Raw genomic sequence first — 56969 nt, forward strand, 5'->3', positions numbered from 1 at the left:
TCTGGAGGTCCTGCGCAAAGAAGCGGCGCGCGATCGGTTCGGCGGTGTGGTAATGGTCGGCGAGGTTGCCGAGCTGAGCGAAAAGCAATCCCAGGTCCCAGCCTGCTACAGCCAAAAACACGAACAGCGGCAGGCCGAGGACCAGAAGAAGCGTGGTAACTGCGAAGCCTGTAGTTTCGATCAGAACGAGACAGGTGCCCTGAAACAGCTCCAGCCAGTCGATGGGTTGACGATCAGGCCTTGCCGTCATTGGTGTCGGGAGCGGGACGCGGTCTACGAGCGTGGTGGTTTCGAGCGCCATTATGCAGCTCCTTCCACACCTGCGACCAGCGCGACCGCGCGCTCCAGTGGCATCCCGCTTTCGACATGGCGGTGGATCTCGGCATAGGTGTCGGGATCGGAGGAGAAGATGGTTGCCGAGAGCGGATCGAGCACGAGCCGTCCGACGGCCTCCATCTCCGGACCTTTCAGATAGATCTCGCTGTATTCGGTGCCCGAGCGCTTCAGGCTGCGGATCAGCGTCTCGGTCCGGTCGTCCATGTCGAGCCGCGCTTCCTTGCGGAAATCGGCAATGGTCTCGGGCTTCTGCTGGAGCACCAGCATCCAGTCGCTGTTTTCAAGCGCGGCGCGCGCGCCATCGGACTTGTAATAGTCGTTCAAGGACTGAGTGGCGGTCGCAAGCGCGCCGCCATATTTGCGCGCGGTGCGGGCGTAGGTCTCGACGAACTCTCCCATCGAGCCGCCCTTGAGCATGGCCCAGGCTTCATCGATCAGCAGCAGTTTCTTGGTCGCGCGCGAGCTGCGCGTCATCGCCTGGCCGGTCATGAACATGATCGCCGAGAGGACGACGCTTCTGAGTTCCTCGCGGCTCGCAAGGTCGCTCATCTCGAACACGGTAAAATCGTCTTCGAGCGCGAAACTTGCTTTTCCCGAGAAGAACCCGGCATAGCTCCCACCGCGGCAGAAGGGCGCGATCGCGGTGGCGAGATCTTTGCCCGCCTCGTTGTCGCTAGAATGGAGGGCATGCGCGACATCGTCGATCGCGCCGCCGCTGCCGAGCGCTTCCCACACCTGCGTCACCGCCCGGTCGATGAGGCCGCGTTCGGTGTCCGAGGGTGCTGCACTCGGCCGTGCCATCTGGCCGACGATCGCCTTGATCATCGCAAAGCAATCGAGCCGGTAATCCTCGTCCTCATGCGCGCGGGCATCATCGACCATCGAGAAGGGGTTCAATGAGAAGCCCGAGGCAAGCGTGAACTCGACGAAGCGGCCACCCTGCAATTTGACCGAATGCTCAAAGCTGCGCCCGTCATCGATCACGACAACCTTGGCGCCGGCACCGCGCAAGGCAGTGCACAGCTCCTGCAGCAGCACCGACTTACCCGAGCCAGACTTCCCGCAGATCGCGATGTTGTGGTTGCCTGCCTTGTTTTCGAAGGGCGACCAGAAGAAAGGCTGGCCGCGTCGTCCAAGCAGCAGCAGATGCGGGATCTCGCCGCCCAGATATTCGCCCTGCATCGGCGCGATGTTGGCAGCCGTGGTCGACAGCATGGTCCGAAAGCGCTTGAGGCGCGCCATGTCGTGGACGAGCCCGTCGGCAAGGCTCAGGGGGAAGGCGGCGACGAGACCCTGCAATTGCAGGAAACGCTCGTCGGAAATGTCCCATCCGGCCGCCTTGTAGATCGCCTTGACCGTGCGCTCATGCGCATCGCCTTCGCCGAGCGGTGAAATGGTGGTGAGGCCGTAGAAGAGCTTGACCAGCTTCTTGCCCGCCTGGAGTTCGGCCTGGACGTGCTTCCACTCCGCCGATTGCTCGGAAAGCCTTGGCAGGAAGCGCGCGCTCTTGGTCTCCGAAAGGCTGGTGGTGCGCATGAATTTGTAGCCTGCGCGCGCTGCTGCCGCTTCCTGGTCGGGATAGTGCAGGCACAGCATGGTTGCGGCGGGGCATGGGAAGCGCAGCTTGTCGGTGAACATATCGCCGATGAGCCGCGCGCACTCCCATGGCGCCCAGCGCTCGGGGGTCGAGCGCACGCCGTAATGGCGCACATCGAAGCGGTCAGGATAGCACTCGCCCATTTGCGGCACGCCATCGCGCGTGCGCCCGGTCTCGCGGAAACGCTCGGTGCGCAGGATCAGGCGGTCGTCCTCGACTTCGAGTTCGATGTCGCGGCGGATCGCCTGTTGATCGAGCGTGTCTTCGCGGTTCCAGTGCGTGCGTTCGGGTTCACGCGCTGTGGTTGGCGAGGTCAGTTCATCGACCAGTTCGAGCAGACCCGCCGGTTCGAGAGCGTTCGACGCGAGCCCCAAAGAATTGAGCATCCCCATGAGCCCGTCGCGGCATTCGGTGAGCTCTGCGTCGTTGACATGGCCCGGAACCGGGACGCCCAGCGAGACGATCAGGCGGACATGGCGCGCGTGGAACGGCGCATGCGCAGAGCCCGATTGCCACACGAGATCGTAGAGCCGGTTGGTGCGTGCTTTCGCAATGGCTTCGTAGATGCCGCCCTGTTCGTAGCGCGGCGCGAACCAGGGTCCAACGATCGCGCCGATACGCGGGGAAGCAAAGTTCAGGACTTGCAGGCACGCGCCTTGTGGCAGGCTCTCGGAAAAGAACTGGCCAAGTATCTCGCCGGTGCGCTCGTCCGCACCGATCAGCGGGGTCACCTCGAGCACAAAGCCTTTCGAATGCGCGTTGCGATAAAGACCGGGGCCCTCATCGTAGACGCGATAGGGCAGCCAGTCTGACAGCATGTCGAGCGAGAAGTGCGCTTGGGGATGGTCGGCGCGCTTGGCGTCGCCGAACACTCCGGAGAGCAGCGCATCGCGCGCGGAAGCAAGCGAGAGATTCATCGCGCCTCTCCTTCGGGCGTAACAGGGTGGGGCACCCGGCCGGGGGAGGGGGGACGGCCAGGTGCCCCGGGTACCGGCGCTGAAGCGCCGGGCAGCTCCGGCGAACCCTGGGAGGGGATGACCAGGACGTCCGGAAGCTGCTGGGGGAGGGAAGAAGAAACGGTGTCGGCGCCAGTTGCGTCGCCGGTGTCGGAAGTGTCGGGCGAGTTCTGACTGGTGCGGCCGAGCGCGCGCAGGACATCGCCGGTCGAAAGCGGGGCTCGCCAGCTCGATGCAGATTTCTCTGCAAGGGGCACGTGGACCACGCGCGCTTCGTGCTCGCGCCCGTTCGCGTCACGCCAGGCTGCGAGAACGACGCGCAAGGTGCGACCATTCGTAGCTAGCGTGGAAGAAGCCTTCGTGCCCTGTGGTTGCAAGGCTTTCGTCGCCTGCTCGTCGATCGCAGAGGTAGGTGCGCAGCTACCTTCGGGTGCGCGGCAGGCGAAATCGCCTTTGACGTTGCTGCCGAGCGTCGTGCAGCCGCCGATTGTCAAAGCAAGGCTTGTCAGCGCGCCGAGTTTGATGAGGCGCGGGCTCATTGTTCAGTTCCCGGCTTGGCGCCTGCGAACTTCTTCAGCGTTGCCGCATCGCGGTAGCCGTGGAGGACTGCGCCGTCGCTCGCGCGCACAATCACCGGGGTTCCGGCAAAGCCATTGGCACGCGCGAAGGCTTCGTTGGCATCGAGCGCCTCGCCAGCGTCGCAATCGGCCTGGGCCGAAGGTGCGCGCCCGGCATAGGCAGCATGGAGCGCCCTTGCCTTGTCCTTGGCGCAGAGCACGCCTTCAGACATTCGCCGGCTCGATGCGCCGAAGATCGAGATCGGGCGCTCCTCGACCAGCACGCCGGCCTTTTCGAGCTCGCCGGTCAGCCGCTGGCAATAGCCGCATTGGAAATCGGAGAAGACAACGAGACGCGGCCCTTTGCGGTTGCCCCAGACGACCGCGCCATCCTTGGGCAGGCCTGAGAGGTCCACCCTGGTTTTCGCGGGCGAGGTTCGCGGTTCGGGAGAACGCGTCTCCGCACGGCCTGCCGCCCGCGCTGCCCCGGCAGCGAGCAGGTCCGGATTGAGCTCGAGCAGCCGAGCGGCAGTGACGTCGCGACGCTCTTCGAGGTCGTAGAGACGCCCGACGAAAAGATAGCGGGCGGCCTCGTCGATATAGAACAGGCTCTCGCCCGAGACGACTTCGCACCACGGCGCGAATGTCGTGCAGTCGAGCGCGTCGATCGGCGTCTTGGGCAGGCGCAACTTCAAGGCCTGTGCGACATCACGCGCAATAGCAGCCTGAGCCGGCATGGCGGTGACCACCGCAACGCCGCTGGTAAGCAGCGCCGCTGCGCTGGCTGCGGCAAGCGAGAGGTGGGCGAAGCGGGACTTCAGACCCGGCCGGAATTCGTTAAAGTTCATTGAGAAGTGCTCCTGACATGGACGCCGTCGAGGAAGACGATCTCGACTGCGATGCCGGTCGGCATCTCGACGACGGGTTGATACTGTTCTGCGCGTTCGATGAGGTATTTGCTGACCGTGTCGGCCGCTTCGCCCGCGCCCTGGCCGAAGCCGCCTGCAAGGATGTCGGTGGGGGACAGTGCCTCGCGCGCGCCGTCTTCGCCGACACGCCCTGCAAAGACGCCGTTGGCGTTGGCCGAGAAACCGCGTCCGAAGCCGCCGACGATCCCGGCGAGCAGAGCCTGGCTGACAAGACTGCCTTCGCGGCTGACGACGCGGCCGCGCACGCCGGACTTTCCGGCAAAAGCGATGAACCCTTTGACCTCGCTGACCGCGTAGCGACCGCCGGGCTGCGCGCAGGTCATGCGTACGAGCTTGACGTAAACCTTCTCGGACGAGAGATCGCCGCGCGCTGCGCCATTGACCAGGCAGCCGGTTAGATCGGTGGTAAGCAACCGATTGCCCTTGAGCACCGAGCGTGCAGGTCCGGTGATGCGCAGCACCACGGGAAGCGGATCGCTCTGGCTGGTGACGCCTGTCGATGCGTCGACGCCGACGATTACGGTCGCAGGCGCATAACTGTTGGGCGGCAGGTAGTCGCGGCTTGCCTCGAGCAGCAGCAGCGGCGAGCCATCGCTCGATCTCGCATGTGAAGCCTTCGCTTTCTCGCTCTCGAAGCTCAGCAGGCTCGCTTTGGGTTCGGCCAACGCTGTGGGATCGAGCGTAGAGGGCGGAAGGCCTGCCTGACGCGGATCGACAGGAGCAACCGGTGCGGTGGGCGGATTGGCCCGGACGGTCTCGAGCTCGCTGCGCAGCACCGCATTCTCCGCCGAGATTGCATCGATCGCCGCCTGGCCATCGCTCAGCATCCGCGCGTTCTCGCCGCGCAGGGTTTCGAGCTCCTGCTCGATCGCGCTCTTGGGAAGCTGGCTTTCCTGGAGATCCTTGATCGCCTTTCCCTGCGCGTCGAGGCGGTTGCCGTAGGTGGCAACGAACTCGCGCTGTGACAGATTGCGATTGACGAGGCCGCCGGTATCGATGGTGGTTGCACCGCCCTCTTCGCCGTCCTGCGCGTCCTCGCCGCCGAAGATGAACATCGACCCGGCGATCAGAGCGACTGCACCAATTCCGCCGAGCAATAGCTTCTGTCGCTGCGCGATCGCGGAGTTGAGCTTCGCGCGCTTGGCGTTGCCCTGGTCTTTGGCGCTTTGGCCTCCTGAGCCATGCGAGCTGTTGTCGGCCATTACTCGAGCCCTCCCTTGGCGAAGACGAGGAAGGCTTGTGTCGTCTCTCCGGGAGCAAGCGCGTCGCGGCCATAGGCAAAGGCAAGTGCGCCCGCAGGAGCCGCTCGCTCGCCGGCAAGATCGATGGGTTCGGAACCGAGGTTGCGCAGGGTGAATGCCTGGCCAGTCAGCTCGGCGCCTTCGTATTCGGCGACTTGCTGGACCTCGAGACTGCCCGTCCGGCGCGGTCGTGAAAGTGCAGCCCGTGCGCGAAACCCGGGCAGCACCGCGTCATTCGCCATGGCCTCGATCAGGCGAAGCGTGGCGTCATCGCGGCTCGGTGAGCCTTCTTCCCAGTCGGCGGCCTCGGACTTGGCAAGGGCCGGATTGGTGACGAAGAGCTGGCTCGCTTCCTCACCCTCGACGCGGCAGGCAAACTTGTACACATGGCCCGCGCTGCTGGTCGCGAAGAAGCTGACTCGGACGCTCGCATATTGCGGCGGCACCGAGACATAGATGTCACCGCGCACCGGCTCGTGGGTGACTTCGAAATCGTTGTAGGGAAAGCCGCTCGCCATCTTGGACACATTGGCGAAGCCGTCTTCGACGAGCGCGATGCGGGTGAGCGCACCGCGCGCCAGGACGCAGTCGATCGTTGCGCCATCGGCGGCCTCGAAGAACTGGTCCGCCTGGGCTGGCGTAGCAGATGCGAAAGTCAGTGCGGCGAGGGCGACGCTGGTCAGTGCGGCCGGGAAGGGACGGGCAAGGAGACTCATAGGTCTACCTCCTCGGTGGTGTTGGGAAGCTGGCGGAAACCCGAGAGGCCGAGACTGAGACCGCGGCGGTTCCAGGTGAATTCGAAGCTGCGCTCCTGGCTCGCGATGACTTGCGCTCCGACAAAGGTCTTGAGCGTGCCGGTCACAGTGGAGGTCAGCGCCTCGGTATCGACGTGCATCGACGCGATGACGAAGGCCTGGCTGATATCCGAACCGCGCTGCTCGTCGACGATTTTGACGAGCTCGGCCTTGAGGTGTCCGCGCGCTGACGGGTCGGCCACCTTCAGGATCTGCTCCATCCAGTAGTCGAGGCTTTCGGGCGCGCGGTTAAGGAGCATCAGCGCGGTGTCGCGGGTAACAATCTCGAGATAGTGCGCTTCGATACCGCCGCTGCTGAGCGCGATCCGCTCGGACGTGATGGGAACAAGCACGAGCGTTTCGTTGCGCGTTGCCGCCGCGCCGACCGCGAGCACGGTGGTGAGACCGAGCACACCGGCAAGCGCTGCAAAACGATTGCGCTGCTTCAAATGTCGCTGCGCTTCCTCGTAGGCGAATTCGTGGTTCATGGATGTCCTCCCTCAGCCTGCGAGCAGGCGGCAATGGGAGGGCGGCGTGGCTTTCAAACCGAGGAAGCTCCCCGGCAGATACCAGTAGGCAGCGTGCACCAGTTTCGACCCTGCACCTGACGCCTTCGCCTTTCGAAGGGCAAACCAGGTAATTCCAGAAAGGACCGTGCCGATGATGATGTGCTGTGCCAGGATGCCCCAGGCGAACGGGACAAGAAGTCCCGCAAACTCGTCGATGGTCCAGAAGCCGATCAGTTCTGGATCGTCGAGCCGCCTTGGAACGAGGTATGTGTTGGCCATGCCGCCCTCCTGTCGAGACCTGCGATCAGATGGTCGCGGTCACGACCGAGGTGACGATCGGAACGCCGGTGCCGACACCGATGCCGACGCCCACTGGCACTGCGACCTGTCCGAGCGCGAAACGGCCTGAAGCAAGCGCGATAAGGCCGCCGGCAAGGCTGAGGACGGTGATGATCTTGCCGCCTGAGCCTTCGAGGAAGTCGGTAAATTTCTGCAGCGCAGGGTCGAAGGTCGTATCCGCGCCGGCATAGGCTGCGCTGGCGCAGGCAAGAGCTATGGCAGCGGGAAGAAAGTAGTCGCGGGCGCGAACGCTGTTCTTGTGGTGTTGCGGAAGGGTGCTTGCTTTGGTCATTGAGGAACTCCGTTTCAAACATTGGCAGCGATGCGTTCGCTGTATGTTCTTTCCTCGATCCAAAGGGAGGGTGTAGGAAACTCCGATCGTGACTGGGCCGATCAATGACCAGGCGAAAAGCGACAATTTTCCGCGATCGGCTGCGAATTGCGCTCTCAGGTCGTGGTCCTGCATCTCGATGACCGAGATATGCGCCGCGGGTGACGGGTATTGCGCTTTGACGACCGGCTTCTGCGCGAATCAAGATTCGGCGACGATCCGCCTCATCCTATAAGTTCTATCTTTGTTCTTTTCACTTTCCTACAGTCTTCCTGCTCGGTTAGCGCGACTCTTTAGTTGAGCAATCCTTAGGAAGGTCCATTGGTCAGTCCCGACAAGTCCGCAGGCAAACAACTGCATGAAGGTCTCGCCAGCTTACTGGCTGCCACTGTCTCGAACAGCGGCAAGACTCGCATCGAGATTGCCCGTCAAACATCAATCCATAAGGATGCGCTCCGCCGCATCCTGACCGGCGAACGGGCAGCCTCACTTGCTGAAGCATCGCACATATTGAACGCCTGCGGGGTCGATCCGAAGCTGTCGCTTGCGCTTTTCATACTGACCGACGCGGACCAGGCGATCCAGTGGATCGATACCGAGGTCGGCGACTTCCTCGGCGCATTCTTTACCGGACTACCCGTCGCCTTGACCTGCGAACTCGGCTCAAGGCTGCAGGAAGTGCGGCCACGCTGGGCGAAGGGAACAGCGCAAAGGCTCGCACGCCTCCTCTCCGATCACATTGATGATCTCGAACGAAGAGACGCACTCTATATCGAGAACGTCAACGGGAGGGTCGATGACTAAACCGGAAACTCCACTCTCGGGCGGTCCGGCGAACGCCGTTGACTATGTTGCGGAGCCATCAGAGCGGCTGTTGCGCCTTCCTGAAGTCATGGAGCGCGTAGGCCTCAGGCGCACAGCTATCTACCAGAGAATGAGGGAAGGGCGGTTTCCGCAATCGAGGTCGCTCGGGTCTCGCTGCACCGTCTGGGTGGAGTCCGAAGTCAACGACTGGATCGCTCGTATCAAAAGGTCTTGAAAGCGTCTGGACTGGGCTTGCTCCTCTATCGAGCTGACGCATCAAGCCATGGCTAAGTTTAGCCTCGTATAACGCGCACATTATCCGGATAATTCCGGTTTCACAAAAATCAGGCAACATGTGCGATTGCCATATCGAGCCGCGATACGGATCTTATTTCGATCGGAATTGCGACAATCTATCCCAAACAAGCACCCTTGGCCGAGCCAGTGGTTGGTCGGCCAAGGGTGACGCTTTTCTTGTGCGAAAAGTTTCGCAGGCTTACTGCTTCGTGATCGCGGTGATCGTGTTGCCTTCATCGGTCGCCTCGACCGTGAATTTGATCGCATCGCCAACCGAGATGTCGCCGCGCACTTCCTCGCTGGCATCAAATGCCATGACCATCTGCGGCCAGCCCAGTTCTGCAACGGGTTCATGATCGACGGTGATGGTGCCTGCCTCGGCATCGATGGCGGTGACGGTTCCTACAGCGCTGGCCGTTTTTGCGCCATCAACCGCATCCATCGCCGACATGTCGTGTCCTTCCATCGCCATCCCGTCCATCGGCATGTCTTCCATGGTCTCTGTTTCCTGCGCGCTATCGCAAGCAGCGAGGGCCAGGGGCGCAGCAAGCAGCATCATAAGGGTTGAGGTACGCATTCAGTTTCTCCTTCAGATTGTGGTGACCGCTCGGGCCGGGGGCGCCGCATCAAGAGGTATGCGGCGGGAATAACGAACATGGACAGCAGCGGGGCGGTGATCATGCCGCCGACCATCGGCGCGGCTATGCGGCTCATGACCTCCGATCCCGCTCCGGTTCCAATCAGGATCGGGAAGAGACCGGCGAGTATGACGGCCACCGTCATCGCCTTGGGGCGGACGCGTAGCAGCGCGCCTTCCCTGATGGCTTCGCCCACGTCTTCCGCATCGAGTTCGCCTCGGCCCTTGGCAAGCGCAGACTTGAGATAGATCAGCATGATAACGCCGAACTCGGCCGACACGCCGGCGAGGGCAATGAAACCCACCGACGTGGCGACCGACTGGTTGTAGCCCATCAGGTAGAGCAGCCAGAACCCGCCGGTAAGGGCGAAGGGCAGCGTGCCCATGACAAGCAGCGCTTCGTCGAACCGTCGGAAGATCAAATAGAGCAGGACGAAAATGATGCCGAGCGTTGCGGGAATGACGACCTGCAACCGTTCATTGGCGCGAGTGAGATACTCAAACTGCCCCGCATAAGAGATGCTTACGCCCGCAGGCAGATCGACGCCCTCCGACACCGCTGCCTGAAGGTCGCTTACGACAGAACTGAGGTCACGTCCCCGTGTGTCGACATAGACCACGCTGATCAGACGTCCTTGCTCGTTCTTGAGCATCGGTGGGCCATCGCTGACGCTCACCTGTGCAACTGTACCCAGAGTAATCTGCTGCCCGGACGGAGTAAGCAAAGGAAGCGCGCGCAGTTCACCGATGCTGTCGCGGATCTCGCGCGGATAGCGCACATTGATCGGATATCGCGCCAGCCCTTCGACGGTCCGCCCGATATTCGCGCCGCCAATCGCACCCGACACGATCTGCTGAACATCGGCGATATTCAGCCCGAAACGCGCTGCGGCGACCCGGTCGATGTCCACATCGACATAGCGGCCTCCCGAAAGACGCTCTGCCAAGGCGGAACTGACGCCGGGAACCTGTTTCGCGACGTTCTCGACCTGCAACGCCACGCGCTCGATCTCGGCGAGGTCTTCACCGGACACTTTTACCCCGATCGGGCTCTTGATACCGGTCGCCAGCATATCGATGCGGTTACGGATCGGCGGAACCCACACATTGGCGAGGCCTGGCACCTGCACAGCCTGGTCCAGCTCTTCGACGAGCTTCTCCGGCGTCATTCCGGGCCGCCACTCTTCGCGAGGTTTGAAACGGATAGTCGTCTCGAACATCGTGAGCGGCGCCGGATCGGTCGCGGTGTCCGCACGCCCTGCCTTCCCGAACACGGTCTCGACTTCGGGAACGGATTTGATCAACCGATCGGTCCGCTGAAGCAAGGCCGAGGCCTCACCCGGTGACAGGCCGGGCAGCGCGCTCGGCATGTAGAGCAAGTCGCCCTCGTCGAGCGGTGGCAGGAATTCACCGCCAAGACGGGTGAACGGGACCAGCGTTGTAAGGAACACGAGCCCTGCCACGACCAGAGTGGTCTTGGGCCGGCTGAGCACCCAATCGAGACCCGGCCGATAGACCTTGGTCAGAGCACGGTTGAGGAGATTGGTATCCTCCTTGGGGATTTTCCCGCGAATGAGCCAGCCCATCAGGACGGGCACGAGGGTTACCGACAGGATCGCCGCCGCTGCCATGGCATAGGTCTTGGTGAACGCCAGCGGCGAAAAGAGGCGCCCCTCCTGAGCCTGCAGTGTGAACACCGGCAGGAACGAGAGGGTTATGATCAGAAGGCTGAAGAAGAGCGCTGGCCCCACCTCTTTCGAGGCTTCGGCGATCAGCTTCCAGCGCTCGTTATCGGACAGCTCTTCATCCGGGTGATCCTCTTCCCAATGCTCGATATGCTTGTGCGCGTTCTCAATCATGACGATGGCCGCATCGACCATCGCGCCAATGGCGATGGCAATCCCGCCAAGGGACATGATGTTGGCATCCACGCCTTGGAAACGCATTACAATGAAGGCGGCCAAAACCCCTAGCGGGAGCGTTACGATGGCGACAAACGCGGATCTGACGTGCCACAGGAACAGAGCGCAGACGATCGCGACGATTATGAATTCGGCGATGAGTTTGCCGGTCAAATTGTCGATCGAGGCGTCGATGAGCTTCGATCGATCATAGGTCGTGACAATCTCGACCCCTTCGGGAAGACTGGGCTTGAGTACTTCCAGCCTCTCTTCAACTGCTGCGATGGTAGCGCGTGCATCCTCGCCTTGCCTGAGGACGACGATGCCGCCTGCGACCTCGCCTTCACCGTTGAGTTCGGCAATGCCGCGCCGCATTTCTGGGCCAAGCTGGATCGTGGCGACATCGGATAAGGTGACAGGGATACCGTTCCCGACCGATTTGAGCGGGATTTGCCTGAAGTCTTCGAGGGACGTGAGATAGCCCGAGGCGCGGACCATGAATTCCGCCTCACCCATTTCGACAACCGAGCCGCCGGCCTCCTGATTGGACGCCTGGATCGCGCGCACGACATCGCTGTGGGTGACGCCGAGCGAAGCCATCCGATAGGGTTCCAGCACGACCTGGTATTGCTTGACCATACCGCCGACGCTGGCGACCTCAGCGATGCCGGGAATGGTCTGGAGCTCATAGCGAAGGAACCAGTCCTGAAGGCTGCGAAGGTCGGCGAGATCGCTGTTCCCCGTTCGGTCGACGAGAGCATATTCGTATATCCAGCCCACGCCCGTTGCGTCCGGCCCCAGCGAGCTGGTCACACCTTCAGGCAGCTCATTTTGCACCTGGTTGAGATATTCGAGCACGCGCGAGCGTGCCCAGTAGAGGTCAGTCCCGTCCTCGAAAATCACATAGACGAAGCTGTCGCCGAACATCGAATAGCCGCGCACTGTCTCAGCGCCCGGCACCGAGAGCATCGTGGTTGCTAGAGGGTACGTGACCTGATCCTCGACGATGCGCGGAGCCTGACCCGGATAATTCGAGCGCACCACGACCTGCACGTCGGACAGATCGGGGATCGCATCGACAGGCGTTGCGCGGACCGCCCAGAAACCGCCGAGTGTGACCGCGATAGCCGCCAGAACGATGAAGAACCGGTTGGCAATCGATGCATCGATTATCCGCGCGATCATTGATCGACCTTCCGGATGGATTCGATCCGCGGACCGGTGTCATGCTGCGAGAAGGTGAATTGGACATCATCGCCCGGTTCGAGACCCTCGACCAGAGAGGCGTCGGCTAGGGCAAAGGGCATCACCATGCTTGGCCATTCGAGCTCGGGAACCGGCGCGTGATTGAGAGTGATCGAAGCGCCCGCGATCTTCGTGACGCTTCCCGTGGCGGTGTAGGTTTTCATCTTTGCCGGGCCGTCGGCCGCCATGCTCATGGTTCCGTCGATCGACCGGATATCAATCCCTGCGAGGCTTGCTTCAGAATCGATCAGGAACTGCCCCGAGGTGACAACCTGCTCGCCTTCGGCGAGCCCTTTCAGAATCTCGGTCCTGCCATTCGCCTCGCGTCCGATTTCTACCTCGGCGGGAAGGAAGGCACCTTCATCCTGCTTGAGCATCACGAGATTGCGGCGGCCAGTCCGGATGACGGCCTCGGACGGGACCAGCAAGGCTCGCCGTGTGTCGGGTGAAAGCGACACTTGCGCAAACATGCCCGGTTTCAATCTTCCGCGCGGGTTCGAGAGCTCGGCCCTGACGGTGATCGTTCGGCTCGCAGCATCGGCGCTCGGAAGGATCGCGACAATCCGGCCTGCAAACCGCTCATCCGGAAACGCTGCCAGCGCCGCACTGATCGACTGACCCTGCCGAACACTTGCGGCCTGGGTTTCAGGAACCGAAGCTTCAAGCCAGATTGGCGAGAAGCCTGTGATCTCTGCAAGTGTCTGACCTTCCATCACCGTCATGCCTGGGCGCACGCCGAGCATGGTTACAGCGCCGCCCGCAGGCGCGGTGACAGTGAACGTGTTCTGGACGCGGCGCGTGCGTTCGACGGACGCGATCATCGCGTTTGTCATTCCGAGCAATCGCATGCGCTGCCGCATGGCATCGCCGAGCGTCTGATCTCCGGTATCGAGTACGGCGAGGTACTCGCGCTGCGCGCCGCCCCAGTCAGGGACCAGAATATCGACGATCGGGGCGCCGCGTCCGACGACATCGTCCTGCGCAAGGCCATAGGTCCGTTGAACATAGCCCCCCGCTCGCGGCTGAACGATGGCAACATTGCGGCTGTTGTAGGCCAACACACCTGTTACGGTGATTTCAGGCTCGAGGACTCCGAATTCGGCTGCCGATGTGCGAATGCCGAAGTTCTGGACCAGCCCCGGGTCAATCTGGACTCCGGCTTCCGCAGCTTCTCCGGCGCATTTGGGCACCAGCATCATATCCATGAAGGGGGATTTGCCGGGTTCGTCAAAGCGCTGGCCAGGCACCATCGGATCGTACCAATAGAGCACGTCCTCGCACTCTGCCTCAGCGGAACCAGACATCCCACCCTCGCTGTCACCGACTACGAGCGAAAGCGCATATCCCGCACCGAGGCTGACAAGCGCGACGGCTGCGATGATTGCGTAGGTCCGTTTCGAGAGACCCGAGCTGTTGACCGCATCGCTCATGGCTGTTGCTCCCCATAGGTCAAGCGAAGCATCTCGGCCCATTCCACCGTGGCGGCCTCGCGTTCGAAAATTTCAAGATCGACCAAGGCCAGGTCCGCCTTTGCCGCAATCACATCGATCAGGTCTGCGTTACCGGCAGCAAAACTTGCCGTTTCCAGTTCGACCCGTTGCCGGGCCAGCGGAAGCAATTCATCGCGCGCACGTTCCCATTGGCGCTTTGCACTGCGCCACGATGCGAGATCGGATTCGAATTGCACCCGCAGAGCCCGCAAACGATCATCGCGCTCTGCCTGCGCTGCAGCGGCTTCTGCTTCGGCGGCACGAATGCGCGGCTTTTGACGTCGATCGGTGAAGATGGGCAGAGTAACCGATCCCATGACAGAGAAGGCGTCACCGAAGGCTGGATCGCGTCGCCCATAATTCACGCTCACTCCAAAGTCGGGGCGCAAGTCAGCGCGCGCCATGTCCGCGTTTGCTTGCGCGCGTCCGGTGGCGGCATCGGCAAGACGAATGACTGGGTTGAGATCCAGTGCTTGCTCGAGGCTTTCTTGGTCGACATCAGCCGCTGGTGCATTTCCCGAGATAGTGGGATCGTCTGTGTGAATGTAGCTCGAGAGCATGGCACGTGCGGCATCTCTCTCGGCTTCAATTCTTGTGATCGCATCTTCGATGACCAGAAGCTCTCGGCGAATGGCGAGGCTTTCGGCCGGACGAGCCGATCCCGAAGCGACGGCGCTGTTCGCCACCGGCTGAAGCCTGCGCAGATCGCTGAGAGCCGTATGCGCGAAGGCGAGTTTTTCCTCCGCATAATACAGGTCGATCCAGGCAGTTGACGTGGCGATATCGATCCGCTGCTGCGCAACCCCAAATCGCATTTGCGCGAGCGCTACATCTGACTCCGCTACGTCTCGACGGGCTCTGCGCCGGGCCAGGTTCGGGATTGGTTGCTCAATGCCAACAGCAATCTGCGTTGGAAGCTGGCGATCAAACTCGAACGCTACTGGCCCTGTAATTGGCAAGTTTGCAATCCCGCCACGCAGCACAGGATCGGGCAGTTCATCTGCGGCTTCCGAGGCATCTCGCGTGCCGTCGATACGCAATTGCGCGGCCTGGAGCAGCGGCTGATCTTCGCGCGCTGCTCGCAAGGCTTCTTCATAGCCAATTGGCTGCGCAAGCACCACCTGCGCTGGCATCAGGGCGGCGGCAAGGATACCGCCTATGGACCGTTTCATGGAAAAATCTCACTTGATGTGCGTGCCGAGGTCCGACGGCAATGACGGTGCATTGCAGCGCTGAGACCGCGCAATCAGAAGGGGCAATTCGCCTTCAGGTTATTCAATCAAGTCAGATTCGTGGAGGGGGGTAATCGGGCGCAGAAGCGCGACTGAGCAGAGGTGAGGTAATGTTCGACAAATACACAGGGCCGTCGGAAAATGGCTTAACAACATGCGAAGGCGCATCGCTCCCCACCCAAACAGCAGAAACCGCATTCATTGCCAGCAAGCAATCAACCGACATGTTCTCACACGGGGCGTCAGTATCATCGCCATGGTGATGAGCGGCCTCACCTTTTTCCGAGTGGTGCATCATCTGAGCGCAATCAGAAGCCAGCATCGGCTCTGTCTGAGGCATCGCAGCTGCTGTCGCTGACCCTTGGAAGATCAAGCCAAAACAGAGGAACAACGTCAGAAAGGTTCGATACAAAGCCATGCTTGGTCTTTACGCTAAATGCTAAGCTCTGGTTTCACAAGCCGCCCTGTCTCTTCTCTGCAAGAAAGGAGGCAGGGACCGCCTGCAGCGATCTCATGAGAGCCTGTCGCTAACGCGACATCAGGCCGCGCGATCATGATCAGCGCTCGCGGTTTCATGCACCTTCCGTCCCGCAAGTAGTATAGCCCCAGAAACCAAACTCATCAGAAGCACGAGGCGCGACGACGATCATTTCCTGCATACGGAGCCCAGCTGTGCCTTCATCATCCAGCAAGCGGGTGGTCACCCGAAGCTCGCCATTCGAATAGTTCCCTTGTTCATCTCTGGAGACCGGGATGAGCCGACCGTTGATCTTGATCGCTCCTTGCCCTTCGCTGTCATACACGAATGAGGGATAGGCGACCTCGGTGAGCCGGAATTGGCAATCGCCTTCTGCATCGAGGGCTGCCAGATCGGCATCAGTCATGGTTTCAGGAAGCATCAGCCCAGGGCTGAGATTGGCAAGCGCGGTGCTTGCATCTTCAATGGGAGCTGCTTGCACGGGCGGATCGAGATGTGCCTCGCGGTCGTTGCCGGGGGCGGTGTTTGTGTTGCACGCAGCGAGGCCAAGGGTCGCCAGGGTTAGGATAGCGGCGCTTCTCATTGCTGGATCTCCTCAGGCAAACGTTCTTCGGTCCGCGGACCGTTTTGTTCGATGTCGTCGATAAGGTATTTCATCTCAGCGATCTCCCGGCGCTGCGCGACGATGATCGCTTTCGCGAGTTCGCGCACACGGGGATCTTTGAGGCTTGCTCGCTCGCTGGTCATGATCGCGATGGAGTGGTGCGGGATCATGGCCGCCATGTATTCCGTGTCGTCGACCGTCGTCTGACTGCGAACAAGCCAGAGAGCGAGTGCCATGGTGAGCGCGCCGACGCCAACGATGATGAAGTTCTTGGTGCGATCCTTGTACATGCCCCACATGAAGAGGAGCATGACGATCATCATCATGCCGCCCATCACGAACGTCATCCAAAAGCGCGTTTCGCTCCAGAACAGATCGTCGGCGTCAAAGGTGTTCGAATACATCAGGAAAAACATGATCGCGGTCGATGTCGCGACCATGGCCATGAAACGCCAGTAATTGCCTCCTCCACCCTCGTGAGAGGAGTGCGATTTATCGGTCATTGTGTTTCTCCTTGTGTCATCATCTTCCAGAACAATTGGGCCGAGCAGCTAATCAAGGCGAAGCCTGTCAGGGCCTCGATTCCAGCGATCACCCTCAGGTGATCGGTGGGATAAATGTCTCCCAATCCGAGCGTGGTCACGTTGATGAGGGAGAAATAGAAGTAGTCCATCCAGGTCATGGCGTCCGGTGTGTCGAAGCTACCCAGCCCCCACGCGGTGCCGAACCAGAACCCAAAACCGAACAAGGCCGCAACCAGGAGGTGCGAGAACAGCACCATGAGCGAAACCGCCATCTTCGCAGAGAGATCGGTTCGCCTATCGACAAGTCTGTGCGCGGCACCAAGCGTCGTTAAGTGTGAGGCAATCGCCAACAAGAAGAGGGCAACCGAGAGAAGCAGGGCGCCAATCATGCAAAGGCCTTGAAGCCCATCCAAAGGCCCATACCAATCATGAACAGGTTCTCGGTCAGCGAGACGAAACCGAGCGGCACGTTGCTCCCGCCACCAACACAGGCACATTTCAATTCACGTTTATCGATATAGACAGCCTTGAAGACACTCACTGCGCCGACCGTCCCGATGAAGAGCGCGAGCGGTGCCGAAAGCCACGTCAAGGCGCCCGCAGTCATCAAAATTCCGGCGGCTGCCTCGCCGAAGGGATAGATAAAGGAATAGGGCACCCACCTTTGGGCGAGCAGGTCGTAGTTCAGGAACATCGTGGAGAAGCTGCGAACATCCTGCAGCTTTTGAAGCGCGAGCAGCGTCATAGAAAGGCTGACGAACCACTCGGCTGCACGGACAGTGAAAGGCGTTTCGAAGAACGACCAGCTTAGGCCAAGCCCCAGCAGCAGTGCGACCGCAAAAATCGCCACTACAGGCTGATAACTTGTCTCGCCTTCTTCGGGCTGCGAGCGGCTTTTCCCGAAGTGTTCGCGCACGTCGTCATAGCCGCCGATCCGATCTCCGTTGATGAAGGTTTGCGGTGTGGTTTCGACCTGATGCTTTTCCTTGAAAGCATCGGTCTCGTCCCTGCTCGTCAAGTGATGGTCTTCGACTTCGAAGCCCTGGCGCTTGAGAAGATCGACCGTCTTGATTCCATAGGGACAGGTGTGATCGTCCATCACCATCCGGTAAACTTTTGCAGTTTTCGTGGTCATTTAGGCCTCGTTTCATTCATTCCGACGTTGTGGATTCTTACCCAAACCGTCCGAAGAAGTTTCAAAATTGATGAAACTTTCCTCATGGTCTCGGCCGCGGTTGAGTGGCCGCCACCTTTCCTCAACAGAGATATTGGGTTAGGAATCTTGCGCCTGCGACGATCTACGCGCGAGGTAGAACCACTCGGCGATGAACACAGCGCCAATTCCAAGAACGGCATAGAGGACGATCGCCGGATCGCTTTTCAGTTTGACCCATGTGAATGCGCTTAAAACCACCGCGTCTGCTGCGAGCGCGGCCAACAGAATGGATGCGCGCGCGCCGATTTCCTCACGCAGGTTTCGAAACACCCCCCAGTGCACGAGCATGTCCATTACAAGGTAGAAGAAGGCGCCCAAGGCGGCGATGCGAGAGAGGTCGAAGAGCACCGCAAGAGCGCCTGCAGCGACCACCGTATAGACAAGCATATGGCTGCGTATGCCGCCACTCATTCCGAAATGGCTATGCGGGATCATCTCCATCTCGGTCAACATGGTCAGCATTCGTGACACGGCGAAAACGCTGGCGATGACACCAGAAGCCGTAGCGGTGATCGCGATTGCGACGGTGAAGTAAAAGCCGAGGTCTCCCAACGCGGGTTCTGCAGCAGCAGCGAGCGAATAGTCACGCGCCTCCACGATCTGGGCGATCGAGAGACTTGAGCCTACAGCAACCGCGACCAGCAAATAGACAACGACGCAAACCGCGATCGAAATCATTATCGTGCGGCCGACATTGCGGTGGGGATCGACAATCTCGCCCCCGCTATTGGTTATCGTGGTGAACCCCTTAAACGCCAGGATCGAGAACGCTACCGAAGCTAACAGAGCCTCGCCGCTAGACGTCGTGGCAGGTTCGCTGAACGCGCCCGAGGCAAAGCCGCTGACCCAGATTGCAGCTATAGCAAACACGGCGATCCCGCCGATCTTGATAGCTGACATGACCAAGGAGAACCCGCTGACGGATCGATTTCCAGCGGCGTTCACAAGGTAGGCGAAGACGATCAGCCCCAGCGCCAGGACTGAAACCAGCAAACCGTTTTGTTCCAACTCGAACGGCCGCAGAGCATAAGTGGCGAAAGTGCGAGCGACGAGGCTTTCGTTGATAACCATCGACAGCGCCATCAGGAGCGAGGCCGATGCGGCAACAACGCCGGGGCCGTACGCCTTTTGGAGGATCATCGCGATGCCGCCGGATGAAGGCCAGCGGTTCGACATCTTGATGTAGCTGTATGCGGCAAGCGACGTGACAAGCGCGCCGGCGATGAATGATAGAGGGAAGAGCGGCCCGGCCAGTTCCGCGATCTGGCCCGTCAGGGCAAAGATACCGGCGCCAATCATCACGCCCGTGCCCATCGCGACACCGCCAAGAAGGCTTATTGAGCCAGTGCCGCTCGTCTGGTCGTCGTGCTCGTGCGTTTGCAAAACAGTCCCCGTGATTCGCCTCAAGGCGGGCGAAGGTTTCAAGACCCGGTACGAATATTTCGATCGCATCCCTCAAGAAATTTTCGAGCAATCAATATCTTCTGGATAAAGACTCGCTTATCAGGGCTGGATATTCACCACATTGGCCACAGGTGTGACTGCGCAATGCTGCCCCATGCTGGTCAGAGCTTTGCGCCGCGCAGGCGAAGCGAATTGACCACCACTGAGATCGAGGATGCGCTCATCGCAAAGGCCGCGAACATCGGGCTGATCAGGATGCCAAAGAAAGGATAGAGCAAACCTGCGGCGATCGGCACGCCTAAAGCATTATAAATCAATGCAAAGAACAGGTTTTGGCGAATGTTCCGCATCGTAACCTGCGCGAGCCTGCGCGCGCGCACAATGCCGTCGAGATTGCCCCTCACCAGGGTAATACCCGCACTCTCGATCGCAACATCGGCTCCGGTGCCCATCGCGATGCCGACATCGGCTTGCGCAAGCGCCGGCGCGTCGTTGACCCCGTCTCCTGCCATCGCAACCTTGGTGCCTTTCATTTGCAAATCGCGGATGAGCTTGGCCTTATCCTCGGGCAATACGCCTGCTCTTACCTCATCGATACCGAGACGGGCCGCGACCGCTTGTGCGGTGCGTTCATTGTCGCCTGTAGCCATGATGATCGTGAGACCGAGTTCATGAAGCGAACGGATCGCATCCGGGGTTGATTCCTTGATCGGATCGGCAACGGCAACGAGCCCTGCGATCTGGCCGCCAACGACCACGAACATCACGGTTTCACCGTCATCGCGCCGGACATTGGCTTGTTCGCTCAGCGATCTGCCATCAAGGCCCATATCGGTGATGAGTGCGAGGTTGCCGAGCGCAACCGATTTGTCGGCCACGCGGCCAATCACGCCCTTGCCGGTAATCGCTTCGAAATCCTCCGCGCTTGCAAGCTCGAGACCGCGCTCTTCGGCTCCGCGGACGATCGCTTCTGCAAGCGGATGCTCGGACCCGCGTTCGAGCGAGGCCGCCAAGCGCAACAGCTCCGTTTGTTCAAACCCTGGCTCGGCGGTGACAGCAACCAGTCTGGGCTTTCCTTCGGTGAGCGTGCCGGTCTTGTCGACAATCAGCGTGTCGATGGTTTCGAAGCGCTCGAGCGCTTCGGCGTTCTTGATGAGCACTCCGACCTGAGCGCCTCGGCCGGTTGCAGTCATGATCGACATCGGTGTTGCAAGACCAAGAGCGCACGGGCAGGCAATGATCAGAACGGCAACAGCTGCTACCAGCGCGTAGGCCAAGGCAGGCTGCGGTCCCCAGACAGCCCAAGCGATGAAGGCGAGGTTGGCAATCGCAATGACTGCCGGAACGAACAGTCCAGCGACCTTATCGGCGTATTTCTGAATTGGTGCGCGCGAGCGCTGAGCGGCGGCGACCATATCGACGATCTGTGCAAGCATCGTATCGGAGCCGACGCGCTTAGCCTCGATCACGAGACTGCCCGTACCATTGATTGTTGCACCTGTGACGCCGTCCCCTTCGACTTTCTCCACCGGAACGGGCTCGCCGGTAATCATGCTTTCATCGATTGATGAGCGCCCCTTGAGAACCACGCCATCGACCGGGACTTTGTCGCCCGGTCTCACTCTGATCCTGTCGCCGACAACGACCTCTTCGAGCGGGATTTCATCCTCGGTGCCATTGTCCCTGATCACACGGGCTGTCTTAGCAGCGAGATCGAGCAGCGCACGAATGGCTTTGCCGGTGCCTTCACGGGCACGCAGCTCCATCACCTGGCCTAGCAGGACCAGAGTTACGATGACCGCTGCCGCTTCGAAATAGACACCCACGTGGCCTTCGGCATCGCGAAAGCCGTCGGGAAAAATATCGGGAGCAACAATCGCTGCAACACTGAATATCCAAGCCGCGCTGACGCCCATCGCGATGAGCGAGAACATGTTGAGGTTCCAAGTCCTGAACGAGTTCCAACCCCGTTCAAGAAACGGCCATCCGCACCACAGAACAACAGGGGTTCCCAAGACGAATTCGGTCCACAAGGTGGCGCGCTCGCCCAGAATGTCGCGCACTCCTGGCCAGCCCAGAAATGGCCCCATTGTGAGCACCAGCAGTGGGAGTGTGAGCACCGCGCCGATCCAGAACCTTCTGGTAAAGTCGACGAGTTCGGGGTTGGGGCCCTCTTCGACCATAGCGGCCGATTCAAGTTCGAGCCCCATGCCGCAAAGCGGACACGAACCCATTTTGGGTTGGCGAACCTGGGGGTGCATCGGGCAGGTGTAAACCGGGCCTTCATAGTCCGCTGGAACGGCGTCGTATCGTCCGTCGTCAGCTGCCGCGGTGTCACCATGTTGATGCGCGCAATGAGCGTGGTCCATTATCGGCTCCGTTCGTTCATATGATGCTACCGAGCTTGCGGATAGCGAGATGCAATCAGTGCTATCGGTTGCGAGCTCGGAAGAAGCGGTAGAGCGGCACGGCCAGCCCCGCGATGTACCAACCGTAAAGAAAGCTGCCGATCGCCCCGGCGATGAAACCGGTCAGCGTGAGCCATTCAAACCCAGGGAGCCACGGCGCCCAGGCCTCGTGCATGCGGAATTGCGCAGGGGCGAGCAACCCAAAACCAATGCAGATGAGGTAGCTGGCGAGAAGGAAGACGCTCAGCGTCCATCCCCAAGTCATGATCGAGGCTCTCAAAGGCGTATCAGACATTATAAGCTCCAATTGAAATATACTATAGGGGGGTATAGTATTTGCGATGCAGGATTGCAAGCGTCTAGGATTTGGGGGATTGGTCTCGGCCAACGGAGAAACGACCATGAGCGACAAAAAAAGCAGCAAATTTGCGAACACCATAACCCGCATGCGACGTGTCGAAGGGCAGGCTCGCGGTATTGTCAAAATGATGGAGGAAGACCGCTATTGTGTGGATATTCTCCAGCAGATCATCGCGCTCGAAGCGGCGGCGCGGCAGGCGCGTATCAAGGTCCTCGACATTCACGCCCGACATTGCATCGAAGAAGCGATCGCTTCGGACGATAAGGCCGATCAGTCGGAGAAAGTCGCCGAACTTGTCGCATTGGTCGAAAAGATGGCCAAATAGATATCGGTTACGCCGCCAAGGCATGGGGATTTGGAGGGGAAGGACCCTGGCGGCGTTTCGCATCAGTGATGATCGTGACCCGCTCGCGGCTTGTCCTCCTCCGCCGTCTCTCGTGCTCGTCATTTTTATCGCCGTAAGATATCTCGTCGTGTTTCTCCGATAGGGTTTGAGTTTCAGGGGTAGGATGCGAACACGCTTTGGCCGCTAGGTCCAAAGGCGATCACATCGAATGGCTGAATCCGGTTTTCGAATTCCATGCCGGGCGAGCCGACGGGCATGCCGGGAACGGCCAGCCCGGTGACGCCCTCCGGCCGTTCGCGCAGCAATCGTTCGATCGCATCTGCCGGTACATGGCCCTCGATCATGTAGCCCTCGATTTCCATCGTGTGGCACGACCAGAGCTCTTGCGGCACGCCGCGCTCGGTTTTGATCCGTGCCATTTCGGTCGTATCGACCGAGGTCACCTCGGCATCCGTTTTGTGCTCGACGTGATCAGCCCATTTCAGGCAACAACCGCAATTGGGATCGCGGAACATCGTGTAGGTCGCAGCCTGGGCAGCGTTTGAGCAGGCTGCCAGCAACAACAATGCGGATGCCACAAGCGACCTTTTAGGTAGGACCAAAAACCGGATTTTCATGAGTCGGGGACCTTCTTGGTGTATCCGCGCCAAAGCGAAATCGCCCCGGTTGCGGTGGGAAAAACTCGCAGGCGTTCAGCGTCCTCGAAGATTTCTTGCAGATGTTCTTCGATGAGCCCGTCCGCATTGGGCTGGGTATCCTCGATCCCGTCGAGCTGTTGGACGGTCATTCTGAAAAGCCGACGCATCAGCGGCGGTTCCTGACGCATATAGTCGGCGATCAACACCATGCCGCCAGGCGTTAGCAACGCCGAGATTTGTTCGAGGATTGCGCGCTTCTGCTCAGGGGAGACTTGGTGAAGAACGAGGCTGCTTATGATCTTGTTCGGTTGCCAACCCCGACCGAGGTCGAGGGTGTCAAGAAAGCCATTGTGCCACTGGATCATGTGAGAGACGCTGCCGCATTTGCGCTCGGCGATTGCTAAGACGTCAGGGTCTGGTTCGACACCGAGGTATTCAGCAGGCGGGCAGCTCGACATCATCTGACGCAGAAGGGTGCCGGTTCCGCTGCCGACATCGATCACCTTGTCGAAGGGCTTGAGGTCGGCGGCGCGGACCGCGGCGTCGCGCCAGACATGCTCGCGGGTCAACAGCGCGATCGCTGCATCGTATACCGGCGTGAGCCAAACCTTGCCCAGGGCCGGAGTGAAACTGCGATCTCCCCTTGGCAGGCTCGTATCACGCATCACATGACCCCCATATGGTTGGGGCCATGAACCATTTCGCCGCCGTAATAGCCTTGGACGATGAGCGCGCCGGCGATGATGGCCAGCACCAGTCTGAGCCACCAACGGTTTTTGCCCGGTGAACTCAGCCACCAGGCTAACAGACCGGCGGCCGCAATCGCAGTGCCATTCCAACGATGGATGGCCAACGTCTCGGATCGGTCAGAAAGTCGCCAGCCCGCTGCGAACCAGCCAAAAGCGGCGGTGCCAAGTCCGCCAATTGCACCTGCGGCCACCAGAAAACGAACCGTGGTTTGAAGGCCCAGGCTGGGCCTGAGGATCAGGCCGAACTCCGTGAGCGCAGCGACCAGAAAGAGCGCGATCGGGAAATGGGCTGCAATCGGATGCAGTCTGGCCAATAGATCACTGAACGAGGTAAGGCGGTTCTCCTCGATCTTTTGTTGCATCATCTGGTCGGCCGACATGCTGTGTTCGGCGCTCGCACTATGGCTGTGTGCAATTGCTCCACCAGTGCCGTGATTGGTTTTTGCATCAGTGGAGCTGGCTTCCATCATCACCATCTCTTCATCGGACATGTTTGATTTATGACCTTCGTGCGCGCCGAGAGGCGCTGCCAAAAAGGTCGCGATCAGAAGAGCAAGGAAGGTCAGATGTCGCCGGGTTTGCATAACCTTGATACGCAGTCGCTGAGCCTAGCCCTCAAATTTCTTTAAGGGCTTGCGCGAAGTTCAGCGTATAGCTGTGTGTATCGCTACAAAGAGTATAACATGACCAAGCACCCTTCTTTCGATGCCGCGCTGGCATCGCTGGCTCAGCAAACCGGTTCGAGCGACCCCCATCAGCTCATGGATGGGGTGTGGCACCGGGCTGGAGAGTTGGGCGTAATCGCTGAGAGGCGCCGGCGCGCAGCGCTTTTCTCCGGATTGTTCGTCGTCGGTCTGGGCGCAGGGTTCGGAGCGAGTGAGGTCCCGCGCAACCTCGATGCTTCGGCAAAGCTTGCTGTCGCCAGTTTTGATTCCGGCGAAAGGCTGTCTCCGGCAGCCCTTCTGGAAGGCGGGCGCTAGAATTGAAGACGCAGCATATACTCTTCGCCATCCTGCTTGCAGCGCTCGCTGGTTGCCTCGGTGCCTTTGCATCGGATTATTGGCGCGACGGGGAACCAAGCGGCGGATTGCACCAGTTCGTTCATGATGAGCTAGAGCTCAGCCCCGAGCAAAACTCACGGCTTGAAGCCTTGGAAAGCCGCTATGCCGTAGAAAAATCAGAACTGGAAGCCTCGCTGCGCGCGGCCAATGCCCGGCTCGCAAGGGCAATGGAGGCCGAACACGAATACGGCCCCGAAGTGAGCGCCGCGATCGATGACGTCCACGAGAAGATGGGCGCACTCCAGAAAGCGACCGTGCGCCATGTCTTCGATATGCGCGAACTGCTCGACCCGGACCAAAAGCTTTTGTTCGACCGTCAGGTCTCCGATGCTCTGACCAACGCTCCGCGCGACTGATCGACCGTGTCTTCGCACGGAAGCGACCACGAGCAGGAGTTGGTCCGGCAGTCTGTCGAGGGAAGCAGAGCCGCGTTCACTGCGCTGGTTGAGCCACATATTGGCCGACTGCTGACCCTCGCGACGCGTATGCTTGGAAGCCAACCACAGGGCGAAGACGCTGTCCAGGACGGCCTGGCATCGGTTTGGGTCGCGAGGCATCGCCTCGACCCTGAAAGACCAGTCGGCCCCTATCTGACTACGGTGGTCCTCAATAAGTGCCGCGACCGGCTCAGAACCAGAAAAGCGAAACGTTACTTTGGACTGGTGTCGGCAGACGATGCAGCTCTCGTCGCGGATGAAAGTCCCGATCCGGAAAACCGCGCGGCGGCCCGTCAGGAACTGAGCTTGCTTAGAGCCGAAATCGAACGGCTCCCGGTCCGGCTGCGCGAAGCCCTTGTGCTGGTGAGTATCGATGGGCGCAGCCAGGCAGAAGCCGCAAGTTTGCTAGGCGTGAGCGAGAAAGCGATCGAGACCCGCGTCTACCGGGCAAGGCAGCGCCTGCGCGAAAAATTCGAGAAGTTCTGAGGGATTAGGTCCTTCCGTTCGTAACGGAAGGAAACCCCTCAGGAGCCTTTTTAGGATGACAATCGTAAATCGCAGAAAATTCCTCGGCACAAGCGCTGGCGGCTTGGGCTTGCTTGGTCTCAGCGGCGCCATGCCCGCTTGGGCGCGCGGCGCGGATATCTCGGCGGGAAATGCCCGCAAAGGGCTGGACGAAGTGTCCGGGCCGAATATCGACCTCACCGTTGCGCGGTCGGCCTTCGCGACGGGTAACAGGCGCGGCGGTGCCATTGCCGTCAACGGCACTATCCCCGGCCCGCTGTTGCGCTTGCAGGAAGGTACGACAGTCCGGCTCAATGTGCACAACCAACTCCAGGAAGATACCTCGATCCACTGGCATGGCCTGCTCGTGCCGTTTCAGCTAGATGGCGTGCCGGGCGTGAGCTTCCCCGGCGTCAAGCCGGGAGAAACCTTCACCGCAGAATTCCCGGTTCGTCAGGCGGGCACCTATTGGTGGCACTCGCATAGCGGCCTGCAGGAACAGGCCGGACACTACGGCGCGATCGTGGTCGATCCGGAAGGGCCCGATCCGGTTCAGGCTGACCGCGAATATATCGTGGTTCTGAGCGAGTTCAGCGCCATGTCCCCGCACACGATTTTCGACAAACTGAAGAAGGGCGAAGGCTACTTCAACTACAATCAGAACACCTGGACCGACGACTACCCGCTTTCGGGTGAGGATCGCCGGATGTGGGCGAAAATGCGCATGATGCCGACCGACATCCTCGATGTGTCGAGCGCGGCTTACACCTACCTTCTCAACGGTCATGGCCCGCTCGACAATCTGGAATACCTTTTCCGGCCTGGCGAACGCGTGCGGCTGCGCTTCATCAATGCCGGCGCCATGACCTTCTTCAACATCCGTATTCCCGGCCTGCCGATGACTGTCGTGCAGGCGGACGGGAAGGATGTCGAACCGGTCGAGGTCGACGAGTTCCAGATTGGCGTTGCCGAGACATATGATGTCGTCGTTACGCCGGGCGAACAACAAGCTTACACACTGGTGGCGGAATCCATGGACCGCTCGGGCATGGGGATCGGCACGCTTGCGAGCGCACCCGGTGCGCGCGCCGCAATTCCGCCCCTGCGCGATCCGCCGCTCTTGACCATGGCAGACATGGGAATGAGCGGTATGGATCACGGCTCGGGCGGCGATGCCGGCATGTCGGGAATGGACCACGGCAATGGCGGCGACATGGCGGGGATGGATCACGGTTCCTCCGGCGATACCGAAATGGTTGGCATGGCCGGCATGTCGGGCATGAAAATGCGCGATACCTCGCGCTTGCCGCCCGATGTGAAGGTGGGGCCGGGTCTCGACATGGTGTCGATGAATCCGGTCGACCGAATGGGCGATCCCGGCATCGGTCTTGCCGATGTTCCCCATCGAACGCTCGACTACCGCAAGCTTCGCGCACTGGTGCCGAACAAGGATCCGCGAACTCCTTCACGGCGGATGGAAATACACCTCACCGGCAACATGGAGCGCTACATGTGGTCGTTCGACGGCAAGAAGTTCTCCGCCGTCTCCGACGAACCGATCCGCTTTGCCTATAACGAGCGCGTGCGCGTGAAGCTAATCAACGATACGATGATGGCGCACCCCATCCACCTCCACGGCCATTTTTTCGAATTGGTCAATGGCGCGCCTGGAGACCGCCAACCGCTCAAACACACGGTTGTCGTGCAGCCGGGCGGCAACGCGCAGTTCGACCTGACGGCGGACGAGACGGGCGACTGGGCTTTCCACTGTCACCTACTCTACCACATGCATGCCGGTATGTTTCAAATCGTTACCGTTGCCAACCCAGATGGGAGCACAGCATGAAGACTCCTGTCTTTAGCTCGCTCGCCTCGGTTGCGGCCGTTTCAGTTGTTGCGGTGCCCGCCGCGGCGCAGGATCACAATCATTCAGCAATGGCGCAGCAGAAGGGTGCCGGGCCGCAGGCCGCTGCCAAGACAAAGTGCGAGCAAGAAGCCGAGCCCCATCGCGCGATGGGGCATCAGGTAGCCGAAGATGCATGCGGACCCGCTGCCCAGCCTGAAGCTGCCACGGACCACCCTAGCATAGATCATTCTACCATGGATCATGGTTCGATGACCGCTCAGGATGATCAGTCGAGCATGACGATGCCGATGGATGCTGCCGGTCCAAGTTCGTCCTCCGCGGGCCACGCGGAAATGGATCACGGCTCGATGCCGCAGGCGGACGCCGATAGCTCGTCGATGGATCACGGGCAGATGGATCATAGCCGGATGAACCATGGGCAGACGGGCACGCAGGACATGCAGGGCATGGACCACTCGGCGATGCAGATGGGCTCGGACGATGATATCCGGTTGCTGCCGCCTCCTCCCGAGGCAGGTAGCGGCCCCGCGCGTGCGGCAGCTTCTATCTGGGGCGAGGACGCCATGGACGAAGCGCGGCGCGAACTCATCCGCGAGACCGATGGTGGCATCCAATTCTGGTTCCAGGGCGACCGGCTAGAATTCCGCGCCCGCGAAGGGGGCGACGGTTATCTTTGGGATGTTCAGGGCTATTATGGCGGCGATATCGACAAGTTCTGGTTCAAGTCGGAAGGCGAGGGCAGCTTCGGGGAGCCCATCGAGGGTGCCGAGGTCCAGGCGCTCTGGAGCCGCGCCATTGCACCCTTCTTCGATTTTCAGGCCGGTGTCCGCCAGGATCTGACTGGCCCCGAGCGCACCCATGCAGTGATCGGTATCCAAGGGCTCGCGCCTTACCAGTTCGAAGTCGATGCCGCAGTTTTCGTCTCCACCAAAGGCGATGTGACCGCACGGATCGAGGCTGAACTCGACCAGCGCATCACGCAGCGACTGATCCTCCAACCGAGAGCCGAACTCGCGCTTTCTGCGCAGGACATTTCGGAGCTGGGCATCGGTGCCGGTCTCGACCGGATCGAGGCGGGCCTGCGTCTGCGATACGAGTTCGCACGTGAGTTCGCACCCTATGTCGGCGTTTCGCAGGAATGGCGCATCGGCGGCAGCGCGGATTTTGCGCGGGCCGTCGGAGAGGATCCAAGCGTCACCAATTATGTCGTCGGCGTAAGGTTCTGGTTCTGAATGTATAGAGAAGGAATACAAGAAAAATGAACAAGGCTGTCACACGGATCGTATCGACCGCGCTCGCACTTGCGCTGATGCCAACGGCTGCATCGGCGCAGCAGATGGATCATTCATCCCATGCAGGCCACCCGATGCAAGCCATGGACGCTTCTGTCGACGATGTTGCGGGAGCGGAAGATGTGCTGAAGGCCTATCGCACTGCCCTGGAAGCACGCGATGCCGACGCGATGTCCGCGCTCTTCGCGGAATCGTCCGCAATTTTCGAAAACGGCAAGGCAGAGGGTAGCTTCGCAAACTATATGGAGCATCATCTCGGCCCCGAGCTTCATGCGATCAAGAGCTTCACCTTTTCCGATCCGACGCTGACCGTGACGCGTATGGGGCATATGGCTTATGGCTATGAAACTTACGGGTATCGGATCGAGCTGGAGGATGGGCGCGTATTCGAGCGTGATGGTGTTGCGACATCGGTACTCTCGCACGATGCTTCGGGCTGGAAAATTGTGCAGTACCATTCGTCATCGCGAGCACCGCGGAACTGAAAGTAAAAGCTGGGAGGGTAGCGAAGCTTGGTGACGCGTTCGGTAAAGCTGCGCCTGCATGTGCTGGGCAGCAAGATTCACAAGTGGCTGGCGATTTTGGTCGGTCTTCAGGTTCTATTGTGGATGGGAACCGGTGCCTTGATGTCGTTTCTCGATATCAAGGAGGTTCGCTCCGAGCACGTCGTTTCGCGTGAACCACAAGCGCTGTCTGCCGACGCCCCGCTCCCTGCCTGGGTCGCAAACAAGGGCAACCTTGCTGCTGTGACGATGCGTTCGCTCGATGGCGAAGCGGTAACAGAGATCCAACTGATCGACGGAAGCGTTAGCCTGCACGATCCGGCGACCGGGCGAAAACTCTCGCCAATCTCGGCTGAGACAGCGAAATCGGTTGCCCTGCGCGCCTGGACTGGACCTCGAACGACGATCGAGTCCGCGCGACTTGTTGACGAGCCAGTGGGGACAGAATTTCGCGGACCTTTTCCGGCCTGGCAGGTCACATACGGGGACGAGGCTTCCACACGCATCTATGTCGATGCTTCGAGTGGTACAGTCGGGGCGGCACGCAGCGATACCTGGCGCCTGTTCGATTTCATCTGGGGCTTGCACATCATGGATTGGACCCAGCGTGACCGCATCAACAGCTGGTGGCTGCTCCTGTTTGGTATAGGCGGCACGGTCATGGCCCTGTCGGGCTTTGTTCTCCTTGCAAACCGAATGCCAAGGCTGCGGGTTAGAAAGAGGTAGCCGACAAACCTGCGGCGCTCGAATGGTGGCTCAGACGGTCCTGGCTGTGGTAAAACGCACCAGAACCAGGGTCACTCCGGGAACAATCACCCACATGGCTATCGGTACGAGCGCCAAGCCTAAAACAGGGTCGATCGGCATCAATCGGCTATATCGCCACGCGAAGACACTATCGGGCGGTAACGATGTGGCGATCAGTTCTACCAACACCGCAACGGCGAGACCGAAGCCGAAATAGGTAAAATATGCAGATTTGCGCGAGCTGGCCCACCAATCAGCTCCGCCAATGAAAACGGCTAGGCGATGAGCTGCCAACAGGATGACCCCATCGCCCAGGCTGGCAATCCCACAACGGATCGTCTGTTGGTAGGAAGTCAAACTACCTGGTTCAAAGAACGGCATCTGGTAGCTTTCCCAGACAAACGAAATCAGGGAGCCGAGAATCAGGAAAAGCCAAGTCGTTCGTCCCATCGCCCATTAGCGTGTCCCGAGGGCCGTTAACCGTCAACTACAAGTTGATCGGATTGGCTACTTCGGTGCTGCCCGAGCCTGTCTTTCTTTAGATAATAGACGAACAATGGTTTGGGAGATCGCGTTTTATGCCGAACGTGTCGGATCTGCCGAGCGCTCAGAGCCCCTCGACCTTCTCGTGCCGCTCGGTGTCACATTGGCTGTGATCGCCGAGAGCTTCGATAACCTTGCAATCCGCTGCGGCCCCACCGCCGCAAGCTTTGGCGATACGCTCCAGCTCTTTTTCGAGAGATGTGAGTTGCGCGATGCGCTGTCGGACAAGCGCAAGCTGCGTTTCAGCGATCTCGTTCGCCGTAGAACAATCCATCGCTGGGGTGGTTTGAAGCTGTAGCATCTCGCGAATGGCATCCAGAGAAAAGCCCAAATGGCGAGAATGCTTAATGAAGCTGATGCGCTTTACATCATCTTCGCGGTACATTCTCTGCCCGCCGGCGCTGCGCTCGGGTTTCGTCATTAGTCCCACGCGCTCGTAGTAGCGTACCGTCGTGATCTTCACGCCGGATCGCTTCGAAAGCTCCCCAATTGATATAGATTTCATAGACTTACCATTTCTCGCTTGAAGCTACAGTCACTGTAGCTTGTATCAAGCTGCCTGTCATTACGACTCGGGAAGAAAGAACAATGTCAGGCTGCTGCGAAGAGAAAGTGTTCGATGGGCTGTCACCGGCCTACAAGCGGGCCTTGATCATAGTGATCGCGATCAATGCGACCATGTTCGTTATCGAGATGTGGGCCGGTATGGCCTCCGGCTCGCAAGCTCTGAAAGCCGATGCCCTCGACTTCGCTGGGGACGCCGCGACTTATGGCCTTAGCCTGGCTGTGATCGGCGCATCCATTCGAACCAGAGCTATGGCCTCCTTGATCAAAAGCGGCTCGCTCGCGCTTATCGCCATCACAGTTCTTGGAATGACAGCGTTGCGGTTTGCAGAAGGCGTGCCGCCCGAAGCGCAGACCATGAGCTTGGTCGCACTGCTCGCGCTCGGCGCGAATGTTGCAAGCGTCATCATCCTGCTCAAATGGCGCGACGGCGACAGCAATGTCCGCTCGGTCTGGCTGTGTTCGCGTAATGACGCGATTGGCAATGTCGCCGTGATCGTCGCGGGCCTTCTTGTCGCCGCGACCGCGAGTGCTTTGCCGGATTTGCTCGTGGCAATCATGCTGGCAGGCTTGTTCCTCCGGTCGTCCATCGCCATCGCGCGGCAGGCGATGTCTGAGCTTAGGTCTGAGCGCCTTCATCTAGAAAGAGGGGAAAGCCGATGACCATCATGGCAAAGGAACAGATCCTCTCGTTGATCGAAATCGAAAGAGCCGCTTTCGAAAAGGCAAAACAGGTAGGCAATTGTGACGCGGCGTGGAGGGCACTTGAGCGCGAGCACATCCTCGGTCAGGCATTTTTCTGGCAGCATATCCGATCGCATATTGCGATGCTCAGGTTTGCTCTCACACAAGGGGAGATCGGCGAAGCTCTCGGACAGTTCGTGCGACTGGTTCTGGCGCCGCTCGGCAATATTACGGGCAGGCTGCCTTGGGGTAACACGGGACGGTCCAACGTTAATGCCTTCACGCCGATGCCGTACCCGGATGACCTTGCAGAAATATTCTCGCTACCTGACCAGGTCCATAGGCGATAACGACATGAGCAAACTCCCAAACAACCTTGCCAGAATAGTTTCTTGCACCATGCGCGCCGAAACCCTAGTAGCGGCGCCGTAATGCGACGTCTTATCTTGCCTTTTCTTGCGTTTGTCGCGCTCCTTTTCAGCAATCTGCTGATGGTGCCCGATGTGCATGCCGAACAGGGAGAGACGTTTGCGCACGCCGCCGACCATGTCTACGCGCATGGCGCAGAGCACTTCGATGCCGACGTCCCTGATGATGATCAGACCCGGCAGGACCACGCGGGTGGCCACCATCACAATTGCAGTTTCAATTTGAGCGAAGTTGGCAACCTCGTATCAAACGCTTTCTGGCATCGAGAAACGTTGAAGCGACCGCTGCGTGTAGCATCCCTGGCGTCGCGCATGCCGTCCGTACCCAAACAGCCCCCGAAGGCCTGACCGAGACCTTTTTTGTGGCGAGCGCAATCTCGCTCGCCAGGTTTCAGTCAGGAGATACGAAATGCGGTGCATTGCACTGGCCGCGGCACTTATGGCCGCGTCCATCGGCTCGCAAACATGGGCACAAAACACGATTACGCTCGACGAAGCGCTTGAACGCGCTGGCGTTGGTACAGGCGCGGAAGACGCAGCCTCTGTCAATCCGAGGGTCTACGGGCCTTTAGCGGAGGAAGAAGCAGCGCGCGCAGCCATCACGCAGGCGCGGCTGCGACCCAATCCGGAGCTGAGCTTCGAGGCGGAGAATGTCGCGGGAACCGGAGCGTTTTCCGGTCTCCAGTCCAGCGAGTATACGCTGGGCTTCGCACAGCAGATCGAGCTTGGCGGGAAGCGCCGCGCGCGCATCGGAAGCGCGGAAGCATCGGCGAGGATTGCTGGGGTTCGCCGGGATATGTCGACCGCTGAACTCGCGCTGGCCGTGAGAGAGCGCTACATTGCGGCAGTCGCCGCTGGACAACGCGTCGAACTCGCGCGTGAAATCGTCGAGCGCAATCGCGAACTTGCGCGTATCGCAACCGTGCTGGTCGAGGTCGGGCGAGAGCCTCCTTTACGGGCCATGCGAGCCCAGGCATCGCTTGCCGAAGCGGAAGCGCAATTGCAGGCTGCCGAAGCTGACGAGATTGCTTCGAGCCAGGCCCTCACTGCGCTGTGGGTGCCCACAGAAGAACCCTGGCGTGTCGCGTCTTCTTTCCCTGACATTAGCCCACCCGTCGCTCCGAATGATGCATCTGATCCGCTGCCGTTGCGGTTGGCCGGTGCTCGCACCGAACTCGCGCAGGCTGAGATCGCTCGCGAACGATCGCTTCGTGTGCCGGACCCGAGTGTCATGGCAGGAGTGCGGCGCTTCGAAGGCAGCAACGACCAGGCCTTTATTGTCGGCGTTACGATCCCGCTTCCTTTCGGCAACCGCAATCAAGGCAATATCGCTGCCGCCGAAGCGCAGGCGCGTGCTGCGCAGGCACAGGAAGCGATTGTCGAAGCCGATTATCGACTGGAATTCGAGCGCACCCTGACGCTTTATCGTTCTGCCGAGACAAGGGTTGAAACCTTGTCACGCGCGAGCCTTCCGCAAGCCGAGGAAGCGCTTCGACTGGTCGAGATTGGATACCGCAATGGGCGGTTTCCACTGATCGAAGTTCTGGCCGCCGCCGAAGCGCGGGATGCCATCCGTGAAAACTTGATACAGGCAGAAGAGACGCGAGGCGTACTTGCCGCCCGCCTCATCTGGCTCACTGCAGAGTGAGGTCCATTCCCATGAAACGTAACATTCTCATAGCCGTCGCGGTCGTTCTTCTCGCGACTGCCGCCATTTGGGCCTTCTGGCCTAATGATTCCGAGGACCATTCCGAAGACGAGCACAGCGAGGTTGCCGATGCCCCAGAAGGGATCGTGCCGATCAGCGACCAGCAGATCGAAGCCTCGTCGATCGATATCGAGACGGTCGAGGCAGGCTCCGCCACCGAGTTGGTGTTCCCGGCGACCGTTGCCGCCGCTCCGAACGCGAGCGCGCGGATCGACGCGCGTGCATCCGGAGTTGTTCGCAGCGTCAACAAGACGCTTGGCGACTATGTCCGTAAGGGCGAGACGATCGCGAGTATCGAGAGTGCCGATGCCGCCGCTCTTGCATCGCAAGTCGCGGCAGCACGAGCGCGCGTGGGTGAATTGTCAGCGCTCTATGACCGTGAGCGCCGGCTGTTCGAAGCGAATGTGACGGCGCGGCAGGATCTCGAAGCTGCGCAGGCCAACCTCCAGGTCGCGCGAGCAGAATTGTCGCGGGCGCAGGCGGCTGCCGCCGCCGCAGGCGTTGGTGGCAACGGACGCTCGCTTGCCGTGACCAGTCCGATTTCCGGCCAGGTCACAAGCGCCCAAATCGTGCTCGGAGCCTATGTCTCTGCTGGCGATGAGCTGTTTCAGGTCGTCAATGCCAGTGGGTTGCAGGTGCAAGTGGCGCTACCCGCCAATGATGCGGCAAGGATCAGTCCTGGCGATGAGGCCACGCTCGAATTGGGGCAGGGCCGCGAGATCGGAGGGCGCGTGCGTTCGGTAACACCCGCACTCGATCCGGAGAGCCGCAGCGCTACCGCTATCATTGCGCTGCGGGGAGGGGTGCCGGAACTGCGTCCGGGCGCGTTCTTGCAAGCCCGGATCCGACCGTCGGATGAGGCCGATGTTGCCGCGATTTCCGTTCCGGAAGAGGCTGTGCAGATGGTCGAAGGCCGCCAGGTCGTCTTCGTTCGCATGGCAAGCGGATTCCAGGCAATGCCGGTGACGACCGGGGCAAGGTCAGCGGGGCGTATCCAGATAAGGTCGGGCCTGCGAGAGGGTCAGAGGATCGCCACTCGGAACGCATTCCTCTTGAAGGCCGAACTCGGAAAGGAGGAAGCCGAGCATGGCCATTGATAGTCCTTCTCCGCTCGCGCCCGACCAGCAGCACCGATCAGGAATGATCGGTTCTATCCTCGATCTGTCGGTTCGCTACCGTTGGGCAGTTGTGGTTATCGCTCTCGGCGTCGCGATCTGGGGTGCATTCAACCTCGCGCGTCTGCCGATCGATGCGGTGCCCGACATCACCAATGTGCAAGTGCAGATCAACACCGAGGCTCCGGCACTCTCTCCCTCGCAAATCGAAACGCAGGTTACCTTCCCGGTCGAAACCGGCATGGCGGGTATCGAAGGGCTGGAGATGACCCGCTCGATCTCTCGCAACGGGTTCAGCCAGGTAACCGCGATTTTCGAGGAGGGCACCGACCTCTATTTCGCGCGGACGCAGGTGGAAGAAAGGCTTGCTACACTTGCCGCCTCGCTGCCTGAGGGTGCCGAACCTTCGATGGGGCCAATCTCCACCGGGCTCGGTGAAGTCCTGATGTACACCGTCGAGTTCGATGGGGCCTACGGCAACGATACGCCGAGCGGCGGACCGATGGGATGGCAACCCGATGGAAGCTTCGTCACCGATGACGGTGAGGTGCTGGATACCGAGGTGGCGAGAGCGGCATACCTGCGTACTGTTCAGGACTGGATTGTAGCTCCGCTCATGCGATCGGCCGATGGAGTTGCGGGCGTCGATACGATTGGTGGCTACGTAAAACAGTATCTTGTGCAGCCCGATCCAGATCGCCTCGCGGGCTACGACGTTTCAATCGAGCAGGTCATCACGGCGCTTGAAGCCGCGAACCAAGCCGAAGGTGCGAACTTCGTCGAGCGCGCAGGGGAGGCCTTGCTCGCCCGGGTCGATGCACGGCTGGGTACCGTTGAAGATATCAAACAGGCCGTTGTCGCGACACGCGAGGGCATTCCCATTCGCGTGGCCGATATTGCCACGGTTGAAGTGGGCGGTGATCTGCGAACAGGCGCAGGTTCGCTCAACGGTGAAGAGGCAGTCATCGGCACAGTGTTGATGCGCGCGGGCGAAAATAGCCGCACGGTCGCCGCCGGTGCCGCCGAGCGACTGGAAGAAGTGCGCGGGTCGCTGCCCTTAGGAGTGACGGTGGAAATCGTCTACAATCGCTCCACTCTGGTGGACGCGACGATCAGGACTGTGCGCAACAACCTGACCGAGGGTGCGCTGCTGGTCATCGTGATCCTGTTTCTGCTGCTCGGCAATATTCGTGCCGCGATCATAGCCGCACTGGTGATCCCGCTTTCTATGCTGATGGCAGCCATTGGCATGAACCGGCTGGGCGTATCGGGCAATCTGATGAGCCTTGGCGCGCTCGATTTCGGGCTGATCGTCGATGGCGCCGTCATCATCGTTGAGAACAGTATCGCCCGTCTTGCCGCCAGGCAGGAGCATGAGGGCCGTCTGCTAACCCTGTCGGAGCGGCTCGTCGAGACACGCCTTGCCGCACAGGAAATGATCAAACCGACGGTCTATGGGCAAGCGATCATCCTGCTTGTCTTCGCCCCCTTGCTCACCTTCAGCGGGGTCGAAGGCAAGACCTTTTCGCCCATGGCCATCACCGTGATGCTCGCGCTGGCATCGGCCTTCATCCTCTCGCTCACCTTTGTGCCGGCAATGATTGCACTTTTGCTGAATAAAAAGGTGAGCGAGACGGAAATGAAGCCGATCCGCTTGGCCAAAGAGCGCTATGGGCCCCTGCTACGCAAGGCGCTCGCTCGCCCGTGGCCGGTAATCGGGACGGGTGTAGGAGTATTTGCACTCGCGGCGCTGGTCTTCACCTTTCTGGGGAGTGAGTTCACGCCGCAGCTCGATGAGAGGGATTTGGCGGTTCAATCGCTGCGTATACCTTCAACCCCGCTCGAGCGTTCACTCGATATGCAAAAGCAGGTCGAAGGCCGTCTCAAGCAGTTTCCGCAGGTCGAACTGGTCTTCTCCCGGACCGGGACGGCCGAAGTCGCGACCGATCCGATGCCGCCGAATATCTCGGACGCCTATGTCATCCTCAAGCCGAGAAACGAGTGGCCAGACCCCTCGCTTTCCAAGGATGATCTCGTTAGCGAGATGGAAGAAGCGCTCGGCGACCTCGTCGGCAATCTCTACGAATTCAGCCAACCGATCGAACTGCGCTTCAACGAACTGATCGCCGGTGTGCGCGGTGATGTCGCCGTGAAACTTTATGGTGACGATCTCACCGCCATGACGTCTTCGGCCAACGAAGTTGCGGCGATCCTTAATGGTATAGAGGGCGCAGCCGACGTGAAGGTTCAGCAGGTCTCGGGTTTCCCAACGCTCGACATCGCGTTCGACCGAGCGACAATCGGCCGATACGGACTGACGGTAGAAGATGTGGCGCAGTCGGTGGCTGTGGCGCTTGGTGGCCGTGAAGCCGGACTGGTGTTCGAGGGTGACCGCCGGTTCGATATCGTGGTTCGGTTGTCCGATGCCGATCGCAACGATTTCGATCAGCTCGGAACCTTGCCGATCGCACTCCCGAATGGAGACAGCGTTCCATTGCGCGCGGTTGCAGACTTCGAGGTGGTTGACGGTCTCGCGGAAGTTCGGCGAGAGCAGGGCCGCAGATTGGTAATCGTTTCCGCCAATGTGCGCGAACGCGACCTCGGTTCCTTCGTCAACGAGGCCCAGGCGGAAGTGGCGGCAAACGTCGATCTGCCGTCGGCCTCGTTCATCGAATGGGGCGGGCAATACCAGAACCTGCAGCAGGCACAGCAACGCCTCTTCATCGTGGTTCCGCTCGCTTTCGCGGTGATCCTTTTGCTCCTCTATGCGGCAGTGGGGAGTTGGACGTCAGCCTTGGCGGTGTTCAGCGCGATCCCGCTGGCTTTGGCCGGCGGTGTGTTTTTCCTCGCGCTTCGCGGCATGCCGTTCTCGATTTCCTCAGCCGTGGGCTTCATCGCTTTGTCCGGCGTGGCCACGCTCAATGGCCTCGTGATGATCACTGCCATCAAACAACGTTTGGAGCGGGGGCTGGAGCTGAGCGATGCGATCGTCGATGGTGCCCTGGCGCGTCTTCGCCCGGTCCTGATGACAGCGCTCGTCGCGTCGCTTGGTTTCGTCCCCATGGCACTGGCCACCGGGACTGGAGCCGAAGTGCAGCGACCGCTCGCTACCGTGGTGATCGGCGGCTTGATTACCGCAACCGCGCTGACGCTGTTCGTTCTACCCGCCATTGTCAGCCTGATCTTTAGGAAGACATTGCAGCAAGCAGCCGCTCCGGATGATGGCGAGACCATCGAAGCGCCGTCTCGTCCGCTGCAAGAAACGTGACGCAAGGCGAGAAGTTGGATTGAAGGTGAAAAAAGATGAGAAAATTCAAGATAGCAGTAGCGCTCGCCGGCCCTGGCATGATGGTCGGTCCGGCCCTGGCACAAAACGATGTCACGCCAGCGCCTAGGGGAAACGGCGTCGTGCGAATCCGGTCCGGCATGGGTATTCTTTGCAGATGGCTATTACGCAGAAGTGCAGCTTCCGGACGGAGCGCCTGCTGCCCTGCGTATCTGGCGGGATGAGGGCGATGCAATCGCCTATACCCACGCGCATATGCCATTCGCAGGGCACGAACGGCCGATGAGGGTTCGTCATCTCACCATCGAAGAGCGCAGTTCCGAGCGGTTGGTCACGCGCAATTATCGCGGTGTGGCGCGTATTTTCCATCGCTGCCCGGCCACGTCGCTCAAAGCGCCCAAAGGGCAGAGCGGGCATTGATTGAAAATTGCTCACCGCTACCGGCTTGCACGTGTGAGACTGAGGTTGGGGAGTACGATTTAGGAGGTTCGGAATGAGCGGCGAAGGCGAGCTGCATCTTGAAACCGCAGACAAGCGAAGAACGCTATGGGTCGTTCTCTGGCTCAATGTCGCGCTGGCCGTAGGCTTCTTTATTTTCGGCTATTTCGCCGACTCGAACGCCCTCATCGCCAATGGACTGGACAACTCCTCTGACGCCCTCGTCTACGTCCTGAGCCTCCTCGCGCTTACACGAACACGCACATGGAAAAGAAACGCCGCGCGCTTGTCAGGCATTCTTCTTCTCGTGCTCGCAGGAGGCGTGATCGCCGATGCTATCCGACGTTTTGTGGAGGGATCGGAACCGGGCGGCATCATGATGATGGCCATGGCCGCGGTTGCTGCGGTGGTGAACCTAGTTTGCCTTCGCCTGCTTCAGAAGCTGCAGCAAAAGGACGTCAACTTACGCGCTGCAACAACCTTCAGCTTTAACGACTTCGTCGCCAACGGTGGCATTATTCTGGCAGGGATCATTGTCATGCTGACAGGCTCGAACTGGCCCGATCTTGTTGTCGGTGTCGCCGTTGCGGGGATCGCTCTTTACGGCGGCATCGATATCCTGCGAGACGCGCATATGGATAAGCACGATGAAGAGGGGACGGAACATCACAGGGGTGATGCGTTCCGCGAGCCATGAGGCGCTAGCGAAGTCGGTGACCCGACAATCGAGATAAATTCCACTGCACGAAGTGCGCTTCGCGACTATCGCGGCCAGTACTTCAGTGTTCAGTGTGGTTCAGCGAGGTCACTCAAAGCACCATGGGACCAAGACAGGCATGCTCGGCGCTGGCTGAAATTGTTTAGCTCGCGGTCTGGCTTACGCGCGTGGGAAACATCGGTTCTTCTGCCGAGTTTTGACATGGTGGACGGTCCATCAAGGGGCAGGAGCCCTGCCGTAATGAAGGTGAGATGCCGGCCAATTTATACTAGGGAATCGGTTCGTCGCGGAGGATGAACTGGTTACCGCAACCACCGGTGGTTGGGGGTATCGCTGGGGGTATTTTCGGGACGGAGAAATAAAGGGTCTTTGTTTATCAGGGGCTTATGCACTCCTTCTCGTTCCCTCCTCCGCTACCAATTCAAGCAATTAAACCCCTGTATCTTAAGGGTTTGATGGCAGTTTGTGCCATGGCGAAGCGTTTATCTGGCACAGAATCTGCGTTTATTTGGCACACTCTTGGCACACTCGCATAGTAGTGGGTATCGGATTACTGCTGGTATCTATTCCGTTTCAATCCCCAAGAAAGTTCGCAGACTTCAGTGCGTTGTTAGCTGATCCAACGCATATTGCTGCGTCCCAAGATCATCGGCCTTTGTATTGTGGAACCAATATCTGTTGGCGATGAGTCTAGGCATCGACGCAAGCAAGGTGTTGTCATGAAGTTGAGATTCAAATCGGTACGAAAATGAGAAGACGTTCAGGTCTCCCGAAGACTTCGTCCGTTTCGCCGAGGAGCAGAGCAAAAAATATAAGGGCTTGGAGAAATCCAATCCCCCAGCATTTCAACAGTGGGGCCGCCACCTGCATTCTGGATGGGATGCTGCTGCAGCCACAGCAAGAGGCGATGGAGCTACACAAGCGACCATCCAGCAACGCTTAAATAGCTCACCAGTCGTGCCGTTTTCGAGCCTCTTGCGGCGTCGACTTGAAATCATGACCGACGGCGATCGGGGAAGCGAGGTTCACGCTGCACTGACTCACCTTCTCACTGGGCAACTGGATGGTCAGCGCGGAAACAATGTCTCTGTCAAAGTTATCCAATCCTACGCAGAGCTTCTTGCGGCTTTGTCCATTGAGGAGACACTCAAGAAGCCGAACACTAAGAAGTGGCTGGCTGATGCGCTAAAAGATCATGAGGAAAAGCTTGCGTTGCTCTTGGAGAAAGATCTCGAAGAGCTTGAGGCCAAGAGACAAGCCTTCCAGGACATGCTCGATACGGCAGCCGAAGATCACAAAAGCCTAGCTCAAGATGCGGCAGCGACCATGGCGCAGCATAAGGCTGACTGGGAGCAGGCGCGCCATGATTATCTGGAGCAACTGAAGACCGAAACAGCGGTTGAGCTTTGGAGTGAACGGTCGAAGACCCACAAAGAGAATTACAAGACTTTCCGTTCGTGGACGATTGGTTTTGGCGTCGTAGGGTTGCTGTTATCGCTCCTCTGGATCTTCGTCGGTTTTGCAGGGGTGCGCTGGATGCTGCCCGACGATGTCACTGCCCAAGTAAGCTCCTATGTCGCCGGTTCGGTGGTGATTTTCACGCTCTTTGTGTGGGGCTTGAGAGTCCTTGTTCGCTCTATGATGTCCGAGGATCATCTTTCGACGGACGCTTCCGCCCGATCTGCCATGGCTCACACTTACCTCGCACTCATCAAGCAGGATGCAGCGACGGACAGTGATCGTACGATCATTCTAGCCTCTTTGTTTGCGCCTGTTTCGGACGGCATTGTGAAAGACGATGGTATGCCTGTGCTCTCGCCAGCAGCCTTGGCTGCGCACAGCCTAACTAACCCGAAATCCGGTTAACGATAGAGTGGGCATGGCACACTTGGTTGGAGTTGGCACAGCTAGTCACTGGCCGCATGTGTCAAAAGCCCTAGAATCCAAGAGGAGGCCTGTGCCAAAGTGTGCCAAACCTGAGGTCTTTGGCACAGTATCATCCGGCACAGATAGTAGAAGTGCATCTAAAGCATTGATAATAAAAAAGAAATAGAGTTCCTCCGCTACCATCGTTACCCCCGATAAGGGGTAACTTTTGATAGATCCCAGCCGTTAGCGCGTTTCAACATCATACGAATTTCCCCCTAGGATGCGTGGTTATCATCCTCCTCGGGATGGAAGAGAAGCTTGTCGATGAGGCTATGACCTACGTCAAACGCCGCATGGCGGCTCTTTTCACTCGCCGGAGCTGTTCCCATCCGCCCATATCGCACAGATATGAATTTGAAATTTTGAGAAGATTTGATCTTCGTCCCAGTGAAAAAGAAACGAAGTCAACGCCCAGATCCTCCAGTGCAAAATCCTCTGTGGCATCTGACCGCATGATTGGGAATTTCTGTTCTGTAAGCGTCCGTCGCTGGGAAAGAGCTCTAGAATTTGAAGTATAGGTCAGCGTATGCGTAGCGCGTATCGCGAGTGTTGGAGACATTGGGAGCGGAACGCAGGAACTTCCCTTTCGACAGCGCTGCGCCGCCAACATCGAGCTGGGCGAAATTGGGTGCGATCCAGTAGCGGAGCCGCGCTTCGATCTGCTCACCTGCATGACGTCCGCTCTGGCCGGAAGCATCTCGGATGCCAGTCTTCGCGAAAGCATCGGTCCTCTCGTCCAGCCACGCAGTGCGAGCAGCGACGAACGCATCGACCCGCTTGGACGGCTTGATCTCGAATTTTGCACCAAGGTCACAAATATTATTACGACTGAGCGGCCCGTAGAGCGACGATGATGGACCCCAGTCGCCCCGGCGGATACCAAACAGTGTGTCAAAACGGTTGTAACTGGTGCTGTCAGTATTATCGCCGCTCGCAATATCGCCTACCAGCGATAGCCGCGGGCGTGAGGCATGATTGAAAGTGTAGCCGACTTGCGCGGCCAAGGTATAGGCTGACACGTCAAGCTTGGCTGCGTCGGCAGAAGATGAAGCGCGGATTGAGCCGCTCTGGTAGGCGCCCTCGAATTCGAGAGCGTTGACCTCAGCCTTCGAGATCCGGGTTCCGGCATCAGCCCAATAGGCGCGCGCATCCTGAAGCTGGCCGCCGAACCGAACCGGGCCGGCATCGTATCCCGCCTTCACAATTGTGCGGAAGCTCAACAGGTCTGCCGCATCGGCTCCGCTGCTTCGGAACGGGTTCTCGTAGGTTTCATAGCGCGTTCGGACGCTCGCGCTGATTGTGAAGTCGTCAGAGCCGATGGCATCCTGCAAGGTAGGATGCTCCCCGTCCTCCGCCGCCACGGGGGCTGCGGTTAAGGTCATGGCGGTGCCGGCCAATGCCACAGCAATAGCGTGCTTCTTCATAATCTACCTCTAAGTCTTTGAGTTGCGTCACGCGTGTTGGTGCGGGCGAACGCCGATTGCTTTGTTGTTTTAGAATTCGCTCCAGTCCTCGGACTTGAAGGCAAGATTCCCGTCGGCCTGGGCCGCGAGCTTTTGAGGGGTTTGTGAGACCGTTTCTTCGGGTCGGGACGCGGCCGGCACCAGTTTCACGGTGGGCTGCGTGTTACTGCTGTTCAGGTTGAAACCGGAAACGATGGAAGCAAGATTGTCCGCCTCGGTTGCAAGATTGTGTGCGGCAGCGTTGCTTTCTTCGACCATCGCGGCGTTCTGCTGCGTTACGGTATCCATGTTGTGCATGGCTTGGTTTGCGTCTCGAATGTTAAGCACCTGACTTTCCGCTTTGGAGCTAATGTTCTCCACCACTGTCGTCGTGATCCCGATCTTTTCGATAATCCGCTCAAAGACTTCGCCTGTCTTGCGCACCATTCCAGCCCCCTCTGAAACTTGACCGGAGCTGCGCTCGATCAGGCTCTTGATGTCCTTTGCAGCTTCTGCGGAACGCTGGGCCACGGCTCGTACTTCATGCGCGGCAACAGCAAATCCGCTGCCAGAAGAGCCCGCGCGGGCCGCCTCTACGCCCGCGTTGAGAGCTAGCAGGTTGGTCTGGAAGGCGATGTTGTCGATCACCGCTATGATTTCTTCGATCTGGGCGGTCGATGCTTCGATCTCGCCCATTGCCGCAACCGCCCCGTCGATGACTTCGCCACCAGTTCTTGCCTCGGCCATTGCATCGGTGACGTCTTCGCGCGCCTGAGCTGCGCCGCTGGCGGTTTCCGATAGCATTTCGGCGATCTGCTTGATTGCTTCTGCCGTGCTCGCAAGTTCGGAAGCATGGCTTTCCGTGCGGGAGGCAAGGTCGTCTGATGCCTGTTTGATTTCATTGGAACCGACGCGGATCGAGTTCGCACTTTGCGCGACGCCAAGTAACGTGTCGTGAAGTTGACGAATCGTGGTGTTGAGGTCGGTGCGTAAGCCCGAATAACTATCGCTGAGTTCGCTAAGCTCAGTGGTTAGATCACCTCGCGACATCCTTTGCAGGCACTCCCCGACGCGCTGAGCCATCTGCGTCATGTCGGCATCGGCCTGACGCTTCTGCATGGTGGTATCCCGAAGCTGTACCGCCGCACGGGCCAGTTCGCCGACATCGTCATTTCGCTCGGCATGATTGATGGTCACATCGAGGTCGCCTTGAAGAACCCGTCTGATAACCCCGGACATCGCGCCAAGTTCGTCAGCAATCGCATTGCGGATCGCCCGAGCAAGAACGTAGGAAATAATTCCAACAAGCAATGCGAGCACTATCGTGAGACCGACAACACGGTTCGAGAACGATGCCAGCGCGACTGCCTGTTCTGTGGCCTTGGCGATTGCCGGATCGCGAATTGCTTCGATAGCTGTATCGACTTTCTCGCCTGCTGCCGCGATACGGTCCGTGCCCGAAGCATCTGTTCGGCCAGCGCTCATCTCGGAAGTCACGGTCGCGACATAGGCGCTATTGAGCGAGACTACATTCTCGATGAGCGCCGCATCCCCTTCGTCCAGTCGACCGCGCATCTCGTCGATGGCTTGGCGCATATCCGTCACATTGCTTTCAAACGCTTCGCGAGATTCAGCGTCTCCACGCAAGGCATAGTGGTAGGCATCGCGTTCAAGTGAGGCGAAATCCTTTTCCAGTAGGGCCGAATGCAGTGCTCTATCGGAATAGACGTTATCGTCATCCTGCATCTGCGAGCGCAGGTAAAATGTGCCCACCAAGATGGCGACCAGTGTGAGGCTGAGAATGATCGACGCGGTCGCTTGAATTTCTAGGCGCTCGTTGATCGATTTACTGGTCAACCAGCCATCAAGGCCAGTCGCAAATTTTTATCCTGTTGCCATACTCTATCCAGTATACCCTAGCGATCGAGTGCTGTCGGGATCGACAGACGGGATCGGCCGCAGAGTGGCACAGGTCGTACTGGAACCGGTTTAAGGTCTGCTCAGGTCGAGTGTAAGAAGAATTGACTATCGAAAGGCTCTGATACGTTCATTGGACGGTGATGATTGGAGAAATGCGAGAACAGATCATGGCTCACGTTCAATGTCGTCTCCTGCACTTCATGCCGAGGCGATTATGAAAACATCATCGCCAATGCGTCGAATGCCATAGGTGCAGCATCTCGGCTGTAGGTCTTGTGCTTCCCTCATTCCACGGGGAACGGGAAACTATGGCTGAAGGTGGTGAAGCGGTGCGTGCATGTAGAGGTCTGGAGCTGAATTAACGGCATCGGGCGGAAACCGATCGCGGAGACGCGGTTACTTCTAATTGGGTTGGAAACATCATCCGCCTGTCAGCGGTTCAAGACCCTCCTCTGCTACCAAGAAATCTCAAAGATATTTTCTGGTGCAGTTGCCAAGCCAATCGCTGTGAAGGGTTGACTGCCTTGATGTCCGCGTTGGTTTCGACTGGTTGCTATAAGCTCATGCTTAAATCAGCTTATTAAGCTGCACTCCAATCGACGTTCGCGGCTTTCGCCATCATCTGTTTCTCCACCTTTCCAAGCGGAGAACAGTCATGGAAGAACGCAAAACGAAAAGCAGCCGGTGGGACCCAATAGTAAAGCTCACACATTGGGGTGTCGCCGGCTTGATCATCTGCAATGCCTTGATTGTCGGAGAAGGATCAATTGCGCACATTTACGCTGGCTATTTTTTGGCTGGCTTGCTGTTTCTACGGCTGATTTGGGGGTTTGTTGGACCCACTTCGGCTCGCTTCGCATCGTTCCCGCCTAGCCCTCGACAGGCCCTTGTGCACATCGGCGACTTGCTTGCCAGCAAGAAAGCGCCGCACGTTTCGCATAATCCCTTGGGTGCTCTGATGGCTTACGCACTTTGGGCCTGTCTCAGCGTCATAATCGCCAGCGGAATAGCGATGGCAGGTCCGCCTCCAAAAATCGCATTTCCGACAAGCATCAGCGAAGTGGTGCAGGAAGGCGAGCATCAGTCCGGCGAGCAATACGAGGAGGAATACGAAGAGAGCGAGGCCGACGAAGTTTTCGAAGAAGCGCACGAGATCGCGGTGAATCTCCTTTACGTGCTCATATTTCTGCATATCCTCGGAGTCGTGTTCGAGACCGCGCGTAGTGGCAGACGGACAGTGACTTCGATGCTTCCAGGAGGAAAATGAACGATACCGCCAAATCTAACGCTTCGCGCAACGACCGTCAGATTGCGACGGTCGCTGCCATCGTGGTCGTTCAGGCTATCGCGGCCGTATTTTTTCTGATGGATGCTGTTGCAGACCTCGTTGACGGCGAGTGGGGTCTGCACATTGTCAGTGAGGTGATCATTGCCTTTGCGCTGCTCGCCGGTGTCGTCTTGGGCGCGTGGCAAACCAAGCGTATGATTGAACAGGCGCGGCGCGATGCAGAAACCCTGCTTGTTGCGCAAGGTGCGGTAGCTGAACTGTTGGATATGCGGTTTCGTCAATGGCGGCTGAGCGAAGCGGAAGCAGAAGTCGCGCTTTTTGCACTTAAGGGCTGCGAGGTTGCGGAAATAGCGAGTTTGCGCGGAGTTACCGAGGGAACTGTGAGAGCGCAGCTGACTTCGATCTATTCAAAGTCCGGGGTATCCTCTCGCCATGCATTGCTGAGTTTGTTTTTCGATGATCTCATTGTTCAGGGCTCAGCTCCAGATTGACGAGATCAGCGAGCAAATTTCAGATGACTGAGCAATCGTGCTCCGCGTGTAGAGCTGCGGGCGGCGCGCCCCTTCTCCGCTACCAGATTTTCTGTGACGCCAAACCTTTCGATCATTGTCGATCTCCCCATGGCTTCCAGTGCCGCCAGCCAAATTGACCTTGCAATAGCATCTTGAATTCGCATTCTGGCACTATGGCGACTTGGGGCAAGTTATTCGCATATATGGCGCTCGCGGCATTGGCGACTTTCTCGCTGAACGCTGTTCCAAGCAGCAAAGCTCGCGCGCAGACCTATGACGAAGCACAGATTGCCGAAGTCGTGCAGTCGCTTTCGCCCTTTCCGCCCGACATCAAAATGCCCGCCAGTTCTGAACTCTATGCGATGGGGATGCAGCTTCGCGGCATTTCCGATCCCAAGGGATCTTTTTTCAGGCTGAACGCGATCGCCGACCTGATTGAGCTTTCCGAAGCGACATTCGGACCCGAACATCCTTTCACCGGAAGGTTGTTGATCGCGCAGGCAAACGAGTTGATCAGCGCGCAGGCTCTCAATGAAGCCGATGCCACGCTTGACCGCGCCGAAGCCATAATATCACGGCGGCTGGATAGCGATGATAGTGCATTCGTCACCTTGCGGTCTGCCCGGATTGATGTGCTCAGTTTGAGGGGGCAGCATCTTAAACAAAGTGCAGCGGTCGACGAGCTGGAAAATTGGGTCAATCAGCATCAGCCCGATGATGAAAAGATCGCCTTGGTGGTCGCAAATGCGCGTTCGGGCGCATTGTATTTTCTGGGCAGTTTCGCGGGTGCCGCCACGCTTGGCGCGCGCGTCCTTGACGACACTGCGCGGATCTATGGCGATGAGAGTGCGCAATTCGCATCTGCGCTTGCCAGTCAGGTGCAAAATCTCGTCGCCGCTGGGAGGCTGGCAGAGGCGGAAGCGCTTTTGACGTCCCGCTCTCCCATGGCGGCGCTCGACCCTGAGAAAGATCGTATCGCCATCGCCGTGCTTCACCGGGCGAAAGCGCGAGTTCTTGAATCAAAGCTCGACTACGCCGGCGCGAAGGATGCCTACAGCTTGGCTTATGACGGGCTTTCCGCAGCCGAATACAGGCTCGCCGGGGCGCGCATAAATCCCGACTACGAAACGTTCGGAGCGGTCAGGACTGCGCTTGATATGCGGCGGCTCTACTATGACCAGCATCATGTGCTGGGCCTGTCGGCACCGGGCTGGCCGACACAGGTTTGGTTGAAGGTTGAAATTGAGGGGACCGAGCATCTGAGCTGGCGCATTGACCTTGATGAGCCGTTTACGATCACCAACCGCATCGAAGCCATGGTCGCCCGCAACAACGCCATGCACAATGAACGCTCCTCGCGCGATCTCGACCTTGCTGAAAAGTTCTGGCGCGAATTGCTGCGCTTTACGCGGGAGGGAACAGGCGCGCAGAGCGTCGCGAGCGCGGAAGTAAAGATCAATCTCGCCGACAATATGCTCAAAAACTTCCGCCCCTTTGCCGCGCAGGAGGAGGCCGAAGCTGCCCGTGCCATCATCGTTCCAGAGTTGGGCGAAAACCATCCGCTGGCTCTGCGCGCGCAGTCTATCGCCGCTATCGCTCTGGTGCGGCAGGGGCGACGCGACCTCGCGCGCTCCGCAATCGATACCGTTCTGGAGGCAACATGGAATGCTGGCGAGCCGTTAAAAGACGTCTTTGCGCGCATATTGGTTGAACGTGACAGTCTGTTGCGGCTCGACCGCGATGAAAGGGCGCGGCATCAATTCTGGGAAAAATGGGGACCGCGGGCTCAAACGCTGCAACTCTACACGGCTTTCGAACAATATGAGCAGGTGGCAGAAGCTCTGCTTTATCAGGCGCAAGCGAGCACGAACCTGGGTATGTGCCCAACCGCAGCCGAAAAAGCGCAGATTAGAGCTGCCGCGCAAAGCTTGCGTATCACTCCACCCGGCGGTGGGGAGCCCTATATCCCGTCATTGCTGCTTCGAACCGCTCAAATCAGCGATCAGATCATAGCGGAGACGATTGCATGCGGCGGGGCCGAGCCGGGTCAATTGTATGCGTTTTTGAAAGACCAGCTCAACAATCGCGCCGACTTCGCTTCGAATGAAAGCGGTCAGGCGATGGTTTCACGCTATGATCGCTGGGCGCGATTGCTGGTCCGCGATCCGGCATTCGGGGTGGACAAGGATCACACCGACCTTGCGTATATATTCCTCTCTCGCGCGCAATCCATGGCGGAGCGGCAGATCAAGAATGCGCGCGATGGCGCCGGTGGCAATACCGCGGACGCGCGTCAGCGCCGGGTCCTGGCGAGCGAAGGAGTTGGGCTCGATTTTCGCTATGCACTCGAAACCCGTCTGCTCGCCAACTGGCGGTTCGCTCAAGCTCAGCAGGGTAAAAGCGGGGATGATCCGGATTATCTCTTCAACCTGAACGTTCTTGGCCGCGACGGGTTTGACGAGGCATTCGAAGCCGCGCAGCTTCTTCGTATCGACGGCAACTCACAGGCGCTCGCTCTGGCCTCCGCGCGCGCCGCCGCGCCCAATCCGGATCTTCGTGTTCTCGTCAGCGAGTATCAGTCCCTGAGTGCCGAGCTGTTCCGGCTGCTTGGGGCGGGCAGCAGTGCGGACAGCAATGTCGACGCGGTTCAACAACGCCACGCGCAGCTGGCGCAGCAGATCGAGAACGAATTTCCCGCTTATTATGACTTTGCCGCCCCTGCGCCGCTCACCCATAATGAAGTCGAAGCAGCGCTCAGCGAAGGCGAGGGCTTGCTGACGATCCTGACCGTGGGCGAAGATGTCTACGTCTTTGCCGCACAGCATAATCCAATCGGTGAGCGTGCTTGGCATCGGATCGAGGGCGGGGCTGAAGAAGTCGAAATATTGGTCGAGTTTCTGCGTTGCGACCTTGATCCGGTGGAATGTGGCTTAAACGCGGCCGTGCAAACACGAGGTGGGGGCGGCGGTGAGGCTGTCGAAGAGTGGGTGGGCTATGCTTTCAACCGTAACGCTGCTTTCGATCTCTACAATATGCTCATCGCGCCGGTCGCGCATGTATTTGAGCCGGGGCGTTTCAACGACCGGGTTGAGACACTCTATGTGGTGACAAGCGGAGCGATCTCTGCCTTGCCGCTTTCGGTTCTTCTGACCGAAAAGCCACAGGACGACGGTTTCGATTCTAGCGGTAATGTGTTCCGCGATGCGCCGTGGCTGTCGAACAGATTCGATCTTGCCTATCTGCCGTCGGTCCCGGATCTCGCCGGAACGGCGCGCCGCGATTTTCAAGCGAGCGGCTTTGTTGGCTATGGCGACCCTGTGCTTGCGCCGCCTTCGGACGAGGCCGAACCGGGCAAGCGGGGCGCGAGCCTGTTCGTTGAAACGCGCGGTGGCGGAACAATGGCTGATCGCGATGCTCTGATGAGCATGAAAAGCCTCAAAGGAGCAGCGGCCGAGCTATCAGCGGTAGGAGCGCTGTTCACAGAGAGCGGGCGGCTTGTGACGAGGGACAGGGCAACCGAAGCCAACGTCAAGCGCGACCCCGATCTTGCCGGCGCGCAGATCATCCTGTTTTCCACTCACGGCGTCTTGCCCGATCCACGAGTAGGATTTGCCGAGGCTGGCCTGGTCTTCACGCCGCCAGATGAATCGTCACCAGACGATGACGGGCTTCTCTCCGCGTCCGAGGCAGCCGCGCTGGATTTTACATCCGAACTTGTCATCCTGTCTGCCTGCAACACAGCCACTCAAGGGACCTTTTCCGGCGCTGACAGTCTTTCAGGTCTGGCTCGTTCGTTCATCTTCGCCGGCGCGCGATCTGTTTACGCGACCCATTGGCAAGTGAACGACACGATTACGAAGGAGCTGATACTGGCCGCAATCGATATCGGTCTGCGCAGGCCCGATCTGTCGCGAAGCGAGGCGCTCAGCCTTGCCATGGATGCGATCCGAACGGGGCGGCACGTGGACGGAAGGCCGATCAAAGGCTGGACGCCGGACTGGGCGCATCCAAGTGCGTGGGCGCCGTTCGTTACCATAACGAGCGTTGCGCGAGAGCCCGGCAAATAGCGGCAACCGCATCGCACCGCGCGTATCGGGGCTTCAAATCTGCCCTCCGTTATTAAATTTCACTGATGTATGGTGCAACGCGGGCCGCTCCCTTCTGGAGCGGCCCGACAGGTTTCTTCAGGTGTGAGCGCGACTGCGCCGCTTGGTCGATTTAGCTTCGGCTTTTGGCATAGACCGGGAAGTCGCTTGCATCACCGTAGTCCTCCAGCGGTTCGAGCGCTTTCAAAGCTTCAAAGTCAGTATCGCTGATAGTGAAATCGACTTCGGCATTGTTCTTCATATGATCACGCGTCGTCGTTTTAGGAAGCGGAAGCAAGCCGAGTTGCAGCAGGTATCGAACGGCAAGCTGAGGAACAGAAACATCGTATTTTGCCGCGATTTCGGAAATTTGCGAACGTTCCAAAATCTCGCCGTGACCAAATGGCGAATAGGCTTCGGTCAGGATATTTTTCTCGTTCGCATATTCGATCAAGTCGAACGGCGTATTACCGATATGAGCCAAGACTTGGTTCACCGCAGGAGGCGTGTCTGAATTGTCCAATATATTCGCGAGGTCAACTTGCTCGAAATTGGAAACACCGATAGCGCGCAATTTGCCGGCCTTGAGCGCCTCTTCGAGTGCGCGCCAAGCTTCCAAATTGCCCTCAAAAAAGTGTTTGCCTTCGCGAAACTCTTCCCACGGCTGTGGGCTATGGATGATCATCATGTCGATCATGTCGAGGCCGAGCTTCTCAAGAGAACCGTCGATCGCCTCTACAGCTTCGTCGTACGATTTGATCTCGGCGACAAGCTTTGTGGTGACGAAGATTTCGTCGCGCGGCACAGAGCTGTTGGCAATGCCTTCGCCGACGCCGCGCTCGTTTTCGTACGCCTGTGCAGTATCAATATGACGATAGCCTACTTCCAACGCTTCGCTTACGGCTTGCGCGGCCTTGTCGTCCTCAATCATCCACGTGCCAAAACCGATCTTCGGAATTTTTACTCCATTGTTCAGGGTGTATGTCTCTTGCAAACTCATTGGGGGTCCTTTTGATTTTCAGGGTTCTGGGGGCAGAGGTAATGGCGGTATTTTTCAGGGGTTTTAGGGCACATCGGGACCATAGCCCGGCTGCTTCGTAAGGGTGGTCCAGCGCCCTGCGATTTCGGGTTGAAACACTTTTTCCATCCAGTCGGCAGGGTCGACTTCGGCAAAACCGACGGAAATTGCGTCCTCACCATACCCAAGGGTCTGAACCACGCTTTTGACGATCGCGTCGCTCAATGCTTGGTGTTGTAATGCAGACTTACCTGGCCAGAGAGAAACGGAGATGTGCGGCATCGGATTAGCCCTCGTCTCCGTCGCCGAGGTATTGCTCGTCGGTGACTTTTTCCATCCAAGTTACGTTTGTCCCGTCCAGCGCTTCCTGTAGGGCAATATGTGTCATCGCTTGGGTTGGTGTAGCGCCGTGCCAGTGTTTTTTGTCTTTAGGGCAAAGCAAGATGTCCCCTTCGTAGAACTCTACTTTTTCTTCGCCCTCTACTTGGGTCCAGCCGACGCCTTCCGTTACAATCAGTGTCTGTCCAAGCGGGTGTGAGTGCCATGCGGTCCGTGCGCCGGGCTCGAAATGAACGATGGCTCCGGTCAGGCGCGAAGGATCCTCACGCTCAAACTGACCAGAAATGGTCGCCTTGCCAGTGAAATATTCTTCCGGACCTTCAATTGTCTTTTGCTCGTTCTTTCGTGAAATTTCCAAGTTTTCACCTCGTTCTTTTGCTTTGATCACGGAGGGACCCAACAGTACTGCTGCTGCTGCTGTTGCGGCAGTGGCCAATGTCGCGAGATGTTTCATCGGGTGATCTCCTTTGTCATGATCGGCATGATGCCACGTCATGTGAAGGAGATAAGCGGCTCCTTGGTTCCAAATAAGTGGTCTGGAAAGCAATGAAGTAGTGAACCTCATTCACTTATGAGATATGGTGGTTCGATGCAGATCAGCCGCGCCGACTTGTCCGACTTCGCCTATTTCATGGCCGTTGCGCGTCATCGCAGCTTTCGCAAGGCCGCCCAAGAGATGGGTGTCACACCCTCCGCCGTGAGCCACGCACTCACGGCTCTTGAAGAGCGCCGCGGTGTCCGATTGTTGAACCGTACAACCCGCAGTGTCACTCTAACCGCCGCTGGCGAAGATTTGTTTCAGACCATAGCTGAACCGCTTCAGACTATCGCCGATGCCTCGATCAACCTTGATCGTCTACGCGATAGCCCAGCTGGACGGGTAAGGATCAATGTGCTCGAAGACGCTGCGCCTTTATTGCTGGGACCGGTCATGCCAATTTTCGTGGAGCGGTATCCTGAGGTGCAACTCGACGTCAGCGTAACCAATCGGCTAGTGGACGTAATCGCCAAAGGTTTCGATGCGGGTATCCGGTACGGCGGGACAGTTCCGGAAGATATGGTGGCGCAACGCCTGTCACCTCGTTTGCGTTGGTTGGCTGCGGCTTCGCCAACTTATCTTGAGAAGTTTGGCACTCCTTTACATCCCGACGAGCTCTCAGCTCATCGTTGCGTTGGGATTCGCCTTGGTAATGATGCACTTTACCACTGGGAGTTTGAGCGGGACGGGGAAGAAATATCCGTCGAGACACCCGGGCCGATCAGCGTGGATGAGAGTCATTCTGTTGTTGAATTCGGCCGCGCTGGAGTGGGGGTCATCTATGGCTTGGAGGCAGTATTTCGGCCACATTTCGATAGAGGCGATCTGGTGCCGCTCTTCGAAGATTGGGCATCTACGAGCCAAGGGTTCCACATGTATTATTCGAGCCGACGACAGGTTCCTACGGCGTTGCGGCTTCTCGTCGATCTTATCCGTGAGCTGAGGCCATTGGGGATGTAGGCTCGCCATGAGAGGGCGCGCTTTGATAGATTGCAAGATGCTTTCCGCTAGGACGCTGTTTAGTCTGAAATCTACACCACTAATTCCCGGACAGTTCGGTCAGGTAGGCGTGAGTTGATCCTGCAAGACTAATTCCCAGTTCTCTCTGCGATCAATCAGATCGCTGAATGGTCACTTGGCGGCACGAACCTCCATACCTGGAACGGCGGTGTCGGAATTTCGTCCCGATTGGTCTTGGCGCTCCCGCCTAATCAATCGATGCCAGCGATATATGCCTAGAGGAAGTATGAATTGGACCTGTGCGTGTCACGGTGAGAAGGCGTCGTCTAAGGCTACGACAAGATTAGCCATGATGGGAGACAAGACGATGATGAGATTTTTATCGGCCAGCTCGGCAATGGCTATTGCGATGGCTGCGCAACCTGCAATCGCACAAGACAATCAGAACGAGACAGCACGAGAGCCTGCTGGCCTGAGTGAAATCACTGTTACCGCCCAGCGGCGGGAGGAGTCTTTGCAGGACGCGGCTTTGCCAATTGATGCCCTGTCGCCCGACCAGCTTACCCGCCAAGGCGTGGAATCAGCGCAAGACCTTGGTCGTATCTCTCCTTCTCTCGGCGCCAATGCAGGTGGCGGTCCATTGACAAGCCTTTTTGTGCGCGGCGTGGGTGCACTAACGGTCAACTCGCTACAAGATTCTGGTGTCGCTCAAAACTATGATGGCGTTTATCTTGGGCGTTCCAGCTCTGCAGCTGGCCTCAATTTCTACGACATGGAGCGGGTTGAGCTACTTAAAGGACCTCAGGGCACTTTATATGGTCGTAACGCGACCGGCGGTGTGCTCAATTACATCCCCAAGAAACCTGAATTAGGTGAGATTGGTGGCTATGTTCAGGGCTCGTACGGAAATTTCGACGCGTTCGCAGTTCAGGGTGCGGTAAACCTGCCGGTGGCTGATACAGTCGCTTTCAGGGTGGCTGGGAGCCATCAAGATCGTGATGGTTTCAATGATGACGGCACGTCGGACTTGGACGCACAGTCGGTACGTGCCCAATTGCTTTTTGAGCCATCAAATCGCTTTAACGCGCGTTTTGCGGTGGATCACACTGAGGTTGGTGGAAAAGGCGTTTCGGGATCTTTGCTCGGCTTCTTCGGCACTGCGCCTGGCACACACTCGCCAATCCCGCTCGAATTTCGCGATACTGCTGGTTCGAGCTGCGGTGCGCTTTTGCCGACTGGTAATGCGATGGATATAGTCGAGGGCGTGGCCTGTACCTTAATTGACAATGGAATGCCCTGTGTGGTCTTCAAAGCCGAGGATATCGGCGCAACAGGTTATGAAAGCCGCGAAGAACTCGAAAGCGAAAGCTTCGCGCCTATCCGTGAAAAGATCGAAGCGATCCGGCTGGCTGCGGGGCCCATGATGAATCTCGGGAATGTGCGCGAAAAGACGGTTCCCAAGATGACGCTTGTTGCACCGCCGAGGAACGCGGGCGCTGTAACGACGCGAGTGTTTATTCCGCACAGGGCGCATGCCTCAATCGGTGCGCTTGGCGCTGTAACAGCTGCGACTGCTTGCTTAGTGCCAGGTTCGCCTGCGCATGAAGTGTCAGTGACCGGTGAGGGAAAACGAAAAACGCTCAGTATCGAACACCCCACAGGTGAAATGAGCTGCGTGTTGGAAACGGACGCTGGGGGAGCCGTTACGAGTGCTGCGCTGCTGCGCACCGCGCGCAAACTGATGGATGGAGAAGTCTTTGCCTGACAGAATCACCAGCTGGCACTCAAGCCCGACCAAGCCACGGTTCACTCCGCCACCGGGAGCAGTAGATGCGCATTGCCATGTCTTCGGTCCTATGGCGCTGCATTCTTTCAGTCCCAAAGCCAAATACTTGCCTCAGGATGCTGGGCCGGAAATGCTTTTTGCTCTGCGCGATCACTTGGGCTTTTCGCGCAATGTGATCGTTCAGGCGAGTTGCCATGGAACCGATAACGCCGCGACCCTTGATGCGATTGCCAAGTCCGATGGAAAGGCGCGCGGGGTGGCAGTGGTCGATCCGGCAATCGCGGACAACGAGCTGGCCGCGCTGCACGACGGCGGCATTCGTGGCATTCGCTTCAACTTTTTGAAGCGGCTGGTCGATGACGCGCCGAAGGACAAATTCCTCGAAGTGGCTGGCCGCCTGCCCAAAGACTGGCATGTCGTGATTTACTTCGAGGCGGATATCCTTGAAGAAATGCGCGCTTTCATAGACGCGGTTCCGGTTCCGGTGGTGGTCGATCACATGGGTCGGCCTGACGTTTCCCAAGGGCCCGATGGCCCGGAGATGCGCGCGTTCCGCAGCTTGCTCGACAGCCGAAGCGACATCTGGTTCAAACCGACCTGTCCGGACCGGCTTGATGCCATCAAAGAAGGCGGGCGGGGTGACCCGTGGGATGCCTTCGCTTCCGCAGTCGCGCCGCTTGTGTCGGACTACGCCGATCGCTGTATCTGGGGTACGGATTGGCCGCACCCCAATATGCAGGATGAAATTCCGGACGATGGACATCTTGTCGATATGATCCCGCGTATTGCGCCGACAGAAGAGCTTCAGCGCAAGTTGCTCGTGACCAACCCGATGAAGCTGTACTGGCCTGAGCAATGTGAGTGACGGGTGAACTCATTAAGGCCGCAATAGCAAACTGTTGCCCAATGTTTTTGGAGATCGGCTGCGAGACAAGTTCGATCAAGACAATCGCCTGGTAAGCGCTCGGCACCATTCTCCTGTATTAGGCGCGACCTATTATCGGTCCGTCCGATGGACTGTCGAGTTGTTCTCGTCGAGCTTCCGGGCAAGCTGCACGATACGCAGCGTGCTGTAATTCTCCGTCTGGCTTCCAAGCACGTGGTAGACATCGAGCAATACTTGCGTTCCAACCTTACCACCAGAGGAAACGAAGAGCGCCCGGTTCACCCAATCGTAATCGGGGTGGCTGCAATCGAGGCGGATCGCGGTGCGCATATAATATTCTGCTAGCGGAACTTGCTCGCCCGCCGCTTCGACAGCTCGACGGTCAGCTTGGTGAAGAACTCGAGCGCGGGGGGCACCTTGCTTCCCCGACCTTTGCACCTTTGGAGAT

Annotated in this window: 56 protein-coding genes and 2 pseudogenes (3 of these 58 running past the window's edge); 25 read left to right on the forward strand and 33 right to left on the reverse strand. The window is 58.8% G+C overall.

Annotated elements, in window-relative coordinates; genetic code table 11:
- The 9 genes in view from INR77_RS06080 to INR77_RS06120 are tightly spaced (at most 25 nt apart) and all read right to left on the reverse strand, a layout consistent with a single transcriptional unit that may run on beyond the window.
- Positions 1-301: the 5' portion of a hypothetical protein gene (locus INR77_RS06080; RefSeq protein WP_223073033.1), read on the reverse strand. The gene continues 104 nt to the left of window position 1, outside the view; 301 of the gene's 405 nt are visible here — the first part of the coding sequence; the start codon lies at positions 299-301; its stop codon lies off the left edge, out of view.
- Positions 301-2850: a type IV secretion system protein TraC gene (gene traC / locus INR77_RS06085; protein WP_223073034.1), complete on the reverse strand. Its 2550-nt coding sequence runs from the start codon at positions 2848-2850 to the stop codon at positions 301-303. Before traC ends, INR77_RS06080 begins: the two co-directional genes overlap by 1 nt.
- Positions 2847-3428 (reverse strand): hypothetical protein, encoded by a 582-nt coding sequence (locus INR77_RS06090; RefSeq protein ID WP_223073035.1) that lies wholly within the window; start codon positions 3426-3428, stop codon positions 2847-2849. Before INR77_RS06090 ends, traC begins: the two co-directional genes overlap by 4 nt.
- On the reverse strand, positions 3425-4294 hold the full coding sequence (locus INR77_RS06095) for a DsbC family protein (RefSeq protein ID WP_223073036.1): 870 nt from the start codon (positions 4292-4294) through the stop codon (positions 3425-3427). Before INR77_RS06095 ends, INR77_RS06090 begins: the two co-directional genes overlap by 4 nt.
- Positions 4291-5577 carry a TraB/VirB10 family protein gene (locus tag INR77_RS06100; RefSeq protein ID WP_034953506.1) on the reverse strand — a complete coding sequence of 429 codons (1287 nt, stop codon included), beginning with the start codon at positions 5575-5577 and terminating at the stop codon, positions 4291-4293. The genes INR77_RS06095 and INR77_RS06100 overlap by 4 nt, the downstream gene beginning before the upstream one ends.
- Complete coding sequence (locus INR77_RS06105) at positions 5577-6332, reverse strand: type-F conjugative transfer system secretin TraK (protein WP_034953507.1); 756 nt, start codon at positions 6330-6332, stop codon at positions 5577-5579. The genes INR77_RS06100 and INR77_RS06105 overlap by 1 nt, the downstream gene beginning before the upstream one ends.
- On the reverse strand, positions 6329-6898 hold the full coding sequence (locus INR77_RS06110; protein ID WP_223073037.1) for a type IV conjugative transfer system protein TraE: 570 nt from the start codon (positions 6896-6898) through the stop codon (positions 6329-6331). The genes INR77_RS06105 and INR77_RS06110 overlap by 4 nt, the downstream gene beginning before the upstream one ends.
- Before the next feature lie 12 nt (positions 6899-6910).
- Positions 6911-7198: a type IV conjugative transfer system protein TraL gene (gene traL, locus INR77_RS06115; RefSeq protein ID WP_034953510.1), complete on the reverse strand. Its 288-nt coding sequence runs from the start codon at positions 7196-7198 to the stop codon at positions 6911-6913.
- A 25-nt stretch (positions 7199-7223) separates the two neighbouring features.
- A complete protein-coding gene (locus tag INR77_RS06120; protein ID WP_034953512.1) occupies positions 7224-7550 on the reverse strand; it encodes a TrbC/VirB2 family protein in 327 nt (108 codons plus the stop codon).
- 360 nt (positions 7551-7910) lie between these two features.
- On the opposite strand from INR77_RS06120, the gene INR77_RS06125 reads away from it, so the two are divergent.
- On the forward strand, positions 7911-8393 hold the full coding sequence (locus tag INR77_RS06125) for a helix-turn-helix transcriptional regulator (RefSeq protein ID WP_034953514.1): 483 nt from the start codon (positions 7911-7913) through the stop codon (positions 8391-8393).
- Positions 8386-8628: an AlpA family transcriptional regulator gene (locus INR77_RS06130; RefSeq protein ID WP_082831456.1), complete on the forward strand. Its 243-nt coding sequence runs from the start codon at positions 8386-8388 to the stop codon at positions 8626-8628. The genes INR77_RS06125 and INR77_RS06130 overlap by 8 nt, the downstream gene beginning before the upstream one ends.
- Positions 8629-8889: 261 nt before the next feature.
- Here INR77_RS06130 and INR77_RS06135 read toward each other — a convergent pair whose 3' ends face one another.
- The 11 genes from INR77_RS06135 to INR77_RS06185 all read right to left on the reverse strand — a co-directional run bounded on the left by INR77_RS06135 (position 8890) and on the right by INR77_RS06185 (position 22124).
- Positions 8890-9267: a copper-binding protein gene (locus INR77_RS06135; protein ID WP_234715563.1), complete on the reverse strand. Its 378-nt coding sequence runs from the start codon at positions 9265-9267 to the stop codon at positions 8890-8892.
- A complete protein-coding gene (locus tag INR77_RS06140; RefSeq protein ID WP_223073038.1) occupies positions 9246-12413 on the reverse strand; it encodes an efflux RND transporter permease subunit in 3168 nt (1055 codons plus the stop codon). Before INR77_RS06140 ends, INR77_RS06135 begins: the two co-directional genes overlap by 22 nt.
- Positions 12410-13903: an efflux RND transporter periplasmic adaptor subunit gene (locus tag INR77_RS06145; RefSeq protein ID WP_223073039.1), complete on the reverse strand. Its 1494-nt coding sequence runs from the start codon at positions 13901-13903 to the stop codon at positions 12410-12412. The genes INR77_RS06140 and INR77_RS06145 overlap by 4 nt, the downstream gene beginning before the upstream one ends.
- Positions 13900-15135 carry a TolC family protein gene (locus INR77_RS06150; protein ID WP_223073040.1) on the reverse strand — a complete coding sequence of 412 codons (1236 nt, stop codon included), beginning with the start codon at positions 15133-15135 and terminating at the stop codon, positions 13900-13902. The genes INR77_RS06145 and INR77_RS06150 overlap by 4 nt, the downstream gene beginning before the upstream one ends.
- 632 nt (positions 15136-15767) lie before the next feature.
- Entirely contained in the window at positions 15768-16256 is a 489-nt protein-coding gene (locus tag INR77_RS06155) for a DUF6692 family protein (protein WP_034953522.1), read from the reverse strand.
- The gene (locus INR77_RS06160; RefSeq protein WP_370632317.1) at positions 16253-16717 is read right to left on the reverse strand and encodes a DUF305 domain-containing protein; all 465 of its coding nucleotides are present in this window, start codon (positions 16715-16717) and stop codon (positions 16253-16255) included. Before INR77_RS06160 ends, INR77_RS06155 begins: the two co-directional genes overlap by 4 nt.
- 59 nt (positions 16718-16776) lie before the next feature.
- A complete protein-coding gene (locus INR77_RS06165) occupies positions 16777-17190 on the reverse strand; it encodes a potassium channel family protein (protein WP_034953527.1) in 414 nt (137 codons plus the stop codon).
- Positions 17187-17936 (reverse strand): glutaredoxin, encoded by a 750-nt coding sequence (locus INR77_RS06170; RefSeq protein WP_034953530.1) that lies wholly within the window; start codon positions 17934-17936, stop codon positions 17187-17189. The genes INR77_RS06165 and INR77_RS06170 overlap by 4 nt, the downstream gene beginning before the upstream one ends.
- A gap of 138 nt (positions 17937-18074) precedes the next feature.
- Positions 18075-19400 carry an APC family permease gene (locus tag INR77_RS06175; RefSeq protein WP_255574003.1) on the reverse strand — a complete coding sequence of 442 codons (1326 nt, stop codon included), beginning with the start codon at positions 19398-19400 and terminating at the stop codon, positions 18075-18077.
- A gap of 182 nt (positions 19401-19582) precedes the next feature.
- On the reverse strand, positions 19583-21790 hold the full coding sequence (locus INR77_RS06180; protein ID WP_082831454.1) for a copper-translocating P-type ATPase: 2208 nt from the start codon (positions 21788-21790) through the stop codon (positions 19583-19585).
- A gap of 61 nt (positions 21791-21851) precedes the next feature.
- Complete coding sequence (locus INR77_RS06185; RefSeq protein WP_034953538.1) at positions 21852-22124, reverse strand: hypothetical protein; 273 nt, start codon at positions 22122-22124, stop codon at positions 21852-21854.
- A 106-nt stretch (positions 22125-22230) separates the two neighbouring features.
- On the opposite strand from INR77_RS06185, the gene INR77_RS06190 reads away from it, so the two are divergent.
- A complete protein-coding gene (locus tag INR77_RS06190; RefSeq protein ID WP_051699719.1) occupies positions 22231-22515 on the forward strand; it encodes a metal-sensitive transcriptional regulator in 285 nt (94 codons plus the stop codon).
- A gap of 173 nt (positions 22516-22688) precedes the next feature.
- Here INR77_RS06190 and INR77_RS06195 read toward each other — a convergent pair whose 3' ends face one another.
- The 3 genes from INR77_RS06195 to INR77_RS06205 are packed head-to-tail and all read right to left on the reverse strand — an operon-like array spanning position 22689 to position 24507.
- On the reverse strand, positions 22689-23153 hold the full coding sequence (locus tag INR77_RS06195) for a DUF411 domain-containing protein (protein WP_034953541.1): 465 nt from the start codon (positions 23151-23153) through the stop codon (positions 22689-22691).
- Positions 23150-23839, reverse strand: a complete 690-nt coding sequence (locus INR77_RS06200) for a class I SAM-dependent methyltransferase (protein WP_034953543.1) — start codon at positions 23837-23839, stop codon at positions 23150-23152. Before INR77_RS06200 ends, INR77_RS06195 begins: the two co-directional genes overlap by 4 nt.
- Entirely contained in the window at positions 23839-24507 is a 669-nt protein-coding gene (locus INR77_RS06205) for a DUF2231 domain-containing protein (protein ID WP_051699721.1), read from the reverse strand. The genes INR77_RS06200 and INR77_RS06205 overlap by 1 nt, the downstream gene beginning before the upstream one ends.
- Positions 24508-24606: 99 nt before the next feature.
- Here INR77_RS06205 and INR77_RS06210 point away from each other — a divergent pair, with 99 nt between their 5' ends.
- Genes INR77_RS06210 through INR77_RS06240 form a run of 7 tightly spaced genes read left to right on the forward strand, consistent with a single transcriptional unit; the run spans position 24607 to position 30313 of the window.
- Positions 24607-24903: a hypothetical protein gene (locus INR77_RS06210; protein WP_034953544.1), complete on the forward strand. Its 297-nt coding sequence runs from the start codon at positions 24607-24609 to the stop codon at positions 24901-24903.
- Positions 24904-24905: 2 nt separating this feature from the next.
- Entirely contained in the window at positions 24906-25340 is a 435-nt protein-coding gene (locus tag INR77_RS06215) for a periplasmic heavy metal sensor (protein WP_034953545.1), read from the forward strand.
- Positions 25341-25346: 6 nt separating this feature from the next.
- A complete protein-coding gene (locus tag INR77_RS06220) occupies positions 25347-25907 on the forward strand; it encodes an RNA polymerase sigma factor (RefSeq protein WP_034953546.1) in 561 nt (186 codons plus the stop codon).
- Between the two features lie 55 nt (positions 25908-25962).
- Positions 25963-27771 carry a copper resistance system multicopper oxidase gene (locus tag INR77_RS06225; RefSeq protein WP_054588490.1) on the forward strand — a complete coding sequence of 603 codons (1809 nt, stop codon included), beginning with the start codon at positions 25963-25965 and terminating at the stop codon, positions 27769-27771.
- Positions 27768-29024 carry a copper resistance protein B gene (locus INR77_RS06230; protein ID WP_054588489.1) on the forward strand — a complete coding sequence of 419 codons (1257 nt, stop codon included), beginning with the start codon at positions 27768-27770 and terminating at the stop codon, positions 29022-29024. Before INR77_RS06225 ends, INR77_RS06230 begins: the two co-directional genes overlap by 4 nt.
- A 26-nt stretch (positions 29025-29050) precedes the next feature.
- Positions 29051-29569: a nuclear transport factor 2 family protein gene (locus INR77_RS06235; RefSeq protein ID WP_084758320.1), complete on the forward strand. Its 519-nt coding sequence runs from the start codon at positions 29051-29053 to the stop codon at positions 29567-29569.
- A 30-nt stretch (positions 29570-29599) separates the two neighbouring features.
- Positions 29600-30313, forward strand: coding sequence for a PepSY domain-containing protein (locus tag INR77_RS06240; protein ID WP_247271579.1), 714 nt, complete (start codon positions 29600-29602; stop codon positions 30311-30313).
- Positions 30314-30343: 30 nt separating this feature from the next.
- Here the strand turns inward: INR77_RS06240 and INR77_RS06245 are convergent, their stop codons facing one another.
- Positions 30344-30784, reverse strand: a complete 441-nt coding sequence (locus INR77_RS06245) for a hypothetical protein (RefSeq protein ID WP_054588488.1) — start codon at positions 30782-30784, stop codon at positions 30344-30346.
- 157 nt (positions 30785-30941) lie between these two features.
- Positions 30942-31382 carry a helix-turn-helix domain-containing protein gene (locus tag INR77_RS06250; RefSeq protein ID WP_034953551.1) on the reverse strand — a complete coding sequence of 147 codons (441 nt, stop codon included), beginning with the start codon at positions 31380-31382 and terminating at the stop codon, positions 30942-30944.
- 83 nt (positions 31383-31465) lie between these two features.
- Between INR77_RS06250 and INR77_RS06255 the strand changes: the two genes are divergently transcribed.
- Positions 31466-32104, forward strand: a complete 639-nt coding sequence (locus tag INR77_RS06255) for a cation transporter (protein ID WP_034953552.1) — start codon at positions 31466-31468, stop codon at positions 32102-32104.
- Positions 32101-32475 (forward strand): DUF3703 domain-containing protein, encoded by a 375-nt coding sequence (locus tag INR77_RS06260; protein WP_234715557.1) that lies wholly within the window; start codon positions 32101-32103, stop codon positions 32473-32475. The genes INR77_RS06255 and INR77_RS06260 overlap by 4 nt, the downstream gene beginning before the upstream one ends.
- On the opposite strand, the gene INR77_RS06265 is transcribed toward INR77_RS06260, so the two are convergent.
- Positions 32449-32760 carry a hypothetical protein gene (locus INR77_RS06265; RefSeq protein WP_223073042.1) on the reverse strand — a complete coding sequence of 104 codons (312 nt, stop codon included), beginning with the start codon at positions 32758-32760 and terminating at the stop codon, positions 32449-32451. The genes INR77_RS06260 and INR77_RS06265 overlap by 27 nt on opposite strands.
- A gap of 202 nt (positions 32761-32962) precedes the next feature.
- Between INR77_RS06265 and INR77_RS06270 the strand changes: the two genes are divergently transcribed.
- From INR77_RS06270 to INR77_RS06295, 6 genes are all read left to right on the forward strand, one after another.
- Positions 32963-34201: a TolC family protein gene (locus tag INR77_RS06270; protein ID WP_034953555.1), complete on the forward strand. Its 1239-nt coding sequence runs from the start codon at positions 32963-32965 to the stop codon at positions 34199-34201.
- 11 nt (positions 34202-34212) lie between these two features.
- The gene (locus tag INR77_RS06275) at positions 34213-35358 is read left to right on the forward strand and encodes an efflux RND transporter periplasmic adaptor subunit (RefSeq protein WP_034953556.1); all 1146 of its coding nucleotides are present in this window, start codon (positions 34213-34215) and stop codon (positions 35356-35358) included.
- Between the two features lie 43 nt (positions 35359-35401).
- Positions 35402-38644 carry an efflux RND transporter permease subunit gene (locus INR77_RS06280; RefSeq protein ID WP_051699723.1) on the forward strand — a complete coding sequence of 1081 codons (3243 nt, stop codon included), beginning with the start codon at positions 35402-35404 and terminating at the stop codon, positions 38642-38644.
- Positions 38645-38752: 108 nt separating this feature from the next.
- Positions 38753-39082, forward strand: a complete 330-nt coding sequence (locus INR77_RS06285) for a hypothetical protein (protein WP_223073043.1) — start codon at positions 38753-38755, stop codon at positions 39080-39082.
- A gap of 73 nt (positions 39083-39155) precedes the next feature.
- Positions 39156-39797: a cation diffusion facilitator family transporter gene (locus tag INR77_RS06290; protein ID WP_051699725.1), complete on the forward strand. Its 642-nt coding sequence runs from the start codon at positions 39156-39158 to the stop codon at positions 39795-39797.
- 840 nt (positions 39798-40637) lie between these two features.
- Positions 40638-41684, forward strand: coding sequence for a DUF6161 domain-containing protein (locus INR77_RS06295; RefSeq protein WP_223073044.1), 1047 nt, complete (start codon positions 40638-40640; stop codon positions 41682-41684).
- Positions 41685-42247: 563 nt separating this feature from the next.
- On the opposite strand, the gene INR77_RS06300 is transcribed toward INR77_RS06295, so the two are convergent.
- Both INR77_RS06300 and INR77_RS06305 read right to left on the reverse strand, forming a co-directional pair.
- The gene (locus INR77_RS06300; RefSeq protein WP_223073045.1) at positions 42248-43171 is read right to left on the reverse strand and encodes an alginate export family protein; all 924 of its coding nucleotides are present in this window, start codon (positions 43169-43171) and stop codon (positions 42248-42250) included.
- Between the two features lie 69 nt (positions 43172-43240).
- Positions 43241-45046: a methyl-accepting chemotaxis protein gene (locus tag INR77_RS06305; protein ID WP_223073046.1), complete on the reverse strand. Its 1806-nt coding sequence runs from the start codon at positions 45044-45046 to the stop codon at positions 43241-43243.
- Positions 45047-45764: 718 nt separating this feature from the next.
- Here INR77_RS06305 and INR77_RS06310 point away from each other — a divergent pair.
- From INR77_RS06310 to INR77_RS06320, 3 genes are all read left to right on the forward strand, one after another.
- Positions 45765-46376 carry a cytochrome b/b6 domain-containing protein gene (locus INR77_RS06310; protein WP_223073047.1) on the forward strand — a complete coding sequence of 204 codons (612 nt, stop codon included), beginning with the start codon at positions 45765-45767 and terminating at the stop codon, positions 46374-46376.
- The gene (locus INR77_RS06315; RefSeq protein WP_223073048.1) at positions 46373-46888 is read left to right on the forward strand and encodes a helix-turn-helix transcriptional regulator; all 516 of its coding nucleotides are present in this window, start codon (positions 46373-46375) and stop codon (positions 46886-46888) included. The genes INR77_RS06310 and INR77_RS06315 overlap by 4 nt, the downstream gene beginning before the upstream one ends.
- A gap of 173 nt (positions 46889-47061) precedes the next feature.
- A complete protein-coding gene (locus INR77_RS06320; protein ID WP_223073049.1) occupies positions 47062-50976 on the forward strand; it encodes a CHAT domain-containing protein in 3915 nt (1304 codons plus the stop codon).
- A gap of 151 nt (positions 50977-51127) precedes the next feature.
- On the opposite strand, the gene INR77_RS06325 is transcribed toward INR77_RS06320, so the two are convergent.
- From INR77_RS06325 to INR77_RS06335, 3 genes are all read right to left on the reverse strand, one after another.
- Positions 51128-51994 (reverse strand): aldo/keto reductase, encoded by an 867-nt coding sequence (locus INR77_RS06325; protein ID WP_223073050.1) that lies wholly within the window; start codon positions 51992-51994, stop codon positions 51128-51130.
- A 63-nt stretch (positions 51995-52057) separates the two neighbouring features.
- The gene (locus INR77_RS06330; protein WP_223073051.1) at positions 52058-52294 is read right to left on the reverse strand and encodes a tautomerase family protein; all 237 of its coding nucleotides are present in this window, start codon (positions 52292-52294) and stop codon (positions 52058-52060) included.
- Between the two features lie 4 nt (positions 52295-52298).
- On the reverse strand, positions 52299-52805 hold the full coding sequence (locus INR77_RS06335) for a cupin domain-containing protein (RefSeq protein ID WP_370632299.1): 507 nt from the start codon (positions 52803-52805) through the stop codon (positions 52299-52301).
- 117 nt (positions 52806-52922) lie between these two features.
- On the opposite strand from INR77_RS06335, the gene INR77_RS06340 reads away from it, so the two are divergent.
- From INR77_RS06340 to INR77_RS06350, 4 genes and pseudogenes are all read left to right on the forward strand, one after another.
- Positions 52923-53849, forward strand: coding sequence for a LysR family transcriptional regulator (locus INR77_RS06340; protein WP_255573967.1), 927 nt, complete (start codon positions 52923-52925; stop codon positions 53847-53849).
- A 409-nt stretch (positions 53850-54258) separates the two neighbouring features.
- Positions 54259-54678 (forward strand): annotated as a pseudogene (locus tag INR77_RS15875) (TonB-dependent receptor plug domain-containing protein); the annotation flags it as partial.
- Between the two features lie 333 nt (positions 54679-55011).
- Positions 55012-55614 (forward strand): annotated as a pseudogene (locus INR77_RS15880) (PrpF domain-containing protein); the annotation flags it as partial.
- On the forward strand, positions 55607-56500 hold the full coding sequence (locus INR77_RS06350; protein WP_305040811.1) for an amidohydrolase family protein: 894 nt from the start codon (positions 55607-55609) through the stop codon (positions 56498-56500). The pseudogene INR77_RS15880 and the gene INR77_RS06350, both read left to right, overlap by 8 nt.
- 132 nt (positions 56501-56632) lie before the next feature.
- Here INR77_RS06350 and INR77_RS06355 read toward each other — a convergent pair whose 3' ends face one another.
- Positions 56633-56969, reverse strand: the 3' portion of a protein-coding gene (locus INR77_RS06355) for a DUF3237 family protein (protein ID WP_255573968.1). Its footprint extends 26 nt past the window's final position; only the last 337 of its 363 coding nucleotides appear in the window; its start codon lies beyond the right edge, outside the window — the gene reads right to left on this strand; its stop codon occupies positions 56633-56635.
- Positions 56904-56969, reverse strand: partial view of a hypothetical protein gene (locus INR77_RS15980; RefSeq protein ID WP_305040812.1) — the final stretch only. Its footprint extends 393 nt past the window's final position; the window shows 66 of its 459 coding nt (coding positions 394-459); its start codon lies beyond the right edge, outside the window; its stop codon occupies positions 56904-56906. Before INR77_RS15980 ends, INR77_RS06355 begins: the two co-directional genes overlap by 92 nt.

The organism is Erythrobacter sp. SCSIO 43205 (assembly GCF_019904235.1).
In the GTDB taxonomy this organism is placed as follows: domain Bacteria; phylum Pseudomonadota; class Alphaproteobacteria; order Sphingomonadales; family Sphingomonadaceae; genus Erythrobacter.

Coding starts and splice junctions, on each gene's coding strand:
- traC (WP_223073034.1), bottom strand. CDS start 2,850: ATGAATCTCTCGCTTGCTTCCGCGCGCGATGCGCTGCTCTCCGGAGTG.
- INR77_RS06090 (WP_223073035.1), bottom strand. CDS start 3,428: ATGAGCCCGCGCCTCATCAAACTCGGCGCGCTGACAAGCCTTGCTTTG.
- INR77_RS06095 (WP_223073036.1), bottom strand. CDS start 4,294: ATGAACTTTAACGAATTCCGGCCGGGTCTGAAGTCCCGCTTCGCCCAC.
- INR77_RS06100 (WP_034953506.1), bottom strand. CDS start 5,577: ATGGCCGACAACAGCTCGCATGGCTCAGGAGGCCAAAGCGCCAAAGAC.
- INR77_RS06105 (WP_034953507.1), bottom strand. CDS start 6,332: ATGAGTCTCCTTGCCCGTCCCTTCCCGGCCGCACTGACCAGCGTCGCC.
- INR77_RS06110 (WP_223073037.1), bottom strand. CDS start 6,898: ATGAACCACGAATTCGCCTACGAGGAAGCGCAGCGACATTTGAAGCAG.
- traL (WP_034953510.1), bottom strand. CDS start 7,198: ATGGCCAACACATACCTCGTTCCAAGGCGGCTCGACGATCCAGAACTG.
- INR77_RS06120 (WP_034953512.1), bottom strand. CDS start 7,550: ATGACCAAAGCAAGCACCCTTCCGCAACACCACAAGAACAGCGTTCGC.
- INR77_RS06130 (WP_082831456.1), top strand. CDS start 8,386: ATGACTAAACCGGAAACTCCACTCTCGGGCGGTCCGGCGAACGCCGTT.
- INR77_RS06135 (WP_234715563.1), bottom strand. CDS start 9,267: ATGCGTACCTCAACCCTTATGATGCTGCTTGCTGCGCCCCTGGCCCTC.
- INR77_RS06140 (WP_223073038.1), bottom strand. CDS start 12,413: ATGATCGCGCGGATAATCGATGCATCGATTGCCAACCGGTTCTTCATC.
- INR77_RS06145 (WP_223073039.1), bottom strand. CDS start 13,903: ATGAGCGATGCGGTCAACAGCTCGGGTCTCTCGAAACGGACCTACGCA.
- INR77_RS06150 (WP_223073040.1), bottom strand. CDS start 15,135: ATGAAACGGTCCATAGGCGGTATCCTTGCCGCCGCCCTGATGCCAGCG.
- INR77_RS06155 (WP_034953522.1), bottom strand. CDS start 16,256: ATGAGAAGCGCCGCTATCCTAACCCTGGCGACCCTTGGCCTCGCTGCG.
- INR77_RS06160 (WP_370632317.1), bottom strand. CDS start 16,717: ATGGTCGCGACATCGACCGCGATCATGTTTTTCCTGATGTATTCGAAC.
- INR77_RS06165 (WP_034953527.1), bottom strand. CDS start 17,190: ATGATTGGCGCCCTGCTTCTCTCGGTTGCCCTCTTCTTGTTGGCGATT.
- INR77_RS06170 (WP_034953530.1), bottom strand. CDS start 17,936: ATGACCACGAAAACTGCAAAAGTTTACCGGATGGTGATGGACGATCAC.
- INR77_RS06180 (WP_082831454.1), bottom strand. CDS start 21,790: ATGGACCACGCTCATTGCGCGCATCAACATGGTGACACCGCGGCAGCT.
- INR77_RS06185 (WP_034953538.1), bottom strand. CDS start 22,124: ATGTCTGATACGCCTTTGAGAGCCTCGATCATGACTTGGGGATGGACG.
- INR77_RS06190 (WP_051699719.1), top strand. CDS start 22,231: ATGAGCGACAAAAAAAGCAGCAAATTTGCGAACACCATAACCCGCATG.
- INR77_RS06195 (WP_034953541.1), bottom strand. CDS start 23,153: ATGAAAATCCGGTTTTTGGTCCTACCTAAAAGGTCGCTTGTGGCATCC.
- INR77_RS06200 (WP_034953543.1), bottom strand. CDS start 23,839: ATGCGTGATACGAGCCTGCCAAGGGGAGATCGCAGTTTCACTCCGGCC.
- INR77_RS06205 (WP_051699721.1), bottom strand. CDS start 24,507: ATGCAAACCCGGCGACATCTGACCTTCCTTGCTCTTCTGATCGCGACC.
- INR77_RS06210 (WP_034953544.1), top strand. CDS start 24,607: ATGACCAAGCACCCTTCTTTCGATGCCGCGCTGGCATCGCTGGCTCAG.
- INR77_RS06225 (WP_054588490.1), top strand. CDS start 25,963: ATGACAATCGTAAATCGCAGAAAATTCCTCGGCACAAGCGCTGGCGGC.
- INR77_RS06230 (WP_054588489.1), top strand. CDS start 27,768: ATGAAGACTCCTGTCTTTAGCTCGCTCGCCTCGGTTGCGGCCGTTTCA.
- INR77_RS06235 (WP_084758320.1), top strand. CDS start 29,051: ATGAACAAGGCTGTCACACGGATCGTATCGACCGCGCTCGCACTTGCG.
- INR77_RS06245 (WP_054588488.1), bottom strand. CDS start 30,784: ATGGGACGAACGACTTGGCTTTTCCTGATTCTCGGCTCCCTGATTTCG.
- INR77_RS06250 (WP_034953551.1), bottom strand. CDS start 31,382: ATGAAATCTATATCAATTGGGGAGCTTTCGAAGCGATCCGGCGTGAAG.
- INR77_RS06255 (WP_034953552.1), top strand. CDS start 31,466: ATGTCAGGCTGCTGCGAAGAGAAAGTGTTCGATGGGCTGTCACCGGCC.
- INR77_RS06260 (WP_234715557.1), top strand. CDS start 32,101: ATGACCATCATGGCAAAGGAACAGATCCTCTCGTTGATCGAAATCGAA.
- INR77_RS06270 (WP_034953555.1), top strand. CDS start 32,963: ATGCGGTGCATTGCACTGGCCGCGGCACTTATGGCCGCGTCCATCGGC.
- INR77_RS06275 (WP_034953556.1), top strand. CDS start 34,213: ATGAAACGTAACATTCTCATAGCCGTCGCGGTCGTTCTTCTCGCGACT.
- INR77_RS06280 (WP_051699723.1), top strand. CDS start 35,402: ATGATCGGTTCTATCCTCGATCTGTCGGTTCGCTACCGTTGGGCAGTT.
- INR77_RS06285 (WP_223073043.1), top strand. CDS start 38,753: ATGTCACGCCAGCGCCTAGGGGAAACGGCGTCGTGCGAATCCGGTCCG.
- INR77_RS06290 (WP_051699725.1), top strand. CDS start 39,156: ATGAGCGGCGAAGGCGAGCTGCATCTTGAAACCGCAGACAAGCGAAGA.
- INR77_RS06300 (WP_223073045.1), bottom strand. CDS start 43,171: ATGAAGAAGCACGCTATTGCTGTGGCATTGGCCGGCACCGCCATGACC.
- INR77_RS06310 (WP_223073047.1), top strand. CDS start 45,765: ATGGAAGAACGCAAAACGAAAAGCAGCCGGTGGGACCCAATAGTAAAG.
- INR77_RS06315 (WP_223073048.1), top strand. CDS start 46,373: ATGAACGATACCGCCAAATCTAACGCTTCGCGCAACGACCGTCAGATT.
- INR77_RS06325 (WP_223073050.1), bottom strand. CDS start 51,994: ATGAGTTTGCAAGAGACATACACCCTGAACAATGGAGTAAAAATTCCG.
- INR77_RS06330 (WP_223073051.1), bottom strand. CDS start 52,294: ATGCCGCACATCTCCGTTTCTCTCTGGCCAGGTAAGTCTGCATTACAA.
- INR77_RS06335 (WP_370632299.1), bottom strand. CDS start 52,805: ATGAAACATCTCGCGACATTGGCCACTGCCGCAACAGCAGCAGCAGCA.
- INR77_RS06340 (WP_255573967.1), top strand. CDS start 52,923: ATGAGATATGGTGGTTCGATGCAGATCAGCCGCGCCGACTTGTCCGAC.